The organism is Roseateles sp. (assembly GCF_036486225.1).
Lineage (GTDB): Bacteria > Pseudomonadota > Gammaproteobacteria > Burkholderiales > Burkholderiaceae_C > Roseateles.
In genome coordinates this window covers 1-57671 of sequence record NZ_DASVNZ010000346.1, presented here as the reverse complement: position 1 = coordinate 57671, position 57671 = coordinate 1, and the positions used below count along the sequence as shown (strand labels likewise).

Sequence of the window (57671 nt, the reverse complement as noted above, 5' to 3'; positions counted from 1 at the left end):
AAACACAGACGCCAGAATCAGTACAGCCCGTCTCATTGGTGGAACACATGGATCTGAACGCACTCGCGGACTTCAACCTGGTGGCAACGCATGGCGGTTTCGGTCGGGCCAGCCGTGCAGGCCGGCGGTCGAAGGCGACCCTGTCGCGGCGTGTCGCCGATCTGGAGGAGCAGCTCGGCGTGCGCCTCATCGAGCGCAGCGCCAAGGGACTCGAGTTGACGGAGGCGGGTCAGGCCTTGCTCAGCCGGACGGAAGGTCCGATGAATGAGGTGGCCGACGCCTTCGCGTCCGCGGTCGAGGGCGCCGCTCAGGTGCGCGGGCAACTGCGCGTCGCGGCGCCGCTGCTGTTCTCGCAGTTGGCGATGGGCCGCCTGTGCGCGGAGTTCCGGGCGCTCTACCCCGGTGTGACCATCGAAGTCGTCGGGGAGGACCGGGTCGTGAACCTGGTCGATGAGCGCTTCGACGTCGCGATCCGGCCCAACCCGCGCATGGACTCCACGCTCGTGGGGCGCTGCTTCGCGACGGACCGGCTGGTGGTGGTCGCCGCGCCATCGTTCGCAATGCCGGCCTCGGGCGGAGGCGCTGCCAGGAAAACGGCCTCGGGCAAGGCTTCGGTGAAGCCCGCTGCGGTGGACGTTCCGGCGGTGGTCACGACCACGCGGGAAGGCGATGTCTGGGAACTCGACGGCGGTCTGACACTCGTCCCGCGCCCCGTGTTGCGCCTGTCCTCGATGCTGATGGTGCGGGACGCCACGATCGCCGGCGCCGGGGTCGCGTTACTGCCTCAGTCCATCGTCTGGAGCCAGCTCACGCGCGGCGAACTCGTGCAATGGGGCGCCGTGCCCGGCAAGGAGGTCGATCTGTGGGTCCTGCACACCTCGCGCCGCCTCGCGAGTCCGAAGGTGAAGGCTTTCGTGGATTTCATGTGTGGCAGATATCCGGAGGGGGTGCTGACGCTCGCCGGATGAAGATTCGCCTCGCTCGTTCACGCAAGCGGCAGCAGCGCCTTCGCCGCCTCGATCCTCAACGCCATCGGCACGGTCGCGTCGTTCATCACCTGCAGCAGGAAAGCGCGGGGGTCGCTGAAGCCGGTTGCCGGAGAATAGGTCGCGACGGCCGGCGCGACGTCGGACGACGACGGTGCAGGCGTCGGTGCCAGGTCTTGCACAGCGGGCGGCGCCAGCTGCTCCATCGCCGTTTGCCACGCCTGGGGCGTGATGCTCTTCAAGGACTTGAGCAGGTCGGCTTGGCCCTCCACGCCCGGGGGAATGTCGAGCCAGGTCGCCTCGACGAACACCGGCGCCAGGTCCGGCGCGACGAACGCGGACCATTGGCCTTCCTTGACTTCCGCCGGCACGGCCGGAGCTTCCGTCAGACAGCGGATGCGCGGCGCCGCGACACCGCTCAGATAGCGCAGCTTCAATCCGTCGAAGAACGCCCTCGCCTCGTCCGGCGAGCACCCCTGCTGCAGCGAGAACCACAGCTGATAGCTGTTCTCTCCGGCGATGGCGGTGCCCGGCGCGGGCAGCGACAGATCGAGTTGGACCCCGCGCCAGACAGCACCTAGCAACTCCCAGTCGGAGGGGCGCCCGACGTCCAGCACAAGCGCGCGCAACGATCCTTCAGGACCGGCGTCATAGAGACGTTGGAATTCGGTGGCGAGTCGTGACACGTGTACAAACTGAGCTGAAGGAACCAGCCCCGGACTCTACGTCCTCGCCGGCCTGGCGGCTCAGCCCTGCGCGGGCGCCGTCGTCTGCTCGGCCTGCGCCTTCAGCGAGGCCAGCATGTCATCCGCCATCGCATCCAGGTCGTAGCCCAGCCTCCAACCCCAGTCGCGTTGCGCGACCGAGTCGTCGATGGACTGCGGCCAGCTCGCCGCGATGTTCTGGCGGAAGTCCGGCGCGTAGTCGATCTCGAAGCCGGCGATCCGGCGGCGAATGGACGCGGCGATCTGCTCCGGCGTGAAGCTCACGCCCGCCAGGTTGTAGCTGCCCCACTCGGTGATCTGCTCCGCCGGCGCTTCCATCAGCTCCAGCGTCGCGCGCAGCGCGTCGGGCATGTACATCATCGGCAGCGCCTGGTCCTCCTTCAGGAAGCAGGTGTAGCGGCCGTGCTTGAGCGCCTCGTGGAAGATCTCGACCGCGTAGTCGGTCGTGCCGCCGCCCGGCGGCGTCTTCCAGCTGATCAGGCCGGGGTAGCGCAGGCTGCGCACGTCCACGCCGTGGTTCGCGTGGTACCAGCGGCACCAGCCCTCACCCGCCAGCTTGGAGATGCCGTAGATGGTCGACGGGTCCATCGCCGTCGTCTGCGGCGTGTCGCGCTTGGGCGTCTGCGGACCGAAGGCCGCGATCGAGCTCGGCCAGAACACGCGCTCCAGCTTCACCGTGCGCGCCAGCTCCAGCACGTTGAGCAGGCCCTTCATGTTCAGGTCCCAGGCCCACATCGGATGCTTCTCGCCGGTGGCCGACAGCGCCGCCGCCAGGTGGTAGATCTGCGTGATGCCGTGGCGCTTGACCACCGCCGCCAGCGCGGCCGCGTCGGTCACGTCCAGCATCTCGTGCGTCAGCTGCGGCACGCGGCCTTGCGGCGCCACGTCGCTGGTGATCACGTTGGCGTTGCCGTGGCGCCTGGCGAGTTCCACCGCCAGTTCGGAACCGATCTGGCCGTTCGCGCCGATCAACAGGATCTTCGTCATGGGATCTACTTTTCAGTCTGCTCTTCAGGCGGCTTCTTGCAATGCCGCTTACTTCACCAGGCCCAGCTCGCGGCCCGCCTGCGCGAACGCGGCGACCGCCTTCTCCAGATGCTCGCGCTCATGCACGGCGGAGATCTGCACTCTGACTCTCGCCTGTTCCTTGGGCACCACCGGGTAGAAGAACCCGACCGCGTACACGCCCAGTTCCAGCAGACGCGCGCTCAGTTGCTGCGCCTTGACCGCGTCGAAGAGCATCACCGGCACGATCGGGTGGGTGCCCGGCTTGATCTGGAAACCGGCCTGCTGGATCGCTTCGCGGAAGTAGGTCGTGTTGGTCTCGAGCTTGTCGCGCAGCGCGGTGCTGCCTTCCAGCAGGTCCAGCACGGCGATCGACGCGCCGACGATGCTGGGCGCCACCGTGTTGGAGAACAGGTAGGGACGCGAGCGCTGGCGCAGCAGCTCGATCACTTCCTTGCGGCCGGTCGTGAAGCCGCCCGAGGCGCCGCCCAGCGCCTTGCCCAGCGTGCCGGTGATGATGTCGACCTTGCCGAACACGCCGCGGTGCTCATGCGTGCCGCGGCCGGTCTTGCCCATGAAGCCGCTGGCGTGGCATTCGTCGATCGCGAGCAGCGCGCCGAAACGGTTGGTGATCTCGCGGATCTTGTCGAGCTGCGCGATCGTGCCGTCCATCGAGAACACGCCGTCGGTGAAGACCATGACGTGGCGCGCACCGGCGGCGCGCGCCGCCGTCAACTGCGCTTCCAGGTCGGCCATGTCGTTGTGCTTGTAGCGGAAGCGCTTGGCCTTGCACAGGCGGATGCCGTCGATGATGGAGGCGTGGTTCAGCTCGTCGCTGATGATGGCGTCCTGCTCGCCCAGCAGCGGCTCGAACAGCCCGCCGTTGGCGTCGAAGGCGGCCGCGTACAGGATGGTGTCCTCGGTGCCGAGGAATCGCGCCAGGCGCTGCTCCAGTTCCTTGTGGATGTCCTGCGTGCCGCAGATGAAGCGCACCGACGACAGGCCGTAGCCGTGCGTGCGCAGCGCCTCATGGGCGGCCTCGACGACCTTCGGATGCGAGGACAGGCCCAGGTAGTTGTTGGCGCACAGGTTGAGGACCTCGCGACCGTCGTTCGTCTTCACGATCGCGCCCTGCGGACCCGTGATGATGCGCTCGCCCTTGTAGAGGCCGGCATCGCGGATGCCTTGCAGCTCGTTCTGGAGGTGGCGATAGAAGTCGTCGGTGGACGGGGGAACGATGTTGGTCATGCGGTGCTCCTGCGGCACAATCCGTTAAATCGAACGTGTCCGTTATATCGAACAGCCGTGCAGTATCAAGGAAGCGCCGCAGCCGGTCAAGGTGTCGACGCTCTCCGGAACGCTAACCGAACTCCCGGATTTCTCCGAACTTCTTCCCACTCTTTCGAACACCTGCCGCCGCCGATGTCCGCCACCCCGTCAGAGAAACTTGAACCCCCGCGCGTCGGTGCGACCTTGCAGGCCTTGCGGCAATCGCAGGGCCTGTCGCTGGACGAACTGTCGCGAAGAGCGGGCGTGTCCAAGTCGATGCTGTCCCAGATCGAGCGCAACCAGGCCAATCCCACGGTGGCCGTGGTGTGGCGGCTGGCCAATGCGCTGAGGGTGGAGTTGTCGGAGCTGCTGGGTGGTGAAAGACCCGCCGCCCCGCCGATCGAGATCGTCGCGTCCCACGGCACGCCGGGGCTGTCGAGCCCGGACGGGCTGTGCCGGCTGCGTATCCTCGGCCCCATCGACCTGGCCGGCAATTTCGAGTGGTACGAACTGACCGTGCAGCCGGGCGGCGCGCTGGAGTCGGAGGCCCATGAGCCCGGCTCGCGCGAGCACCTCAGCGTGCTCGGCGGCGAACTCGAAGTGACGGCCGGCGGCAGCCGTCAGATGGTCAAGACCGGCGAGACCGCGCGCTACGCGGTCGACGGCGCGCATGCGATCCGCAACCTGTCGAAGAAGGCGGCCACGGCACTGCTCGTCGTGCTGCACGCCTGAACACGCGCCCCTGCGTGGTCCGGCCCGGCCTGGCCCGCGGCTTTTCTTTCAGGCTTCCACACCTCCTGTTACTTGACCCTCGCGACCTGATGCCGACAATCGGCCGATTCGCGGAGGCGAGGGAGCGTATTGCAGTCAAGGCAGTCCACATGCAGCAACGCTCGTTTTCAGACAAGCACCCCCACATCCCCACCCCGACCCAACCGGCCACGATCGACACCGAAACCCAGGCGAAGCAGCTCCAGTTGCTGGATGGATCCGCGCGTCTGCGCGTGGCCGAGCAGCGGGCGCGCGAGCACCGCTCGAGCCCCCTGATCGACAAGGCCGCGCTGCCGCTCGGCGCGACGCCGAAGTACGGCATGAAACCGACCGGCGCGACAAGACCGAAACCGCCCTACCGGCGCGCGATCTACTCGGTGGTGGCGCTGCTCGCCGTGATCGGCGGCGCGGCCGTCACGTGGCTGCGGTAGCGGACACGCTCGAGGACACGGTGGGCGTCAGGGCCATCGAGGTGTCGGCGAGCGTTTCAGGCGCTGTGCGCCCGATCAGCACGCCGACGGTCGTCTGTTCCCAGCCGGCCTTCTCCCACAGTTCCGCCAGCCCGGGCTGGCGATCCGCCAGCAGCAGGCGGATGAGGGGCTCGGCAACCGTCGAGGACGGCTCGCACAGCAGCACCAGGCGCTGCGCGCCCCCCTCTTCCAGGCGCCCGATCCAGTCCAGCTTCTGCAGGTGCTGGATGACGGGCTCCAGCTGCAGCGGGTCGACCGACATCCGCTGCGACAGCCCGATCATCGACAGCCCCGACTCGCCGCCCAGGCGCGCCGTGTCGAGTTCGCGGATCACGTCCAGCGCCAGCGCCATCTGCATGCCGGGCTTGTTGCCGCGCACGCTGACGCCGCCGGCCAGGGCGGGCGCGTTCGCGGCCAGGATCGCGCCGAGCAGCACGATGGCCCAGCCGACGTAGATCCAGATCAGGAAGATGGGCACCGCCGCGAACGCGCCGTAGAGCGTCGAGTAGGTCGGCACCTGTTTCACGTACCAGGCCAGCGCCAGCTTGGCCAGGTGGAAGGCCACGGCGACGAAGGCCGCGCCGGTCAGCGCGTGGCGCCAGCGCACGTCGGTGTTGGGCACGTAATGGAAGAGCCCCGCGATCGCGGCCCAGAGCACCAGCAGGTCCACGCTGTTGAGCAGCACCACCAGCCCGCGCGGCATGTTGTCGACGAGATCCTTGCCGGCGGAGATCAGCAGGCTGGTGACGGTGAGGCTGCCGCCCAGCAGCAGCGGGCCCAGCGTCAGCGCCGCCCAGTACACGAGCACGCGCTGCGCGATCGGCCGCGGCCGCTGCACGCGCCAGATCTGGTTGAGCGTGCGGTCGATGGTCAGCATCAGCGACAGCGCCGTCACCGCCAGCACGATCAGGCCGACCACGCCGAGCCGGTTGGCCTTGGCCGCGAACTGCGTCAGCGACATCAGCACCGGGCGGGCGATGTTGTCGGGGATCAGCGACTTGAGGAAGTACTTCTCCAGCGCGGACTGGAAGCTGGAGAACATCGGGAACGCGGTGAACAGCGCCAGCGCGACGGTCAGCAGCGGCACCAGCGAGATCAGCGTCGTGAAGGTCAGGCTGCCGGCGGTCAGTCCCAGGCGTTCCTCGCGGAAGCGCTGCACGAACAGGCGCAGCGTGCGCGCATACGGCCACGTCAACAACTCGCGTCCGAGCTCCCGGATTCCCTCGCGCCAGCTCTGCGTCTGCGCCTGAACTTCACTGATCATGCTGGCTATGATGCCAGCCATGTCAAGCCTCGATGCCGCCTCTTCGACGAGGTCCGGACCGCTCCCGTCGACCTCCCCGGCCGCCCCGACCGCCCGTTCGGCGCCCACCGCGCGCGAGCGCGGCAGCCGGCAGCTCGCCTTCTTCGCCACGCTGGCGTTGGCCGTGGTGTGTCTGGCCTGGGAACTCTGGCTGGCGCCGACCGGGCGCGGCACGCTCGCGATCAAGGCGCTGCCGCTGCTGCTGCCGCTGCCCGGCCTGTGGCGCTACCGCATGTACACCTACCGCTGGCTCAGCCTGATGATCTGGCTCTACGTGACCGAGGGGCTGGTGCGCGGCACGTCCGAAGGCGGCCTGGGCATGGTGCTCGCGTGGATCGAAGTGGTGCTGTCGGTGACGATCTTCGTCGCCTGCGCCGCGCAGATCCGTCAGCGTCTGGCCGAGGCGCGGCGGGTCGAGGCGCAGGGGGTCGAGAACGACACGGCGGCGGACTTCTCATCGAAGGACATCCGGTGAGCGCCGCCCTGATCGATGCGCTGCGCGCGGCGCTGGGCGATGCACACGTGCTGCTGCCCGATGCGCACGACCTGTCCGGCTTCGAGCGCGACTGGCGCAAACGCTACGTCGGCCGCGCGCTGGCGGTGGTGCGGCCAGCCGACACCGCGCAGGTGGCGGCGGTCGTGACGCTCGCCCGCGAACACGGCGTGCCGCTGGTGCCGCAAGGCGGCAACACGGGACTGGTGGGAGGCGGCGTTCCGGACGACTCGGGCACGCAACTGCTGCTCAGCCTGCAGCGGCTGAACCGCGTGCGCCAGATCGATCCCTCGAACCTGACGATGACCGTCGAGGCCGGCTGCGTGCTGCAGAGCGTGCAGCAGGCGGCGCGCGAAGCGGGTTGGCTCTTCCCGCTCAGCCTCGCCGCCGAGGGCAGTTGCACCATCGGCGGCAACCTCGCGACGAACGCCGGCGGCACGCAGGTGCTGCGCTACGGCAATGCGCGCGAGTTGTGCCTGGGCCTGGAGGTCGTGACCGCCGACGGCACGGTCTGGGACGGGCTGTCGGGCCTGCGCAAGGACAACACCGGCTACGACCTGCGGGACCTGTTCATCGGTTCCGAAGGCACGCTGGGCGTGATCACCGCGGCGACCCTGAAGCTGCATCCGCTGCCGCGCGCGCGGATGACGGCGCTGGCCGCCTGTGACTCGCTGCGCGACGCGGTGACCTTGCTGGACCTGGCGCGATCGCGCTGCGGCGCGGCGCTGACCGGCTTCGAGGTGATGAACGCGCTGTCGCTGGCGCTGGTCGGCAAGCACTTCCCGCAGTTGACGCAGCCGCTCGGTCCGCGCCCGTGGACGGTGCTGCTGGAGCTGTCGGACAGCGAAGGCGAGGAGCACGCCCGCACGCAGTTCGAAGGGCTGCTGGAGGAAGCGCTCGAGCGCGGCGCGATCGACGACGCGGCGGTGGCGGAGAGCCTGTCGCAGAGTCAGGCGATGTGGCACCTGCGCGAGTCCATCCCGCTGGCGCAGAGCGAGGAAGGCCTGAACATCAAACACGACATCGCGCTGCCGGTGTCGCGCATCCCGGACTTCGTCGAGCGCTGCGACGCGCTGCTGGGGGAGCGTTTCCCGGGCTCGCGACTGGTGGACTTCGGCCATCTCGGCGACGGCAACCTGCACTACAACCTCCAGGCGCCGGAGGGGATCACGCCCGCCGACTTCCTGCGCGAGCACGAGGCCGCGGTCAACGAGATCGTCTACGACCAGGTGACGGCGCATGGCGGCTCCATCTCCGCCGAGCACGGCATCGGGCAGCTCAAGCGCGAGGAACTCGCGCAGCGCAAGAGCCCGGTGGCGATGCAGCTGATGCGGCAGATCAAGCAGGCGCTGGATCCGCGCGGGTTGCTGAATCCGGGACGCGTCGTTTGAAGGCGCGCCCGACGCGCGACATCGGCCGCCCTTGACCGGCGGGCGCCGATCCTGAGGGTCGAGCGGAGGTCAGTGGGCCCCCTTCATCCGCCAGGCCACCATCTCCGCAGCGGCTCTCCACGGCCAGGCCAGTCGGGCCGTGTGGATCGCATCAAAGTTGACAGGCTCCGGCGCGGAAGCAGGAGGCAGGGCCGGCACAACGGTCTGAAGCGGCTTCGATCCGGCATCGGCATCCGCCGTCATGGCCTCGCTCGCCGACGGGACAGAGACGTCGTCGCCCTGGCAGGCCGTGACGCCGAACAACACACAGATCACCACGGCCAGCACACCGACCACCAGGGCCACGTGCGCGGCTTGCTGCGCCTTGCCACGCAGCGAGTCTTCAAAACAAGGACGCATCGCATTGCTTTCGAGATGTCAGAGAGACATCCAGTCGCGATCCGTCTCAGCCGGGTTCACGCAGCGGCATCGAGAAGTGTGAGAACTTCGCCCGCCTGCCTCGCAGGCACAATCCGAGCGCTTCCGCGCCAGCAAGTTCTCGATGCCCCGTCCGCCCTCCTCGCGATCCATCCGTCTTCAGGTTCCAGCCCTGGCGCTCGCCGTGGCGTTCATGGCGCCGCCCGCGCACGCGCAGTCGTCCACGCCCTCCGAGCAGCCGCTCGCGCACCTGCAGCACTCGACCTGGACGCTGAAGGACGGCATGGCGGGCCCGGTGATGGCGATCGCGCAGACCACCGACGGCTACCTGTGGCTGGGCACCGGCGCGGGACTGTTCCGCTTCGACGGCGTCCGCTTCGAGCGCTTCGACACGCTCGCCGGCGAGTCGCTGCCGAGCCGGCAGGTGCCGTCGCTCTTCGCGACGAAGGACAACGCGCTGTGGGTCGGCCTGCTCGACGGCGGCGCGGCGCTGGTGCGCGCAGGGCGCGTCCTCCACGTCGACCCCGCGGGCGGGCTTTTCGCGTATTCGACGAACGGGTTCGCGGCCGAGCGCGACGGCACGCTCTGGACCGCCACCGGCCGGGCGCTGCTGAAACGCCAAGGCGACGCCTGGACCGCCATCGGACCGGAATCCGGCTATGTCGACGGCAGCAGCCGGGCGCCGCCCACGCTCAAGGTCGCCGTCGACGGCGGCGACAACGTCTGGGTCGTCACCGATCGCGCCGTCTTCGTGAGACCGGCGGGCACCGCCCGTTTCAGTGCCGTCGATGTGCCTGCGCTGGGGCAGTCGCAGCTCGTGATCGGCAGCGACGGCCGCGCCTGGACCAACGACATGTCGCCCGCGATGCGCGGGCTCATCCGGCTGCCTCTGCCCGGCGAACGTAGCGACGCCGACATCGCGCCGATTCCAGTTCCGAAGAGCTTCTTCATGCCCGCATTCGACCGCGCGGGTCGGCTCTGGTATGGCGCCAAAGACGGCCTGAACCGCCTCGCCATCGACGGCGCGGCCGCGTCCGCGCCGGCCGCGCATCAGTTCCTGGGCACCGACAAGGGCTTGTCCGGAGAACTCGTGACGCGGGTGTTCCAGGACCGGGACGGCGCAATCTGGGTCGGCACCAACGGCGGGCTGGACCGCTTCCGCGGCGCAGCTGTCGACCGCATCGACCTGCCCAGCCGCAGCGCCAGCATCGCCATGACCAGCGACGCGTCAGGCCGCGTCTGGATCGCTTCCGGGAACGCCATCCAGCGTCTGTCGCCCGGCTCATCGACGCCGGAGACGATCCCCGCCGATCCGCGGATGGAGACCTTCACCGCCGTGTTCGTCGACAGCCGGCAACGGCTCTGGGTCGGCGGTCGCACGGGACTGTGGCGGCAGGAGGGCACGGGCTTCGTCCAGATCCCCACACCCGACGGGCAACCCTGGACCGTCCCCGTCTTCGAGATCACCGAGGATGCGAACGGCGCACTCTGGTTCAACGCGCATCGTTATGGGCTGATGCGCTACGCCGATGGCCAGGTGAAGCGCCTGTCCGGCAGCGAGGGCTTCCCGCACAAGGGCCCCGACGCGATCGGCACGGACGAGCGGGGCCGCGTCTGGATCGGCTACAACGACGGCACCGTGCTGCGCCACGACGCCGGCAAGACGACACCGCTCACCGCCGCCGACGGCTTGAAGGTCGGCGCGATCAAGGTCATCGCGCGTCAGGGATCGCGGCTCTGGATCGGCGGGGAACGCGGCGTGCAGCTCGCGTCCGACGTCGGCATGCCGATGCTGCGCCTGGCGGATCCCGACGCGCTGGATGGCGTCTCCGGCGTCGTCGAGACCCCCGAGGGGGAGCTGTGGCTCAACGGTGCGAACGGGATCACGCGACTCACCGCCGAGGAGGTCCGCCGCGCGCTGGTCGCGCCCGGCCAGGGAGTGGCCCGCCCTTCCGGACGGCGCTTCGATCTGACGGACGGGCTCACCGGACGTGCGGAGCAATCCTGGCCGTTGCGCACGGCCGCGCGCACGCCGGACGGGGTGCTCTGGTTCTCGCTGAGCAATGGCGTGGTGCGCATCGATCCGACGCGGCTGCCCAAGGACGCACCCGCAGCGCCGCCCGTCGACGTCCAAGGTCTCTTCGTGCATGGCGAGCCGGTGCCCAGCGCTGAACCCGACGGCAGCGGCCCGCGACGTCTGACCCCGGGCACGCGCGATCTGGAGATCGCCTACACCGCGATCAGCCTGGCCCAACCCGAGCGCACGCGCTTCCGCTACCAGCTGATCGGACAGGACCGGACCTGGCAGGACGCGGGCACGCGCCGTCGCGCCTTCTACACCAACCTGGGCCCGGGCACTTACGACTTCCGCGTCGAGGCTTCCCAGGACGGCGGTCCGTGGAGCACGACACCGGCCGTGCTGCGCTTCGAGATCGCCCCGACCCTGACGCAGACCGGCTGGTTCCGCGCAGCCGCGGTGCTGGTGGGCTTCGCGACGCTGGGCGCCCTGGCCGCGCTGCGCGCGCGCCAGCGTCGCCTGCATGAGCAGGAGCGCCTCGCCGCGCGTGTGCAGGAGCGCGAACGCATCGCACGCGACCTGCACGACACGCTGCTGCAGGGCGTCTACGGCTTGATCCTGCGCTTCGAGGCCATCGCGCGCCGGCTCCCCGGCACCGAGCGCGCCGCCATGGAGCGCGTGCTGACGGACGCGGATGCGCTGCTCATCGAAGGCCGCGACCGCGTCACGGACCTGCGCCTGCCGCCGCCGGACACCAACCGGCTTGAGCACACGCTGGAAGGACTCGGTCGCGAACTCTCGCATACGCACGGCGCCGCCTTCGCACTGACCGTCGAGGGCACGCCTCGCGCGCTGGCGCCGGTGCTCTCCGCCTCGTTCTGCCTGATCGCGCGCGAGGCGATCTTCAACGCGTTCCAGCATGCGCAGGCCGAGCGCATCGAGGTCACGCTCCGGTACGACGCCGCAAGCTTCATGTTGTTCGTGCGGGACGACGGCGTCGGCGTGCCCGATGAGGTGCAGGACCGCGGCGGCCGTCCGGGCCACTGGGGCCTGTCCGGCATGCGCGAGCGCGCCGAACTCGCGGGCATCACCTATCGCCTCACGTCGCACGCTGGCGTGGGCACGGAGGTCGAGCTGTCCGCACCGGCCGGGCGGGCCTACGAGCCATCCGGCGAAGCTGCGTCAGGCGCGGCCGCCCCGTGGTGGCGCCGGGTGCGGCGAGGCTGATCGAACTGGAAAAAAAGGCGCCTCGATGAGGCGCCTTCTTCATTGTCAGGACGGGTTCGCCGACGGGCGATCCCGGCCCGCGTCAATCGTCGCCCGCGCCATGGGGCGCGACATCCGCCGGACGGCGGTTCTTGCCGCTGACCATGTCCCAACCGCGCATCACCAGACGGAACACGAAGCGGATGAAAGTCAGGAACAGCACGAACTCAACGATGCCCGCGAGCAGCGCGCCGGCCGTGGTCCAGCGCGCCTCGCGTCGATGGAACTTCGCCAGGAAGCTGTCGCGCTTGATCTCGATGCTGTCGTAGAAGCTCGGCACCATCAGCAGCGTCAGGAAGGTCGACGTGATCGTGCCGCCGATGATCGCCACGGCCATCGGACGGTAGAACTCGCCGCCCTCGCCGATGCCCACTGCCACCGGCAGCATGCCGGCGATCAGCGCGAAGGTCGTCATCAGGATCGGGCGGAAGCGCTTGCGGCCCGCGTGCATCAGCGCCTCCTCGCGCGGCACGCCGGCGGCCTCCTCCTGGCGAGCCGCGTCCAGCAGCAGGATGGCGTTCTTCGCCACCAGACCGGCCAGCATGATGATCCCGATGAAGCTCATCAGGTTCAGCGTGCCCTTGGTCAGCAGCAGCGCCACCACCACGCCGATCAGCGACAGCGGCAGGGACAGCATCACGCCCAGCGGCGCGGTGAAGCTGCCGAACTGCATCACCAGGATGAGGTACATCAGGCCGATGCCCGAGGCCAGCGCGATGCCCATCGCGCTGAACACCTCCTGCTGGTCCTTGGCCGCACCCGCCAGTTCGATGCCGTAACCGGGCGGGAAGTTGATCGACTTGGCCAGCTTCAGCGCGTCGCTGGTGACCTCGCCGGGCGAGCGGCCGTGCGCGTTGGCCGACACCGCGATCATCCGTTTGCCGTCCGCGTGCTGGATCTTGGCCGGGCCCTTGCCCATGGTCACCGTGGCGATCTGCTCCAGCGGCACCATCACGCCGGCGCCGGTCACGGCGATCGGCAGACGCTCGATGTTGCTCGCGTCGACGCGGTCTTCCGGCGCCAGCCGCACCGCGACGTCGCGCGTCTCGCTGCTCGGGTCGATCCAGTCGCCGACCTCCACGCCGGCGAAGGCCACGCGCAGGGAATTCGCCGCGTCGCCCACCGAGATCCCCAGCGTGTTGGCCAGGCCCCGGTTGAGCTCGATCTGCAGCTCGTTCTGCGGATCCTGCTCCGACAGGCCCACGTCCACCGCGCCCGGCACGCGGCGCAGCTTCTCCATGTAGTCGGTGGTGATCTCCATCAGCTTGCGCGAGTCCGCGCCGGAGAACCGGATCTGCACCGGCTTCTGCGCGCCGTTGTTCAGGTCGTCGAGCACCACGTACTCGGCGCCCACCAGGCGCGCGACCCGCGTGCGCAGGTCGGCGGCGATCTCCGCCGCGCTGCGCTTGCGCTTGGTGCTCTTGCCCAGGTCGACGTAGACGCGACCGCCGCTGGCGTTGACGCTTTCGTTGGTGGCCACCGTCTCGGGCATCTCGCGCGCCAGCGCGGAGGCCGCGCCCATCTTCAGGCGCGCGTACTCCAGGCTGGACGAGGCCGGCGTGCGGACCTCGATGGCGATGGTGCCGGAGTCGGACGCCGGCAGGAAGCTCGTGCCGCCGAAGGTGGCCTGCAGGAAGATCGCCAGCACGAAGCTCAGGACCGCGAACACGGCCATCCAGGTGCGGTGATGCAGCGCCCAGGCGATCACATGGCCGTAGCCATCGGCCTGGCGGTCGAACCATTCGTTGAAGGCGTGCAGCTTCTTGGACACCCAGTTGGTCTTCGGCGCCTCATGGTGCCCCGGGGGGTCGCCCCAGAACGCCGACAGCATCGGGTCCAGCGTGAACGAGATGAACAGCGACACCAGCACCGAGGCCACCACCGTCAGCCCGAACGGCCGGAACCATTCGCCGGACACGCCCGGCATGAAAGCCACCGGGATGAACACGGCCACGATGGAGAAGGTCGTCGCCGCGACGGCCAGGCCGATCTCGGCCGTGCCCTTGAGCGCCGCGGTGCGCCGGTCGGCGCCGCGTTCCATGTGGCGCACGATGTTCTCGCGCACCACGATCGCATCGTCGATCAGCACCCCGATCGCCAGCGACAGGCCCAGCAGGCTCATGAAGTTCAGCGTGAAGCCGCACAGCCAGACGGCGATGAAGGCCGCGATCACCGAGGTCGGCAGCGACAGCGCCGTGATCATGGTCGAGCGCCACGAGTTCAGGAACACGTAGACGACGAAGATCGTCAGGCCGGCGCCGAACACCAGCGCGTGGATCACGTTGTTCAAGCTGTCCTGCGCGTCCTGTCCGCCGTCCTGCACCACCTCGAGCTTGGTGCCCTTGGGCAGGGTCTTGTCGATCTCCTCGACCAGCTTGCGGACCTCCTTGGCCACGCTCACCGTCGACGCGTCGCGCGAGCGCGTCACCATGATGCCGACGTTCGGATGGCCGTTGCGCACCGACAGGCCGGTCTGCTCCGCGAAGCCGTCCTGCACCGTGGCCACCTGGCCCAGGCGGATCAGCTCGCTGCCCGAGCGCTTGACCACGATCTGGTTGAAGTCGGCCGGCGACTCGATGCGGCCCAGCAGCCGGATGCTCTGGTCCTCCAGCTGCCCGCGCACCTTGCCCACCGGCGCCGTCGTGTTCTGCATGCGCAGCGCGTTCACGACCTCGGTCACCGAGACGTTGAATTCACGCAGCTTCTGCGCGTTCAGCAGCACCGACAGTTCGCGCTTGAGCGAGCCGTTCACCGTCACCGTCGCCGCGCCCGGAATGGCGCGGAAGCGGTCGGCGAACTGGTCTTCCGCCATGCGCGAGATCTCGGCGTGGGACTGGCTGCTGGACGACAGCGCCAGCTGCATGATCGGCTGCGCCGACGGATCGACGCGCTGCAGCACCGGCTCGCGCATCTCGGTGGGCAGCTTGTGGCGGACCGCGGCGATCGCGTTGCGCACCTCGTCCGCCGCCTCGATCATGTTCTTGTCGAAGTTGAAGAACAGCAGCAGCTGTGCCGAGCCTTCGCCCGAGGTCGAGCGCACCTCGTTCACGCCGGAGATGCTCTGCAGCGACTTCTCGATGCGGTTGACGATTTCGCGCTCGGAGGTCTCCGGCGACGCGCCGGGGTAGCTGATGCTGACGACGAGCAGCGGCAGGTCGACGTCGGGCCGCTCGTTGACGCGCAGCTTGGACAGGGCCAGCAGGCCCAGGGCCATCAAGCCGATGATGATCACGATCATCGCGATCGGCTTCTTGACCGAGAAATTGGAAAGGAACATGGTTCAGGCTCCTGTGCGCATCACTGGGCCGACGCGGCCGAAGCCACCGGCAGCACCGGCAGCGGCGCGGCGGTCGAGCCCGACGTCGTCGACCCTGCCGCCGGGGCACCGGTGCCGCTGGTCAGGCCGGTCGTCGGAGAGGTCGTGCCCGCGGCGGAGACCGCGGACTTGCCGAGCTCCACGCGCTGGCCGTCGAGCAGCGTGCTGGTCGGGCTGCGCAGGATGCGATCGCCCTGCTTCACGCCGCTGGTGACCACATACAGGCCCTGGCGGTCATCGCGCGCGCCCAGGTTCACCGGGGTCTTGGCGACCTTGCCGCCGTCCACGCGCCAGACGAAGGACTTGTCGCCCTCCCGCACCAGCGCGCTGTCGGCCACCATCAGCGCCGAGACGCTGTTGGTCTGCACGCGCCCTTCCGCATAGAGCCCGGCCACGCCGGGCTGCTGCGCGCCGGCGAAGTCCACCAGCACCTCGACCTGGCGGGTGTTGGCGTTGGCGGCCTGCGCGATGCGCCGCACCTTGCCCTGGAAGTCCACCTGCGGGTAGCCGTTGACGCGGAAGTAGACCGTCTGCGCGAGCTTGAGCTCGGACATGCGATCGGCGGAAACCAGGCCCTCGAAACGCATCGACGCCGGGTCCATCACCTTGATCAGTTCCTTGCCGATCTGCGCCGAGTCGCCCGGCGACACCTTGCGGTCGCTGACGACGCCGTCGAACGGCGCACGCACCTCGGTGCGCTGCTGCTGCTGGCGCGCCGTGGCCACGCGGGCGCGCGCGGCGACCAGGTCGCTCTGCGCGTTGTTGCGGCGGATCTCGGCGTCTTCCATCGCCTGGATGGAGCTCATGCCCTGCGCCTGCAGCGTCTTCAGGCGCTGATATTGACGCTCGGCCTGCTCGAAGCTCTGCGAGGACGCGCGGGCGGACTCATCGGCGGACTGCACCGAATCGCGAATGGCGGTGTCGTCCAGACGGACCAGCAGGTCGCCGCGCTTCACGCGCTCGCCGTTCTCCTTGTAGACCTGCAGGACGATCGCCTGCAGTTCGGCGCGCAGGTCGGCGCGGCGCTCCGGCTGGATCGAGCCGGTGATGACCGGGCCGCTGGCATAGGCGCTCACGCCCAGGGTCTGGACGTCCTCGGGCGACACCAGCAGGCTGGGCGCGCTGGCCGCTTCGGCCGCGGGCGATGCCTTCTTGTCGGGAGAAGATTTGCCGCAACCGGCAAGCAGGGATGCAACGACAAGGGCAATCAGCGACAGACGCAGCATGAAGCGGGCTCCGGGGGAACGTGGCAGGTGGCGTAAAGATGTGTCCTTCGTGCGAAACCCGCAAAAAGGCGCGCTAGCTTAACTTCAATGACCCTGCATGCAGGTGGTCACGCCCCGCAGTTCATCCCAGGGAAACAGCGCTTCGTCGCGCCGCCGCACGCGATGACGTGGCTGCCGGTTTGGTTACGTGCAGTTTCTTCGACGCCGTAGCCACTACACCCTCCGTCCCCATGACTTCCCGCAGGTGAGCCCGGCAGATTGTTCGGATGCCGTCAACATCGGCCATGGAATTGCGCACACCTTTGCTGTCGATACACCGTACACCCCACGATCTCGGGGGAAATCCCGCTCTATTGCTGAATGTTAAGAAATAGACTCCGGACGTTATTTATCTTTTTTGCCGATTCGACGTCATGCGCGCACTTTCAATCGTCCATGTGGTCTTCTCGTCTCGTATCGCCGGTGGTGAGCACCACTGCGTCGACCTGGCCAACGCCCAGGCGGCGCTGGGCCACACGGTCCACGTGATCGGACCGGCGGGATCGGCGGTCCGGCATGCGCTGGACCAGCGCGTCAGATTCCACGGCCTGCGCCTGCCGGTGCTTCGCGGCGCGCGCGTGCGACGGCTGGCCGCCAAGCTGGGCGCGGACATCGTCCACGGCCACCTCGGCCCCGCCTGCAAGGCGGTGGCGACGGCCCGGCAGAGCGCGCGGGTCGGCACGCTGCATGTGGGGTACAAGACGCATCACCACGCGCGCATGGACGCGCTGGTGTGCGTCAATTCGGCGCAGGTCGGTCACCTGAAGGAATTCGGCGGCATGCATCGCGTCATCTACAACTGGGCCCCGGAACGCAGCGCCGAGTCCTGTGCGGCGAAAGCGCCTTCGGGCTCGCTGCGCATGGAGCTCGGCATCCCGCACGCCGCGCCGGTCATCGGCTGCGTCGGCCGGCTGCACGCGGCCAAGGGCATGCACACGCTGATCCAGGCCTTCCAGCAGCACGCGCCGTCGAATGCCCACCTGGTGCTGATCGGCGAAGGTCCTCAGCGCGCCGAGCTGGAGGCACTGCGCGGCGACGACAAGCGCATCCACCTGCTCGGCTTCCGCTGGAACGTCGACGAGCTGCTCGGCGAGATGGACCTGTACGTCTCCTCGTCGCGCGAGGAGCAGTTCCCGCTGGCGATCCTCGAAGCCATGCGTGCGCGCCTGCCGATCGTGGCGACCGCGACGCTGGGCGCCAATGAGATGCTGGACCCGGCGCAATCGGCCATCGTGCCGATCGACGACGCGCAGTCGATGGGCCGGGCGATCGCGGCCGCGATCGACCAGCGGCAGCGGGACAACCGCCGCCCGGTCGACTACGACATGCGGCGTTACGACCGCTCGTCGGCGGTCCGCGCCACGCTGGCGCTCTATCAGGACGTGCTGACCCGCCAAGGCGCGCAGATGCACGACCTGGCCGGACTGAGCCACGGTTGACCGTCACGGCCGATGTTCATGCCCCCCTGTCATGGTTAAGCGTCCGAAGTCGGACTTCTGGACCGTCGGCGTCGTTCCCGAACGCATCGATCTGCTCAGCCCGGAGCGCCTGCACGAGCTGCGGGACCGCATCGTCTGGATGCCGGAGGCCGGCGACTGGCGCTACTACGCCGATCCCTTCGCCCTGCGCGACGGCGACACGCTGCACGTGTTCGTCGAGAACTTCGACTACCGCACCAAGCGCGCCGACCTGCAGCGCCTCACGCTCGACCTGAGCAACGGCGCGTGGAGCGCGCCCAGGCCGGTGCTGCAGACGCCCTTCCACCTCTCCTATCCCTTCGTCTTCGAGCACGACGGGCAGGTCTGGATGGTCCCCGAGTCCAGCCAGGCCGAGGAAGTCGCGCTCTACCGCGCGGTGGACGGCGCCGAGCGCTGGGAACGCTGGGAGCGGGTCTGCGCGCTGCTACCGGGCGTGCGCGCGGTCGACGCCTCGCTGCTGCGGCACGACGGGATCTGGTGGATGTTCTATGCGGTGATCGGCCCGGACAAGCGCGACCAGCGCGAACTGCACGTCGCCCATGCCGACTCGCTGCAAGGCCCGTGGACGCCGCATCGCGCGAATCCGGTGAGATCCGCGCACGACGGCGCGCGACCAGCCGGCACGCCGTTCGTGGGAGGCGACGGCCTCGTGACGCTGCCGGTCCAGGACAGCCGCAACGGCTACGGCGGCGCGACGCGCTGGCTGCGCTTCACCCGCCTGTCGCCGGAGGCTGTCGAGGTCCAGGCGCTGCCGGCGACCTTCACCGGCGACCTCGCGCACCGCGACTTCGCCAGCGGCCTGCACACGATGTCGGCCTGCGGCGACGTCACGCTGATCGACGTGAAGCGCATCGACCGCTCGCGCCATCGGCAATGGCTGGACTGGAAACGCCGCGTGCGGCGCTGGTTCGGCAAGCGCTGACGCCCGCTCAGCTCGACGGCGCGATGTCCTCCAGCGGCTTGCGCTCCGCGTCGACGCCGAAGCGCAACGCGAGCAGCCCCGCCACGATCACCAGTGCGGCGCCGATACCGTAGCCGATCGCGACATTGCCACGATCCGCGCTCTCGACCAGCCAGCCAAACAACAGCGGTGCGGCGAATCCGCCGGCGCCGGTGCCGACCGCATAGAAGCTCGCGATCGCCATCGCGCGCATCTCGAGCGGAAAGACCTCGCTGACTGTCAGATAGGCGGAACTGGCCGCCGCGGACGCGAAGAAGAACACCGCGGACCAGCACAGCGCCTGCGAGCGCGCGTCGAGGACATCCGCGGCGAAGGCGACACCCGTGGCCGCGAGGCCGACGCCCGCCAGGCTGTAGGTCAGCGCGATCATGCGGCGGCGCCCGACGCGATCGAACAAGGGTCCCAGCAGCAGCGGTCCCAGCACGTTGCCGAGCGCGAACGGGAAGATGTAGAGCGCGACCCGATGGTCGGCGACGCCGTAGAACCGGGTCAGTACCAGCGCATAGCTGAAGAAGATCGCGTTGTAGAAGAAGGCCTGCGCCAGCATCAGCGCCAGGGCCACGCCGCTGCGGACCCGGTAGCGGTGCAGCAGCGCGTGCATCACCTCGCGCATCGAGGGCACGGTGCGGCGATGCGCCGACTGTTCCGCCGGAGCAACCGGGGGCAGCGGACCGTGCTGGGCGGCGACCTCGGCCTCGATGGCGTCGATGATCCGGCCGGCTTCCTCGACACGGCCGTGGCGCAGCAGCCACCGCGGACTCTCCGGCACATGGCGACGCACGAGCACCATGCCGACCGCCAGCAGCGCGCCCATCGCGAAGCCGACGCGCCAGCCCTGCACGGGTCCGAGCACGTCGGGGTCCAGCAACAGCAGGCTGGAGGCGGCGCCCAGCGCGGCGCCGATCCAGAAGCTGCCGTTGATGGCGAGGTTCACGCGACCGCGCACGCGCGCGGGCACGAGTTCGTCGATCGCGGAATTGATCGCGGCGTACTCGCCGCCGATGCCCAGACCGGTGACGAAGCGGCACAACGCAAAGAAGGTGAAGTCGGTGGAAAACGCGGTGGCGAGCGTGGCCACGGCGTAGATCGCGAGCGTCGCGAGGAACAGTCGCTTGCGGCCAAGCCGGTCCGACATGCGGCCGAAGATCAGCGCGCCGACGATCGCGCCCGCGAGGTACAGCGAGCCGGACCAGCCGACCTGGACGGCGCTCAGCCCGAGGGTGTCAGGTCTTTCCAGCACCGCGCCGACGGAGCCGACGAGGGTGACCTCGAGGCCGTCCAGCACCCAGGCCACGCCCAGGGCGAGCACCACGCGCCAGTGCCAGCGCGACCAGGGCAGCCGATCGAGCCGGCGTGCGATATCGAGAGAAGCCGTCATCGACGGCGAAGGCGGCAATCGGCGTTCCGGACCGATCCACCGAACGCACAACGCCCAGCCCCGAAGTCAGCGAGCGCAGGAACGAGGCGAAGTCAGCGACTGCGAGTGGGGCCGGAATGGGGCTTGGGGTCCCTGGAGGGGCGCCCCATGCCCCGTGGAGAGCCCGCGCTCGTCCTCACGCAGTCGTCTTCCAGGCGGCTGCGGCCTCTTCCCACACCTCACGGCTGCGCGTCACCAGCAAGCCCGGCTGCCGATCCCCCGCGCGGTAAGGTGTGCCGTCCAGCCGCGCCGCGAAGCCGCCGGCTTCCTCGATGAAGAGGGTACCGGGCGCATGGTCCCAGGCGAGTTTGCGCCAGTACAGCGTCGCGTCGAACGCGCCTTCGGCGAGCGCGGGGTACTCCGCGCCGGCGCAATTGAGCCCGGGGAGGATCTCGACGCCGGGCCAGCTCGCGACGCGGTCCTGATGTTCCTGCGGCAGGAAGCGCGTCTTGACGACCGCCCGTTTCAGGCCTGGACCGGAGGCGGCTTCCAGGCGCTGCGTCTCGCGCCAGGCGCCTTGTCCTCGCCGGGCGTGATGCAGCACGCCCGAGATCGGGTTGAGCATCCACGCCCCCACCGTCACGCCGTCTTCCAGCAGCGCCACCATCGACGACAGCGGCTCGCGGCCGGAGATGAAGTTGAAGGTACCGTCCAGCGGATCCACCAGCCAGACGGCGCCCTCGTCGAGCTGGTCGAGCAGCTCCGGCGTCTCCGCGCACTGCTCCTCGCCGACGACGCGCGAGCCGGGCACCAGCGCGCGCAGTTCGGGCGTGAGGAAGGCTTCGACGTCGCGATCCACGGTCGTGACCCATTCGCCGGGGGCCTTCTCCATCACCTCCTCGTCCGCCAGATGGCGGAAGCGCGGCGCGATCCAGGTGGAGGCGGCGTGGCGCAGCAGCGCGGCGACGGGGTCAGGCGTTGTGGAGCTCATCCGGGCATGCTACCCGCAGCGCCATGACCCCGACGCGAGCCCCGACGCGAGCCCCGGTGCCGATCCGCCACGCGCCCCTGCCGCGGCCAGGCCCTCAAGACCCGGCCCCGCCGGTCGATATAGGATTCCACCTCTGAAGGGGTTGCACATGGTCACGACGATCAAACGCGAAGAGTTCTGTTTCCTGGTGGTCGACGATTTCTCGACCATGCGCCGCATCATCTCCGGGCTGCTCCGGGAACTCGGCTTCAAGAAGATCCTCGAAGCCGAGGACGGCAAGGCCGCGCTGCGCCAGCTCGAGCTCTCCGCCGAGTCCGGCGAGCCGGTCCACTTCGTCCTCAGCGACGTGAACATGCCGGTGATGAACGGCTTCCAGTTCCTGGAAGCCTTGCGCGCGAAGCCGGAATCCGATCCGCTGCGCAAGGTCCCGGTGCTGCTGGTGACCGCCGAGGGCCGCAAGGAAGACATCATCCGCGCCGCGCAACTCGGCGCCACCGGCTACATCGTCAAGCCGTTCAACAAGGACACGGTCGGCGACAAGATCCACCTGACGCTGAAGAACCGGAACATCCTGGTCGACTGAGCGCCTCCCCGGACGCGCATTTCCCACATTTCCCGGGTAAAGCGCGTAACGCGCGTAACGACTCCCGGGGGGCGCACGACCGAAGCGGCGCGAGACACTCGCGACCCGTTCGCTGCTCCCGACTCCGCTCATGACCGACCGCAGGCAAGTCCTCGCCGCGGCGCTGGGTTCGCTGCTGATGCCGACCGCCCGGTCCATCGCCGCGCCCGCGCTGCCGGAGGCCACCGGGCCTTACGCCCTCCCCGGCACCTTCGTCCATCCGCTGCCCGACCCGGTCACCGGTCGGCGTTATGAGGTCTGGGTCGATCTGCCACCGAACGTGCCACCAAACGCGCCCCCGCAGGCCGGCCCGCGACCGGCTGTGTTCGTCACCGATGCGCCGTATGCATTCCCGCTCGTCCGGGCCCTGCGCAACCGCGTGGGACAGCAGGGCCGCAATCTGGCCGACTTCGTCGTCGTCGGGCTGGCAGGTCCCGCGGACGAGTCCGCCGTCGAGATGCGGTCACGCGACTACACCCCCAGCGATCCCCGGACCCGGCCGGGCCGCCCCGCCGACCGCTTTGGCGCCACCCGCTACGGCGAAGGCGCGACCTACCTCAAGTACCTGGCCGACGTGGCGGTGCCGGCGGTCTCGGCGCGGTATCAGCTCGACCCGGACCGCCGCGTGCTGCTCGGGCATTCGTATGGCGCACTCCTCGCGGCGCAGGTGCTGTTCGCCAAGCCAGCACTGTTCAGTCACTACATCCTCGGCAGCCCGTCGTTCTGGTTCGACCGCCACCTGATGTTCGATCGCGAAGCGGCCTACGCGAAGCAGCACACCGATCTGGCGGCGAGGATCTTCCAGTACGTCGGCGCGTACGAGTCCGTCGCGCCGGGGCCGCGCTTCAACAAGGAGAGCGACCTCGTCGCCGACGCGCGCCGGTTCGAGTCGCTCCTGCGCAAGCGCCGCTACCCGTCGCTGCGCATCGAGAGCCGCGTGCTGGCCGGCGAGGACCACCTCACCGTGGCGCCGGCCGGCGCGACGCTGGGCCTGCTGTGGGCGCTGCCCGGCAAGGGGCCGTACGAGGGTTGACGCGATTACCATCCTCGCCAAAGAACGGAGAGGATGGCGCATGGGGGCCAAGACTTGGATGCTGGTCATCGCGGACGGCGACGCTCGTGCGGCCTTGGAAGCGCAGCCAGCGCTCGACCGGGACGCGTCACGCGCGCTGGCTGAACGGCTCTTTCCAGGAGAAACGCTCGAGCTGATCGGCGAAGGCGACTTGAGCTATACCAATCCGCCCGACCCGTTGATGTTCATCGGCTGTTTCCCGGGCGTTGCCGTCATCGCGGCCAGCGAGTTCGCCGTCGATCACCCGTCCCAACTGCCGGGACGCTTTCTCGACATCGCCGGCAAACGCCGGATCACCTTGCATGCGATGCACAGCGTGGTCGACTGGTTCGCCTTCGCCGTCTGGGAGGACGGCCGGCTCATCCGCTCGCTGAGCCTGTCACCCGACAGCGGCATCCTGGAAGACATCGGCGAGCCGTTGCCCTTTGAGGCGCCCTACTGGGCGGAGCAGCAACGCGTCCCCCCCGACGAGGGCGAGGAGGCCTACCCCCTGCCCTTCCATCCCCTGGAACTGGGCGAGGCGGTCCTGCTCGCGCGGTTTGGTTATCAGCTCGAAGGCGCCGGCGAAGCGCGCGTCGATCCGTTCTCCGTTCCGCTGATGCATTTCCAGCGCTCGGGCACGCGGCGCAAGGCGGCGCCGGAGGACGCTGCGCCGAACGCGCCCTGGTGGAAGTTCTGGTGACGGGGCGCCGCTCAAGCGCCGCGTGAGCCGCGTGAGCCGCGTGAGCCGCGTGAGCCGCCCAACGCATTTACCACCTCCGGCGGCGCCTGCACCAGCTCGATCAGCACGCCCTCCCCGCCGATCGGGAACTCGCCGCTGCTCTTCGGATGGATGAAGCAGATGTCGTGGCCTGCCGCTCCCTTGCGGATACCGCCCGGCGCGAAGCGCACCCCGTTCGCGGTCATCCACTCGACCGCCTTGGACAGATCGTCGACCCACAGCCCGAGGTGATTGAGCGGCGTCACGTGGACCGCCGGCTTCTTCTCCGGATCCAGCGGCTGCATCAGGTCGATCTCGATCCGGTGCGGGCCGTCGCCGATCGCGCAGATGTCCTCGTCGACGTTTTCCGACGCCGACACGAAGTGGCCGACGACCTCCAGCCCCAACACCTCCACCCACAGCCGGCGAAGGGCCGCCTTGTCCGGTCCACCGATCGCGATCTGCTGGACGCCGAGGATCCGAAAGGGCCGGGTTGCGTTCGTCGTCATATTAATTGGCCATCAATAAGTAATGGAGGCAGTCATACCCCTCAAAACTGAGGTCGGCCGAGCTACTGGAAACCCGTGAACTTATCACGCTCGACAGAAACCGCCGCTGTCGAAGCGCCCGGACGGCGCCGAGCTTGCAGGTCTTTGTTCACACGACTTACAACGCGTTTCATTCACTCCGACACAGGACAAGCGCCTGCCGCTCGGGTCCTCGACCTCCGGTCCACCTTCAGGATTGCGCGTAAGTGCCGATCACCATTGAATGTCCGCCGCGTGACAAGCGAACGATCGTTCGATGACACGGCCGGAATCCCTTGCCTTGGCAAGCATCTCCTCCCCCGCGTTCGCGGGCTTTACGCCGCTTCTGTAACCGTGAACTGAGGCCGACTCCAGGCCCTTTTGTTCCGTTCACGTTAAGCGCGCCACCAATAACATTTCCGGGCTAGCTCAAGTTTGTCCATCGGCGTCCGAAAACCGACTGACGGCATCCGGAAGTTCGGGTGCCCGGCAACAACAAGCTGACCCAATCCACCTCGCGCCTATGGGCGCATCCGCCCCCATAGGTTCACGGAGTTCCAAGATGGCATCGCTGATTACCAACCTGACGACCGACCAGATCGCCGCCCTCACGTCGACGACCCTGGCGCGCCTGACCAGCGAAGACTGGGCCGCGTTCACCACCGAGCAGTTCCAGGCGCTGACGACGTCGCAGTTCGCGACGCTCGGCACCAAGGCGGTCTCGCTGTTCACGACGACCAACATCGCCGCCATCGAGTCCGACGACCTGCGCGCACTGTCCACCGCCGCGGTGCAGACCTTCACCAGCGCGCAGCTGAATGCCCTGGGTTCCGACCAGTTCGGCGCGATGACGACCAAGCAGGTCGGCGCGATGACCACCAGCCAGGTCCGCAACCTGGAATCGGACGACCTGAACGCCCTGGCCTCGGACCAGATCCGGGCGCTGAGCACGCAGCAGGTGGCGGCCATCTCCACCAGCCTGATCGGCTCCATGGCCTCGGACGACCTCCAGGCACTGACCACCAACCAGATCAAGTCGCTGAGCTCGCAGCAGGTCCACGCCCTCTCCACCGAGGGCGTCGCCGCGTTGGGCACCAGCCAGGCCGCCGCGCTGAGCAGCACCCAGACCGCCGCCCTGACTTCCGATCAAGCCGCCGCGCTGACCTCGGACGCCGTCCACGCGCTGAGCACCGCCGCCGTCAAGGCGCTGGGCACCGACCAGATCGCGGCCCTGAACTCCGACCAGATCGCCGCGCTGACCACCGCCCAGATCGGCGCGTTGTCCACGCAGCAGATCCGCCAGTTGGCCAGCGATGAGATCGCCGCCCTGGACACCAACCAGATCCGCGCCATCACCACGCAGCAGATCGCCGCGCTGACGACCGACCAGTTGGCCGGCGTCAACAGCACCGATGTGCAGGCGCTGACGACCGCGCAAGTCCGCGCGCTGAGTTCCTCCCAGGTCGGCGCGCTGAGCACCGATTCGATCGAGGCGATGAGCTCCGGCCAGATCGGTGCGTTGAGCTCCACGCAGGTCAAGGGCCTGACGACCGACCAGATGGCGGCCATCAGCTCCGACGACATGAAGGCGCTCTCGACCGCCACCGTCCGCGCCCTGTCGACCGACCAGGTCCAGGCGCTGAATTCGGACCAGGTCTCGGCGCTGACCAGCACCCAGATCGGCGCGCTGACGACCGGCCAGGTCGCCGTGCTGTCCACCGATGAACTGAACGCGCTGAGCAGCGCGCAGATCCGCGCGCTGGGCACCGCCCAGATCGCCGCGCTGTCGACCGACCAGGTCTCCGGCATGGAATCGGCCGACGTCCAGGCCTTCACCACCGGCCAGGTCGCCGCGCTGAGCTCGGCCCAGATCGCCGCGCTGTCCACCGAGGCCATCGTCGCGCTGACCTCCGGCCAGTTCGCCACCCTGACTTCCAAGCAGTTGGCCGGTCTGTCGACCGACCAGGTCGCCGCCATCGAGAGCGCCGACCTGCGCGCGCTGTCCACGGCCGCGATCCGCTCGCTGACGACGGACCAGTTCGACGCGCTGAATTCCGACCAGGTCGCCGCGCTGACGACCCAGCAGGTCGCCGCCCTGACGACCGGTCAGGTCCAGGCGATGTCCAGTGACGACCTGAACGCGCTGGGCTCGGCCCAGATCCGCGCCCTGGGCACCGCCCAGGTCGCCGCGCTGTCGACCGCCCAGGTGTCCGCGATGGAAAGCGCCGACGTGCAGGCGCTGAGCACGCAACAGGTCCAGGCGCTGAGCTCGGGCCAGGTGGGCGCGCTGTCCACCGAGAACATCGCCGCGCTGAGCTCGCAGCAGGTCGCCGCGTTGTCGACCAAGCAGATCGCCGGCCTGACGACCGACCAGGTCGCCGCCATCGAGACGGCCGACCTGCGCGCCATGTCCACGACCGCGATCCGGTCGCTGACGACGGACCAGTTCGACGCGCTGAACTCCGACCAGGTCGCCGCCCTGTCGACCGGCCAGGTGGCCGCGCTGACCACCGGCCAGGTCCAGGCGATGTCCAGCGATGACCTGAACGCACTGGGCTCGGCCCAGATCCGCGCCCTGGGCACCGCCCAGGTCGCCGCGCTGTCGACCGCCCAGGTCTCCACGATGGAGAGCGCCGACGTGCAGGCGCTGAGCACGGCGCAGGTCGCCGCGCTGAGCTCCACCCAGATCGGCGCGCTGTCGACCGACAACGTCGCCGCGCTGACCTCCTCGCAGGTCGCCGCGCTGTCGACCAAGCAGATCGCCGGTCTGACCACCGACCAGATGGCCGCGATGGAAACGCAGGATCTGCGCGCGCTGTCCACGGCCGCGATCCGTTCGTTGACCACCGACCAGTTCGACGCCTTGGGCTCCGCCCAGGTCGGCGCGCTGACGACGCAGCAGGTCGCCGCCATGACGACCGGCCAGGTCCAGGGTCTGACCAGCGATGACCTGAACGCGCTGGGCTCGGCCCAGATCCGCGCGCTCGGCACCGCCCAGGTCGCCGCCCTGTCGACCGCCCAGGTCTCGACGATGGAAAGCGCCGACGTCCAGGCGCTGACCTCCGGCCAGGTCCAGGCACTGAGCTCCGACCAGGTCGGCGCCCTGTCGACCGAGAACATCGTCGCGCTGACCTCTTCTCAGGTCGCCGCGCTGTCGACCAAGCAGGTCGCCGGCCTGACGACCGACCAGATGGCCGCCCTCGAAACGGGCGACCTGAAGGCGCTGGGCACCGCGGCCATCCGCGCGCTGACCACCGACCAGATCGCCGCCCTGGGCTCCGACCAGATCGCCGCGCTGACGACCGCCCAGGTCGCCGCGCTGACGACCGGCCAGATCGCCAACCTCACGTCCGACGACCTGAACGCGCTGACGAGCGGCCAGATCAAGGCGCTGTCGACCCAGCAGGTCGCGGCCCTGACGACCGCCCAGATCTCCACGATGGAGAGCAACGACGTCCAGGCGCTGTCCACGCAGCAGATCGTCGCGCTGAATTCCGACCAGGTCGGCGCGCTCTCGACCGAGAACATCGCCGCGCTGAGCTCGCAGCAGGTCGCCCCGCTGTCGACGAAGCAGGTCGGGGGCCTGACCACCGACCAGGTCGGCGCCATCGAGACGGTGGACGTCCGCGCGCTGTCGACCAACGCCCTGCGCGCCCTGACGACCGCCCAGATCGACGCCCTGAACTCCGACCAGATCGCCGCGCTGACGACCGCCCAGGTCGCCGCGCTGACGACGGCACAGGTCCAGGCCTTGGCCACGGACGACCTGAACGCGCTGGGCTCGGCCCAGATCCGCGCCCTGTCGACCGCCCAGGTCGCCGCGCTGACGACCGGCCAGGTCAACGGCATGGAATCGGCCGACGTGCAGGCGCTGACGACCCAGCAGGTCGCCGCGCTGGGTTCGGCCCAGATCGGCGCGCTGTCGACGGAAAACGTCGCCGCCCTGACCTCCGCGCAAGTGGGCGCGCTGACGACCAAGCAGGTCGCCGGCCTGACCACCGACCAGATGGCCGCCCTGGAAACGGGTGACGTGAAGGCGCTGTCCACCGCCGCGCTGCGCGCGCTGGGCACCGACCAGATCGAAGCCCTGGGGTCCGACCAGATCGCCGCGCTGACGACTGTCCAGGTCGCGTCGCTGACGACCGGCCAGATCAGCAATCTGACTTCCGACGACCTGAACGCGCTCACGAGCGGCCAGATCAAGGCGCTGTCGACCGCGCAGGTCGCCTCGCTGACGACCGGCCAGATCGCGACCATGACCAGCGAGGACGTCGCCGCGCTGACGACCGCGCAGTTGCAGTCGCTGGGCTCGGCCCAGATCGGCGCGCTGAGCACCGACGCGATCGTCGCCCTGAGCTCCGTGCAGGTGGGCGCGCTGACGACCAAGCAGGTCGCCGGCCTGACCACCGACCAGATGGCCGCCATCGAGACTGGTGACCTGCGTGCGCTGAGCACCACCGCGCTGCGCGCCCTGACCACCGACCAGCTGAACGCGCTGGGTTCCGACCAGGTCGCCGCGCTGAACACCGTGCAAGTGGCCGCACTGACGACCGCCCAGGTCGCCGGCCTGGCCAGCGATGACCTGAACGCGCTGAACAGCGCGCAGATCAAGGCCCTGGGCACCGCCCAGGTCGCCGCGCTGACCACCGCGCAGGTCAACACGATGGAATCCGCCGACGTCCAGGCGCTGACGACCCAGCAGGTCGCCGCCCTCGGCTCGGCCCAGCTCGGCGCGCTGAGCACCGACTCCGTCGTCGCCCTGACCTCGCAGCAGGTCGCCGCGCTGAACAGCAAGCAGGTCGCCGGCCTGACCACCGACCAGATGGCCGCCCTCGAATCGGGCGACCTGAAGGCGATGGCCACCAACGCGCTGCAGTCGCTGACTTCCGCCCAGCTGGAAGCGCTGGACAGCAACCAGATCGCCGCGCTGACGACCCAGCAGGTCGCCGCGCTGACGACCGGCCAGGTGAACAACCTGACCTCGGACGACCTGAACGCGCTGACCAGCGGCCAGATCAAGGCCCTGTCGACGCAGCAGATCGCCGCGCTGTCGACCGCCCAGGTCTCCACGATGGAATCGGCCGACGTGCAGGCGCTGAACACCAACCAGGTGGCCGCGCTGAGCTCGGCCCAGGTCGGCGCGCTGAGCACCGACTCGATCGTCGCCCTGACCTCGGGCCAGGTCGCCGCCCTGACGAGCAAGCAGGTCGCCGGCTTGACGACCGACCAGATGGCCGCGATCGAGACGGCTGATCTGCGCTCGCTGTCCTCCACCGCCCTGCGCGCGCTGACCAGCGACCAGCTGCAGGCCCTGTCGACCGACCAGGTCCAGGCGCTGACGACCGGCCAGGTCGCCGCGCTGACGACCGGCCAGGTCAGCCAGCTCGCGACGGACGACTTCGGCGCCTTCACCTCCGGCCAGCTGCGCGCCCTGGGCACCGCCCAGATCGCCGCGCTCGGCACCGCCCAGTTGGACGCGCTCGGCAGCGACCAGGTCGCCGCGCTGACGACCCAGCAGGTCGCCGCCCTGACGACCGGCCAGGTCAGCAACCTGTCCTCGGACGACCTGAACGCCCTGACCAGCGGCCAGATCAAGGCCCTGACGACCCAGCAGGTCGCCGCGCTGACGACCGGCCAGATCAACACGATGGAGTCCGCGGACGTCGCCGCCCTGGCGACCAACCAGATCGCCGCGCTGAGCTCGTCGCAAGTCGGCGCGCTGAGCACGGAAGCCATCGTCGCGCTGACCTCCTCGCAGGTCGCCGCGCTGACGACCAAGCAGGTCGCCGGCCTGACCACCGACCAGATCGCCGCGATCGAGACGGGCGACCTGAAGTCGCTGTCCACCGTCGCGCTGCGCGCCCTGGGCACCGACCAGCTCGACGCGCTGGGTTCCGACCAGATCGCCGCGCTGACGACCGTGCAGGTCGCCGCACTGACGACCGGTCAGGTCAGCAACCTGTCCTCGGACGACCTGAACGCCCTCACGAGCGGCCAGATCAAGGCGCTGACGACCCAGCAGGTCGCCGCGCTGTCGACCGGCCAGGTCTCGACGATGACCAGCGATGACGTCGCCGCGCTGACCACCGCCCAGGTGCAGGCGCTGGGCTCGGCCCAGGTCGGCGCCCTGAGCACCGAGGCGATCGTCGCCCTGGGCTCGGCGCAGGTCGCCGCGCTGACCAGCAAGCAGGTCGCCGGTCTGACGACCGACCAGATGGCCGCCATCGAGACGGGCGACCTGAAGGCGCTGTCCACGGTCGCGCTGCGCGCCCTCGGCACCGATCAGCTCGACGCACTGGGCTCCGACCAGATCGCCGCGCTGACGACCGCCCAGGTCGCTTCGCTGTCGACCCTGCAGGTCAGCAGCCTCTCCAGCGACGACCTGAACGCCCTCACCAGCGGCCAGATCAAGGCGCTCTCGACCCAGCAGGTCGCCTCGCTGACGACCGCGCAGGTCTCCGCGATGGAAAGCGCCGATGTCGCCGCGCTGAACTCGCAGCAGGTCGCCGCGCTGAGCTCGGCCCAGGTCGGCGCACTGAGCACGGAGGCAGTGGTCGCCCTGAGCTCGGCGCAGGTCGCCGCGCTGAACAGCAAGCAGGTCGCCGGTCTGACGACGGACCAGATGGCCGCCATCGAAACGGGTGACCTGAAGGCCCTGTCGACCAACGCCCTGCAGGCGCTGACCTCGGCCCAGCTGGAAGCGCTGGGCTCGGATCAGGTCGCCGCGCTGACGACCCAGCAGGTCGCCGCGCTGACGACCGGCCAGGTCAGCAACCTGACCTCCGACGACCTGAACGCCCTGACCAGCGGCCAGATCAAGGCCCTGACGACGCAGCAGGTCGCCGCGCTGACGACCGCCCAGGTCGCCGCGATGGAGTCCGCCGACGTGCAGGCGCTCGCCACCAACCAGGTCGCCGCGCTGAGCTCGGCCCAGGTCGGCGCGCTGAGCACCGACTCGATCGTCGCCCTGACCTCGGCGCAGGTCGCCGCGCTGACCAGCAAGCAGGTCGCCGGCCTGACGACCGACCAGATGGCCGCCATCGAAAGCGGTGATCTGAAGTCGCTGTCGACGGTCGCCCTGCGCGCCCTGACCAGCGACCAGCTGCAGGCGCTGAGCTCCGACCAGGTCGAAGCGCTCACCACCGCCCAGGTGGCGTCGCTCACGACCGGTCAGATCAGCCAGTTCGCCACCGACGACTTCGCCGCCCTGACGACCGGCCAGCTGCGCGCCCTGACCACGGGTCAGGTGGCGTCGCTGACCTCTGCCGAACTCGAAGCGCTCGACAGCAACCAGATCGCCGCGCTGACGACCCAGCAGGTCGCCGCGTTGACGACCGGCCAGGTCAGCAACCTGAGCTCCGACGACCTGAACGCGCTGACCAGCGCGCAGATCAAGGCGCTGAGCACCGCCCAGGTGGCCGCGCTGACGACCGCGCAGGTGTCGACGATGGAGACTGCGGACGTGGCCGCGCTGGCGACCAACCAGGTGGCCGCGCTGAGCTCCGACCAGGTCGGCGCCCTGACGACCGACGCGGTCGTGGCGCTGAGCTCGGTGCAGGTCGCCGCGCTGACCAGCAAGCAGGTCGCCGGTCTGACGACGGATCAGATGGGCGCCATCGAAACGGGTGACCTGAAGGCCCTGTCGACGGTGGCCCTGCGCGCCCTGACCAGCGATCAGCTGGCGGCCCTCGGCTCCGACCAGGTCGCCGCGCTGACGACGCAGCAAGTCGCCGCGCTGACGACGGCCCAGGTGAGCAACCTGACCTCGGACGATCTGAACGCCCTGACGAGCGGCCAGATCAAGGCGCTGACGACCCAGCAGGTCGCCGCGCTGACCACGGCGCAGGTCTCCACGATGGAGAGCAACGACGTGGCCGCGCTGTCCTCGCAGCAGGTCCAGGCGTTCAGCTCGGCCCAGATCGGCGCGCTGAGCACCGACTCGGTCGTCGCCCTGACCTCGGGCCAGGTGGCCGCGCTGTCCTCGGCCCAGGTCAAGGGTCTGACGACGGACCAGATGGCCGCGATGGAAACCGCCGACCTGCGCGCGCTGTCGACGGTCGCCCTGCGCGCCCTGGGCACCGATCAGATCGAAGCGCTCGACAGCAACCAGATCGCCGCGCTGACGACGCTGCAGGTCGCCTCGCTGACGACCAGCCAGATCGCCAACCTGACCAGCGACGACCTGAACGCGCTGACCAGCGGCCAGATCCGCTCGCTGAGCAACACGCAGCTGCAGGCCCTGACGACCGCGCAGATCTCGACGATGACGACCGACGACGTCGCCGCGTTGACCTCCACGCAGCTGCAGGCCTTCGGTTCGGCCCAGATCGGCGCCCTGAGCACCGACGCGATCGTGGCGCTGAGCTCGTCGCAGGCGGCGGCGCTGACTTCGGCGCAGGTCGACGGGCTGACGACCGACCAGATGGCGGCCTTCGAGACGGGTGATCTGCGCAGCCTGAGCACGCTGGCGATCCGCTCGCTGGACAGCGCGCAACTGGAAGCCCTGGACAGCAACCAGATCGCCGCGCTGACGACGCAGCAGATCGGCGCCCTGAGCACGCTGCAGGTGAGCCAGATGGCCACCGACGACGTGCAGGCGCTGACCTCGCAGCAGATCGTGTCGATGAGCTCGGCCCAGTTGCACGCCTTCACCACCGACCAGGTGCAGGCGATCGACTCGGGCGACCTCGCGGCGATCAGCAGCACGAACATGGTGGCCTTCGGCTCGGCCGACTTCGAAGCCTTCACCTCGGATCAGATCCACGCGCTGACCTCGCAGCAGTGGAGCGCGGTGGGCGCATCGCAGGTGGCCGGCATCGAGACCGCCGACATCGCGTCGATCACCACCGACGGCATCCATGCGTTGAGCACGACCGCCCTGCACGCGTTCAACACCGACCAGATCGCGGCGCTGACCAGCGACCAGGTCCATGAATTCAGCACGGCGCAACTGCGCTCGCTGGGCACGGACCAGATCGCGGCCCTGTCGACCGAGGACATCGCCTCGATGACCAGCACGCACTTCGCGACGCTGACCTCGACGCAGATGCACGCCTTCACGACGGAACAGATCCTGGCGCTGGACTCCAGCGACATCCATGCGCTGACCTCGATCCAGGTGCAGGGGCTGTCGACGGACCAGATCGTGGCGATGACGTCCGACCAGTTCATCGGCTGGGACACGCAGGACCTGGCCAGCATGAACATGCAGCAGGTGCTGGCGATGACGTCCGATCAGACGGCCGGCTTCACCGGTGAGCAGACCAACGCGCTGTTCCTGGCCTCGCCGATCGTGCTGGACCTGGACGGCAACGGCATCCAGACGGTGTCCGCGGCGCACGGCGTGAACTTCGACCTGAACGCCACCGGTCACAACGACAAGTGGGGCTGGGTCGGCGGCAACGACGGCCTGCTGGTGATGGATCGCAACGGCAACGGCACGATCGACAGCGGTGCGGAGCTCTTCGGCGCCGGCACCACGGTCAACGGGCGCAAGGGTCTGGACGGCTTCGCCGCCCTGGCCTCGCTGGACACGAACCATGACGGCCACATCAACGCCAAGGACGTGGACTTCAGCAAGCTGCAGGTCTGGGTCGACGCCAACCACGACGGCAAGACCGACGCAGGCGAGCTCAAGACGCTGGCCGACCTGGGCATCACCGACCTGAACCTCGGTGCGACCAAGGGCACGGACGTCGACAACGGCAACGTGCTGGGCCTGGTGTCGAGCTTCACCAAGTCGGACGGCACCTCGCACGAGATGACGGACGTGTGGTTCGCCAAGGACGGCTCGCAGCACACCGCCACCAGCGCGACGGCAGCGACCCCGCACCTGGGCGACCTGCTGGCCCAGCCGGAGGCCAACCTGCTCGGCGGCGCCACGGCGTCCACCGCGACGGCGGTCACGGCGGCGACCACCGCCGCGGCCACCGACACGGTGAACCACGACGTCATGAGCGCGGCCTACAAGAAGCTGCATGACGACGACCAGAACGGCGCTGTTCCGCTGATCTAAGCGGCAGTCCGGAACCGGGGGCCTCGCGCCCCCGGTTTGCCGTTTGCGGCTTCCGCCTCCCGCCCACTCGACGCGGTTCGGGGGGCCGCAAACGACAGACCGCCACGGTTTCAGAAGTACTCTCCTTTCCCGCATGGCCACCTTCGACGTCGGTTCGCTCACTCCCGAGGAGATCGCAGCGCTCACCACCACGCAGCTCGCGACGCTGACGGGGTCGGAGTGGGCCTTGCTGACCGCCGAGCAGGTGGTGGCGCTGACGACCGTCCAGGTGTCGGCGCTCTCGGCCCGCCAGCTCAACTACCTGGCGTCGGGACAGCTGTCGGCGATGGAGCTGCAGGATGTCCAGGCGATCAACACGGCGGCGATCCGCACGCTGACGACGTCCTCGCTGGCCGCGCTGACCACCGACCAGATCCATGCGCTGACGACGACGCAGATCCCGGCGCTGACCGTGGACCGGTTGCGCCGCATGGACAGCGACCAGTTCACCGCGCTGGACAGCGCGCAGATCGCGGCGCTGTCGTCGGTGCAGGTGCGCGGCCTCGGCAGCCAGCAGATCGGGATGCTGGCCACCGACGAGGTGGCGGTCTTCAGCACCGCCTCGATGCAGGTGCTGAACACGGTGCAGATCGGCGCCCTCAGCGTCGACCAGCTCAATGCCTTCAGCACCGCCCAGATCGGCGCGCTGCGCGGCAACCAGACCAAGGGCCTGAGCGGCGACCAGCTCAGTGCGCTCACAACCGACGCGCTGCAGGCGTTGTCCACGGGCGCGGTCCGCGGCCTGAGCACGAGCGCGGTGTCGCACCTCTCATCCGACGCGGTGCAGTCGCTGGACAGCAAGCAGATCGCCGCGCTGACCAGCCAGCAGTTCCGCACGCTGAGCACCGATTCGCTGGTCGCGTTGACGACGGAACAGGCCGGCGCACTCAACACGCTGCAGATCAAGTCGTTGAGCACCGCGCAGATCGCGGCGCTCGAAGGTGAGGATCTGGCCGCGATCGGCACCAAGGGCCTGCGCGCGCTGAACTCGCAGCAGCTGGGCGCGCTGTCCTCGGACCAGGTCGACGCGCTGAGCTCGCGCCAGGTGCAGAGCCTGACTTCGACCCAGTTGATCGGACTTACCAGCGACCAGTTGCCGGCCTTCAGCACCGACGAATTGCGGCTGATGAGCAGCAGCGCGCTGGTGGGGCTGAAGCCCGAGGTGCTGGCGGCCATGAGCGCCGAACAGCTCGGCGCGCTCAAGACGGTGCAGATCGCGATGCTGACGACGCGCCAGCTGGCCGCCTTCGACACCGACGACCTGGCCGCGCTGTCGACCTCGCAGATCGCGGCCTTCAGCTCCAAGCAGCTGCAGTCGCTGACGCCGGAGCAGTTCCATTCGCTGACGACGGAAGACCTCGCCGCGCTCAGCAGCGCGACGCTGCGCGGCCTGACGCCGGCGCAACTGGCCTCGCTGAGCTCCGAGCAGTTGGCGGCGATCAGCGGCTCGCAAGCCGGCTCGCTGTCGACGACGCAACTGCGCGACCTCAGCGATGAACAGCTGTCCGCGCTGGGCACCGGCGCGATCCAGGCGCTGTCGACGCGCGTGATCGCGACGCTGTCCGACCACCAGCTCGACGTGCTGAACTCGGATCAGTTGCAGGCGCTGACCACCAACCAGATCCGCTCGCTCACCACGGCGCAGTTGGCGGCGCTGTCGGCCGAGGACCTGAACACGCTGACGACGGGGCAGTTCGCCGCCTTCACGTCGGCGCAGTTCCGCGGCCTGACGACCGATCAGGTCTCGCAGCTCGAACCCGAGGACTTCGGCGCGCTGAACGCCACGGTGATCCGCTCGCTGAGCAGCGCGCAGGTGCAGGCGCTGGACATCAACCTGGTGGCCGCCTTCAGCACCTCGCAGTCGGGGGCGCTCAACGCCGCGCAGATCGGTGCGCTGACCGCGGACCAGTTGGTGGCGCTGTCGTCGCAGGCGCTGCAGGCGATCTCGACGCTGGCGATCCGGGGATTGAGCGCCGCCCAGCTGGACGCGCTGGGCCCGCTCGGCGTGGCCACGCTGCGCGACGGCCAGCTCGCCGCGCTGAGCACGGCGCAGGTGCGCAGCCTCGACCATGACAGCTTCAACGCGCTGGGATCGGTCCATTTCGCGGCCCTCACCTCCTTCCAGCTGGCCGCGATCTCCACGGACGAGATCGGCGCGCTGGCGCCTGAACTGCTCGCCGGCGTCAAGCCGACGTACCTGACGGCGCTGACGACCGAGCAGATTCACGTGCTCAGCCGCGAGCAGGTCGGTGCCTTCGGCAGCGCCCAGACGGCGCTGCTGAGCACCGGCCAGGTCGCCGCGCTGGCGCCCTCGCAGATCGATGCGCTGTCCACCGACGGCGTGCGCGGTTTCACCGTGCAGGCGCTGCAAAGCTTCACCACCGACCAGCTCAACGCCCTCGTGCCCGAGCAGTTCGCGGCGTTGCGCACCAACCAGATCGCGTCGCTGACGACCGTCCAGTTGTCGTCGATGGAACAGGCCGACCTGAACGCACTGGACTCGGCGCAGTTCGCGGTCTTCTCGTCGAAGCAGCTGGCGGCATTCACGACTGATCAGATCAGTCAACTGGAGTTCCAGGACGTCATCGGTCTGAACACGCGCGCGCTGCTGGGCCTGACCTCCGCCCAGCTCGGCGCGATGAACGTCGACAGCATCGCCTCGCTGAGCAGCGCGCAACTCGCGGTGCTGAGCTCGAAGCAACTGCTCGGGCTGACCGCGGACCAGATCGACCACCTGAGCACGGCGCAGCTCGCGAGCCTGGGCTCGCAGGCCCTGCTCGGGCTGAGCAGCGACCAGTTCGGTTCGCTGGACCTGGACCAGATCGCCGCGCTGTCGGCCAAACAGATCGCGGCGCTGACCTCCTTGCAGATCGCGGCGATGGACCCCACGGCGCTGGCCGCGCTGACGACGCTGCAGTTCGCGGCCTTGCGTTCGTCCCAGCTCGCGGCACTGAGCGGCACGCAGATCGCCGCGCTGGAGACGCAGGACCTCTCCGCCCTGCACACCACCGCCTTGAAGGCGATGGGCTCGGACCAGATCGCCCTGTTCAGCACCGACCAGATCGCGGCCCTGCGGCCGGACCAGGTCGGCTCGCTGACCTTCCAGCAGGCGGCGGCGATGCACACGGACCAGATCCAGGCGCTGGGCACGGCGCAGGTCCTGGGGCTGACGAATGTCCAGGTGCTGGCCTGGACCAGCGACCAGATCGCCTCGCTCGACGCGCAGGACGTGGCGCTGCTGCCCGGCCGGGCCATCCGCGTGATGGACGCCGGCGACTTCGCGGCGCTGTCCACCGACCAGGTCCATGCCATGACCAGCACCCAGCTGGTCGAGATGACGAATACGCAATTGAGCGGCTTCGGCACCGAGGACTACGCGGCGCTGACCTCGGGCGCCTTCCGCGTGCTGGGCACCGCGACGCTGAACGCGCTGTCGACGGACGTCTTCGCCGCGCTCGGCTCGGACCAGATCCACGGGCTGACCACCCAGACGCTGCGCGCGCTGCACACCGAGGCGATCGCGGCGATGAACTCCGAGGCGATCGAGGCGCTGGACAGCCGGCAGGTCGCGTCGCTGACGACGCAGCAGCTCGCGGCGATCACGTCCGAGGCCTTCGGCACGATGTCCAGCGACGACCTGACGGCGCTCAGCCGCGACCAGGCCAAGGCGCTGACGGTGGACCAGATCCACGCGATCGGCAGCGACGCGATCGTCGGCTTCGAGACCCGGGACCTGGCCGCGCTCAGCATGGACCAGGTGCTGGCGTTCAGCACCGAGACCATCCATGCGATGTCCGGCGCGCAGCTGGACGCGCTGTTCCTGGCCACGCCGATCATGCTGAACCTGGACGGCCACGGCCTCGGGACGGTGTCCGCGGCGCAGGGCGTCAGCTTCGACATGAACAACACTGGCCATGCCCAGCAATGGGGATGGATGGCGCAGGGCAACGGCCTGCTGGCGCGCGACCTCAACGGCAACGGGCAGATCGACTCGGGCGCGGAGCTCTTCGGCACCGGCACCTTGCTGGCCAACGGCAAGCATGCCGCCAACGGCTACGAGGCGATGCAGGCCCTGGACGCCAACGGCGACCATGCGCTGAATGCGCTCGATGCCGGTTTCAATCAGCTGCGCATCTGGGCCGACGCCAATGGCAACGGCAAGACCGACGCCGGCGAGCTCAAGTCGTTGGCGGAGCTGGGCATCGTCGAGCTGGACCTGAACGCGCAGTCGAGCTCGACCGTCGATCATGGCAACGTCATCGGATTGATCTCCGGCTACAAGACCGCGGACGGCGTGACGCACCAGATGGGCGATATCTGGTTCGCCAAGGCAGCGGACACGGGCGCGCCCACGCCCACGCCCACGCCAGTGCCGGCGGCGTCGGAACTGCTCGCGTCGCCCAGGGCGCCGGAGACCGCGCTGCTGTCCGAGGGCACGTCGACGTCGACACCCACCGCCGTCGCCTCGGATCCGGACACCCACGCCCACGTGGCCATGGCGCATGCGACGCTTGCCGCGCTGAAACGCCAGGACGACGAGAGCAACGCCAGCGCGCCCCTTCTCTGAACGCGTTCGTGTGGGCACCGGAGGGCGTTCTCTTTCCGGATGGTTTCGTCGTTGACGAACGAACCGCGAACGACAACCTCGGCACTGTCCCAGTCATCTGGCCGCCACGCGTCGAGGTAGGGCGGTCCGACAGTGGTTCGGGACGTTCGGCGCGTCGTCCCGCCACGGAGCACGACGATGCCGTTCAGTCTCTTTGGATGGCGCCCCCGCGGCGCGATGCCCGCCGACACCGACGTGACGGTGACCACCTCCGGGACCGCCGAATCCCCACCGTCCGGAGCCGACGAGCGATCGGCCCCGAGTGTCATGGACCGGCTGCGCCGTCCGCTCGACGCGCTGCGGCTGCGCGCGGCGGTGCCGCGCGTCGAGGTCGTCATCGGGCCGCTCAACCTGTCCGGCAGCAACTCGGCGCCTGAAATCTCGCTGAAAGAACGCCCGCTGGTCTTCCGCGCGACAACGGCGGCCAGCGAGCGCGGCCTGAAGTCGGTCGATCGCGACGTCCGCGCCGCAGGAGTCAAGGCGGGAGCGGGGCTGATGACGGGGCCATGGCTGGCGGACGGCCCCGGCGGCACGGTGAACGGTCGCGCCGTTGCGCAAGATCCGGCCGCCTTCAATGCCGAGATCCTGCGCATGTTCCCTGCGGACTCGCGATCGACCCGGCTCGCCACCACCCGGCTCGCGACCACGCTGCTCGACCATCCGAACCCGGACCCGATCCGGCGCCCGGACGGACACCGGCTTCGCCACGAGCAATCCTTGCTGATCGCCACCGTGCTCCGCGCCGTCACCGCGGACCCGGTGCAGGCCTGGCAGGTCTACCAGCGCCTGCGCCTGGAGACGCCGCCGGCGCTGGACGACCTGTCCCTGCGCGGTGCCGAAGCCCCTTCGCCGGCTCCAGCTGAACTGGGCGCTGGTTCTACCGCCGTTGCGCAAGCGACGCACGCGGCACGCCGCGCGCTGGCCGCGACGGCCGGCGGTTTCCAGGCCTTGCTGGATCTGCAGGGCATCGCCTTGCCGCGGACCGGCGATCCGCGCCGCGGCCGTGCCGAGGAGACGCTCGAGCTCTACAAGCTTGGACTCCATGCCGAGGAAGCCTTGCTCAACGCCGGTCTGGAGGTGGGGGGCACCCAGTCGATGGCCGACATCCGCGCCGCCCTCGACGCCCATCCGCAGCGGCGCGAGCTGCTCGACGCGGGTCGTCTCGGCACCGGCAACGCGCGCCGTAGCGCCCGGGGACCCCACGAACCGGAACATCCCGCGACCTTGCCCGCCCAAGCCTTCCTGTACGCCACGGACAACCTGCGGCGCGGCGCCGGCCAGCCCGAGAAGCATCGCGACTTCAAGCCCGCCTACGTCGCCTTGCGCAACGGCTTCACTGAAAGCGGCCAGGGATCGGACTTCCATCTGATGGCCAAGCGCCTGCGCAAGTTCGTCACCTATGTCGACCTCGCCTGCAAGACACCCGACGGCGTCCTGCCGACGACGATGCACAAGGCCCGCCTGCCGGTGCGCATGCTGCGACGGCTCGCGGGCAAGGACAAGTCGCCGCTGGAGACCCTGCTGAAGGCGGGCCCCATCGAGTCGGCCACGACCATCAAGACCCCGCAGGGCGAAATGAACACGCGTCTGGATGCCAAGCGCCTCCAGCAGATCTTCAATGCCGCCTCGCCGGCCGAGCGTCGCGACATGCTGCGCCAGGTGATGAACGCGGTCACCGCCGGCCGCCTGGGCACCTACAGCGATGGCCGCCGGCATGGCCTCGGCGTGACGGCCGGTTATGGCCTCGCGAGCGTGGCCGGCGTGGGCGGTCTGAGCACCGGCATCACGCCGGTCGTGGAGCTCAGCGCCGAGCGCTCCCGCACCGCGGTGTTCAGGGCCGGCGTCGCCGAGACGGGCACGCTCTACCTGGGGAGCGAACGCAAGTTCAGCGGCTCCGTCGGCGCGGGCGTGCGGGTCGGCGCAGAAGTCGGCCCGCTCGTGAACGTGTCCGCCCAGGCCATGGCCCGGATCGGCGGGTCGCACCTGGTGTCGCGGGGTCTGATGATCCGCACCCGCAAGGAGGGCCGGGACCACGAGACCCTGCCGGCCGACCAGGCCGCCCGCCTCCAGTCCACCGACTGGCAGCGGATGAACGAACTGGTGGTCAATTCGATCTTCCAGATCGCCGATCAGGGCAAGGCCGACCGCCCCGCCCATGGCGGCGCCATGTGGGCGCAGATGGTGGCCAGGCTGGGCGACTTCCGCGACATCTCGTTCGGCTGGAACGAAGGCAAGGCCGTCGCGGCGGACGTGTCCGTGACCCTCGATGCGACGGCCTCCGCGACGCTGGCGCCGGGCGTCAGCGCCTCGGCCTCGGCAGGCCTCGGCCTGAAGCGCACCCTGTTCGACCGCAAGCAGACGCGGGATGGCGCCGGCACGGCCCGCAGCGTCCAGGCCGAGCAAGGCTCACGCACCGCCCTGCGCGCCGGTGCCAGCCTGGGGATCGGCCATCCCGCGCTGAGCACGCCGTCGGGCCGGAGCATCGCCCTGTTTGGACGGCATCGGGTCGGCGTGGAGACGGAGCTGGTGATCCATGCGCAGAACGGTGTCGTCCGCCTGGTCACCGACGAGGGTCGCGTCCGGCCGGAGCTGTCGATCCGCAGCCGGGAGTTCGGCGTCCGGGACGATTTCATCCGGGCGATGAATGCGCAGCGCGAGCGATGGGTCGCGGCCTTGGGAGACCGTGGGCCGCCAGGGGGGGCCGGCGGCGGAGACCGGCACTACGACGACTTCATGCGCCAGCTGGTCAACCTGCACCCTGGCAGCTCGCGCGTGTACCAGGAACGTCAGGCACTGACGCCCGAAGCGGCCGAGGCGATCAACGCCAGCATGGACCGCCTCGCCGTGCTGCAACGCCCCCTGCCGCCGGGAACGCCGCGGGATCCGGGCGCCCTCGAGCAGGTGGCAGGACTCCAGCGCGAGATCGCCGCGCTGGTGGCCGAACCCGCCCATTGGCAACCGGCCGGTCTGGCGGTGATTCAGCCCCTGCAGGCCGCGACCGCCTGGTCGGGCGGCGTGGACGCCGGCGTCACCATGCAGCCTGGCGGCGGCGCCGGCGCGGACCGGCTGCTCGGCGGCGGTCGCCTGGCCCTGGCCGGCGGGATCCAGACGGCCGTCGGCGGGAAAGTCCTGCTCGCGCTGGACATCGTCGCCGCTCCCGGCGCAACGCCCGACACCTCGCAGGCCTCGCGGCCGGACGACGCCCGGCTGTCCGCGATTCCGGCCTTCTCCGCCTCCGCCGCGCACGACGCGCTCACCCTGGCGTACTGAGGCAGGGCAGCGCCGGCGACGTCGCCGCGAGGAGTTGACCGCTCCTCGTCCCCTTTATCCCTGCATGGCCTCGCTCGCGCCGCGACACAATGCCGCCAAGATCGATGGGAAGGACGGCGCCCGCGCGGGCGCACGACCTGAGCGTCCAAAGGGGATTCCGCGTTGAAAACACTGTGCATCGAAGGCTGGCGGGGGGTGAACCACTCCATCGCGATGGTCAACCAGAACCAGATCCTGGAGATGGTGAAGGACCCGCGGTTCGAGCTGTTCCACAAGGACGCGCCCTTCTTCATGCCGCACTGGGACAAGAGCAAGCTGGATTCCGGCTTCGCGCCCGAGGAGCGCGCCCTCATCGACGGCCTGCCCGATCCGGGCGACCGCGTGATGGACGTGCGCCTGCGGATCGCGTCGCCGGTGCGGCTGGGCGATCCGGCGGCCGCGCGTCGCAACGCCACCTTCGTGGTCACTGAATTCGGCCTCTCCGGCAAGAGCTTCGATCCGCCCGAGATGGCGCCGTCCGCGCTGACGCAGGGCGACGACATCGTCGTGACGCCGACCCGCTGGTCCAAGGCGCGGCTGGTCGACTACGGCTTCGACGTGGACAAGGTCCTGGTGGTCCCGCACGGCTACAAGACCGACACCTTCTTCCCGATGACGCCCGAGCAGCGCCAGACCGCGCGCGCGGCGCTGGGCATGGCGCCGCACGAGACCGTCTTCACCAACGTCGGCGTCGCGACCTGGAACAAGGGCATCGACCTGCTGCTGCTGGCCTTCGCCGAGCTGCGGCTGCAGGGCCTGCCGGTGCGACTCATCCTCAAGGACCACCAGGGCCTGTACGGCATCGGCGTCGAACGCGTCTTCGCCGAACTCGCGGCGCGCGCGCCGCAGCTGAACTCGCCGCAGGTGCGGGACGGCATCGCCATCCTGTCGACCAGCCTCAACCTGCCGCAGCTGCGCTCGCTGTACGCGCTGTCCGACGCCTACGTCTCGCCGTACCGCGCCGAGGGTTTCAACCTGCCGGTGCTGGAGGCGATGGGCTGCGGCACGCATGTGATCGTCAGCGGCGGCGGCGCCACCGACGACTTCACCCCGCCCGAGCTCTGCCACCGCCTGCACAGCCGTCCCGGCACCGACGCCGATGCGCCGCAACCGGTCGGCGCCTTCGTCGTGCCGGACCTGGAAGACCTGCGCGAAGCGATGCTGCAGGTCGTCGAGCAACGCCTGACCCCGGCCCCGCGCCGGGAGGCGGCACGCCTGCGGCTGGAGAAGCGTTTCTCCTGGGCCACGGTGACGAAGCAGCTGCTGGACCTGCTGTGACATGAGCGCCCCGTCCGCCAAGGTCTCCGCCAGGCCGAGCATCGCCGTCGCCATCGTCGACACCGACCTGCACGTGCTCGCGCGGCAGGCGCTGCTGCACAGCATGCGGGCGATGGAGCAGCAGGGGCTGCCCTTCAGCCAGGTGCTGATCTATTCGGACAAGCCCGAGCTCTGGCCCGGCCTGCCGGTGATCCCGGTGCCGACGCTGCGCTCGATCACCGAGTACAACCTGCTGATCACCCGCGAACTGGCCAGGCACCTCAGCGCCGACCATGTGCTGGTGATCCAGTACGACGGCTTCGTGCTCAACGCCGACCAGTTCTCGCCGCACTTCCTGCACTACGACTACATCGGCGCGCCCTGGCCCAACTACGAGGTCAACGAGGTCGGCAACGGCGGTTTCTCGTGGCGCTCCAAACGGCTGGTCCATGCGGTCGCCCAGCTCGACTATCCCGATCCGACCGAGGCCGAAGACCTCTTCATCTGCCGCACGATGCGCGAGACGCTGGAACGCGCCGGCTGCCGCTTCGCGCCGAAGGCGATCGCCTCGCACTTCTCGGTCGAGTTCCCGGCGGTGCCCTACCCGACCTTCGGCTTCCACGGCATCTTCCATCTGCCGAGCGTCTACCGCGAGATGCCCGATTTCCTGCTGGACCACCTCTCCGACCGCATCGTCAAGACCCGCAGCGGCTTCCTGCTACCCGGCTTGCAGGCGGTTTCCCCCGAGGCGGCGCAGAAGCTGCAGGCCCGGCTGGACCATCTCTCGAAAGCCTCCCCATGAACGCGAAGAAACAGATCGTCATCCTGATCCCCCACGGCGTGCAGACCGGCGGTCCGGAAGCGCTGCACCAGCTGTCGGACTCGCTGATCCGCCAGGGGCACGACGCGCGCGTCTGGTACGTGCTGCCGACCGACCTGCCGGCGATCGACGACCTGTTCCGGCGCAACGGCCTGACCGCCGGCACGGCGCTGAAGCTGCAGCCGCGGCCCAACACCGTGGCCGACTACCAGAAGTACCAGGTGCGGCTGGCCGAGGAGATCGCGATGACGCCGGACACCTGCGTCGTCCTGGCCGAGACCTATGTGCACTGGCTGCGCTACTTCCAGCCCTGCACGCCCATGGTCTGGTGGCTGAGCATCGACAACGCCTTCGAGTACCTGTCGGTCAACAAGATCAACCTCAACCTGCTGCGCAGCGAGCGCGTGCTGCACACCTACCAGTCCGGCTACGCGCACGACGTGATCCGCGCGCTGGGTTGCCTGCGCACGCTGCCGCTGTCGGACTACACGCCGCCCAAGCCGGCGCCGGCCGAGGGCGAGCCGATCTTCGCGGCCGCGGACAAGACCGACATCGCGCTGAACGCCAACCACAAGGTCGTCTACGACGTCGGCGGGATCGCCGCGCGGCTGGAGGCCGAGAACGGCTGCAAGGTCCACCTGATCCGCGGTCTGACGCGCGCGCAGGTCTACGAGGCGCTGGGGCGCAGCAAGCTCTTCATCGACCTGGGCACCTTCCCCGGCAAGGACCGGCTGGCGCGCGAGGCGCTGATGCGCGACTGCTGCGTCTTCGCGCTGGACGTCGGCGCCGCCCGCGACTACGCGCTGCCCGACGAGTGCTACTTCAAGCCGGACCAGGTCGACCAGGTCTTCGCCGGCGCGCACGAGCTGATGCGCCACTTCCCGCTCTACCTGGATCTGTCGCGCCCCGCCCAGCAGGCGGTGCAGCGTGAGCGGATGATCTTCGAGCGCGAGGTCGCCGGGCTGGCGCACGCCTTCGGCGCCTGAACCCGGCTGAGCCCGGCTGAGCCCGGATGAACCGGCGGGATCGGGGTTTCCACCGATCTCCGCCGGCCCCCCTCCCCGGATGTAGGTGATCGCAGCACACGGGATTCGGCGCGCTTCCAATTGAGAAACGTGCGAATAGCGCCGAAGATCACATTGGAACCGCAACCACGGGTTCCGGCATCCATCAGGGGGATAACAAATGAACTTCTCAGGCCTCAAGGTCAAGACCAAGCTGTGGGCTGGTTTCGGTGTGATGGCGGTGATCGTCGCCGCCGTCTCCGGCGCGGCGCTGCATTGGCTGAACCAATCGAGCTCGCGCGTCGAGAACTACCTGAGCGGCGTCGCCGCCCGGGAACGCATGGTGATCGCGGTGCAGTCCGCGGCGAAGTCGCGTGCCATCGCGGCCCGCAATCTGGTGCTGGTCACGACGCCGGAGGACCGGACAAAGGAACTTGCCGCCGTCACCCAGTCGCATGAAGAGGTGGGCCGGTCGCTCGCGACCTTGAAGTCGCACCTGGCCGCCGCCAAGGATGCGACCGCGCAGGACCGGACCCTCTTCGACAAGGTCGCCGGGATCGAGGAGCAGTACGGCAAGGTCGCGCTGGCGATCGTCGGCCTGGCCAACGACGGCAAGCGCGAGGACGCGGTCGCCAAGATGAACGCGGAATGCCGCCCGCTGCTGGCGGCGCTGCTGACCGCCACCGGCGATTTCATCCGCTACGAGGATGAGCGCTCCGCGGCGGAGACCAAGGAAGCGACCGAGCTGTTCGCCCAGGACCGGATGCTGCTGATCACGACGGCGATCCTCTCGGCCGCGGTGGCCGGCCTGCTGGGCTGGCTGATCAGCCGCGCGGTGACGGCGCCGCTGAATCGCGCGATCAAGGTCGCGCAATCGGTGGCCGACGGCGACCTGCGCGACGAGATCCACGTCGACGGCCGCGATGAATTGAGCCAGCTGCTGACGGCGCTGAAGGCCATGAGCGGCAATCTGTCGACGATGGTCACCCATGTGCGCCAGGCCGCGGACGGCATCGCCACGGCGTCCACGCAGATCGCCAGCGGCAACCAGGACCTGTCCAGCCGCACCGAGACCCAGGCCAGCGCGCTGCAGGAGACCGCGTCGTCGATGGCGCAGATGACCGAGACGGTGCAGGTCAACGCCGAGTCCTCGCGCAAGGCGACGGGTCTGGCGGGCGCCGCGGCGCAGGTCGCGGGCCAGGGCGGCGAGGTGGTGCACCGCGTCATGACCACGATGGAGGCCATCACCGGCTCCAGCAAGCGGATCGGCGACATCACCAGCGTGATCGACGGCATCGCGTTCCAGACCAACATCCTCGCGCTGAACGCGGCCGTCGAGGCGGCGCGCGCCGGCGAACAGGGCCGCGGCTTCGCGGTCGTGGCCAGCGAGGTGCGCGCCCTGGCGCAGCGCAGCGCGCAGGCGGCCAAGGAGATCAAGACGCTGATCTCGGACTCGGTCCAGAAGGTCGATGCCGGCGCGGTGCAGGTGCAGGAAGCGGGCCGCACGATGGACGAGGTGCTGACGCAGGTCCGCAAGGTCACCGACCTGATGGGCGAGATCAGCGCCTCCACCGACCAGCAGACGCACGGCATCGTGCAGGTCAACGAGGCGGTGGCGGCGATCGACCGCGGCACGCAGCAGAACGCGGCGCTGGTCGAACAGAGCGCCGCCGCGGCGGAGAGCCTGCGCCAGCAGGCGATGGCCCTGACCGAGGCGATTTCGCGGTTCAAGGTCCGGGGCATGGCCACCGCCTGATGACTTGATCCTCGGTCACCGAGAAACAGATACGGGAGCCACTCAGGCTCCCGTTTTTTATTCATGCGGCGGCATCCATCTGGTGCGCCGGGGTCCTGCGTGCGATCGCCGGACTTCAGCGCGGAAACTTGCTGCAACCGACATTGAACCTGCTGCGATGCAGCATAGAGTCAGCGGGTGTTCTGCCAGCGCATGAGGTCCAGCATGAGTTCAATCGCCATGACAATGTTCCTCGACTCCTCGCCCGGGGAGCTTGTCGACCTGCCGCACGCCGGCTCCGGCCTGGAGCATCCGCTCGTGTTCGACAGCGCGGCGCGCGAGATCCAGCGCCTCGCGGCCGACGGTCGGGCCGAGGTCGTCCAGCAGCGGGTGAGCACCGTGGGCGACGAGTCACTCATCGAGGAACTGCGCTTCCGGCGCATCGCCTGACCCGCCCGCGCGGGTTACTCCGGCCGCCCGTCAGGGGGCCGCGGCGCTCGCCGCGAGCTCGGCCTGCATGCGTGCGCGCATCTCCGCGATGCGGCGCCGCTTCTCCTCGCCCTTGGCGAGTTGCTCCGGCGGCAGGCCCATCGCGCGGCCCTGCTCGATCTGCTGGTCGAGCCGCGGCAGTTCGCGGTTGGCCGCATCGACGAAGGCGCGTTGCACTGCCTGATGCCGATCCAGCTCGCGTCGCGCGTAGGCCTGATGGTTGTCGAGCTGCCAGGCCGGCGTGGCGGCCTCTTCGTCGGACCGCTGGATCGGCGGCGCGCGATCGTCGCCGACCACGCGCGAGTCCGCGAGGCTCCATGCCGCCGGAAGCTCGGTGCCTGCCGACGACGCGGGTACCGGGGCCCGTGCGGCCGTCGCCGCATCGTTCAGCGTCGGGTTCGAAGACGGGATGCTGGCATCTCGCACCGGCATCCCGTCCTCGCCCGTCGGGCTCGCCGCCGAAGCTGCGACAGCGTGCGCCGCGATCGGCGTGATGGGTTCGGCGCCGCTGGCGTCCGACGAGACGCTGAAGGCGACCCAGACGACTGCGACGCCCGCCAGCGCGACGGCCGCTCCAACCTCAATGCGCATGTCCGTGCTCCCCGCCCGCAGGCGTCGGTCGTTGCGGCTCGAACGGCGACGGCGGCGGCGCAATGCCGGGCGCCCAGCGCAGGCCTGCAGACGCGAGCAGCTCGACTTGCCGTTGCTGCCAGCGCGCCTCCAGCTTCTCCAGGGCGACCGCCTGCCGGGCCTCATGGCGGACCGTCTCGCTGTCTGCCGGATGATGCCCGCGCTTGATCGACAGCGCCTGCACCCGCTCCCAACCATTGCCGTCCGGATGCCGGATCGGCGGCGAGGCCTGACCCGCGGGCCAGGCCTGCAACAGATCGAGCACCCAGGCGTCGACCTCGGCCGCGGGTCTGGCGTCCCCAAGGCGCCACGCGACCGGCCTCACGCCCGTCTGCCCCCGCAGGTCCAGGCCTGGCGCCGCGTCGGCGCAGCCGGCACGATCGCAGCGCAAGCTCAGGCCCTCCACGGACTCCAGACGTTCGAAGCGGTCCAGGTGGGCGCGGTAGTACGCATCGATCTCGTCCGCGGTCACCGACGCCGCCAACGCGTCCCGAGGGGGCGCATCCCCATGCGGATCGCCCGTCAGACCCGACCAGCGCTGCCACGCCATCTTGCGCTGCCGGGCCTCGACGATCCGGCGGACGAAGTCGAGTTCACCCTCGCTCCAGCCGCTGCTGCGATGCAGCCATTGCTCGACGAAGCGTTCCCGCAACAGCTGCCGCGCCTGGGCCTGCGCGAACGCAAGATCGCCGCCGCGCAGGAGTCGACGGCCCTGCACGTTCTGCAGCGGCCAGACATCGCCCAGGGCAATCGCGCCGGCCGGCACGTCGCCGTAGCCGCGATGCCGCAGCAGCACGAGCCGCGCCGCGGCGGCGCGCTGCGCCTCGTCGAGGTCCTCGTTCATGCGCAGGCCTTCGCCCTGCCCGACCGACCACAGCGCCTGCCACGCGCGCGCGTCGACCGACGACGGCAGCTCCGCTTTCGCCGCTCGCCAGTCGCGCTCGATCCGCTCGGGCCAGACCTGCTGCAAGGTCGCGAGCCATTGGCGCCGTACGTCGACCTCCGGCGCGAAGGCCACCCGGCGACTCTCGAACAAGGTCGCGTCGCCGACCTCGCGCGCCGCCGCGTCGCCCATCAGCAGATCGATCGCCAGAAGCCGCGTCAGTTCAGTCAGCGAGAGGTCCGGCTGCTCGCGCCGGGCCAGCATCAGCAGCGCTTCGACCGGACGACGGGGAATCGTGTCGCCACCGACGCGGGCGATCCACGTCGAAGCGGCCTGCGCATCGACCGTGGACGCCGCCGCGCCGGAGCGCGCCGGCACCAATGCCGCAACGATGGCCAACGCCAGCGCGGCCACGGCCCCAGCCGCGGCGCGCAAGCCTCGTGCCCTCACAGCCGCTCAGCCGCGCGATTCAGAAGATGCACGACCATCGCAATGGCATGCGGCACGACGACGCGCCCCACGTCGCGGCGGACCGCATGATCGGTCGTCGACAGCACCTGCCCGCCACGGCTGTACGAGATCTGCCCACCCTGGCGCAGCAGCGGTCGGATGTCGGTGGCGGTCGCGGCCAGCGGCGCATAGCTGCCCAGCGCCGTGGTGACGAGCGCATCGGCGTTCAGCGTTTCGCTGTCGTAGTAGTCCTTGACCCAGGTCTCCCAGCCGGAGTGGTTCAGCGCGGACGTCGTCCAGGTGTGATGCGGCTGCAGCAGGTCGGTCGTGTGCATCACGAAACCCAGGCTCTGCACCGTGGGCCGGGCCAGGAACTGCGACCACCAGTACTGGCCGAGGTTGTCGATCGGCTGGAACGGCGCCTTCTCGAAGTCCGCATACATCGACGCGCTCGACGAACCGCCCTGGCGGTAGTTGGCTTCCGTCAGCCCGTACGAGTTGTACTTGCTGCCGTCGCTGAACCAGCCCTTCATGCCGCCCTTGCCGTCGTCCAGGTGGTCGCCGACCAGCCAGGCGGCGGCCAGGTCGTCGATGTCGCCCTTCACCGTGAGCTTGGCGTAGTTGTAGCCGCCGAAAGGATTACCGTGAACATCCGGCCCCTGCGTGCGGTTCTGGAAGTGCCAGTACGAGGTGTAGTTGACGATGCCCGAGCCCAGCCCCCAGACCGGCGCGAGCACGCAGTCGCCGGTCACGGCGCCGCAGAGGTAGGTGTCGGCGAAATCGTCGACGTCGTAGGCGCCCTGGCCCAGCTGCTCGGCGAACTGGTCGATCGTGTAGCCCGCGCGGGTCACGCCGGCCAGCAGCTTGGCGTAGTTGGTGGTGTCCGCATGCCGCTGCATGTAGCGGACCGCATCGATGGCGATGCGCTTGTGGGTTTCCTGGGCGAAGGCGTTGGCCTCGGTCTGATGGACGAGGCCGGCCGCCGCGGCGGCCAGAAGCAGAATGGATCGCATCGAAGTCTTCCCTGATGGTCCCGAAAACCGCGTGCTTTCCGCACGTCGACATATGGGGACCGATGTTCGGGGAAACGCATGACGATCCGGTGAAGAAATCGTGCGACGCCGGGGTTCTCCCTGTCCCCCGGCGCCGGGACGTCGACCGGCGTGCGGTCGCGGGTCAGATCGTCATGGGGTCAGGCCTTGCCCTTGGCGTGCGCGCCCGTTCTCGCCGCCTCGAAGCGGCGCGCGATCTCGTCCCAGTTCACCACGTTGTAGAACGCCGCGATGTAGTCCGGCCGACGGTTCTGGTACTGCAGGTAGTAGGCGTGTTCCCACACGTCCAGGCCGAGGATCGGCGTGCCGCCTGACCCGATGCCGGTCATCAGCGGACTGTCCTGGTTGGCGCTGCTCTCGACGACCAGCCGGCCGTCCGCATCCACGGCCAGCCACGCCCAGCCGCTTCCGAAGCGCGTCAGCGCGGCCTTGGTGAACCTGTCCTTGAACGCGTCGAAACCGCCCAGGTCCGCCTTGATCGCCTTGGCCAAATCGGCCGTCGGCGCGCCGCCGCCGCCCTGGCCCGCCGGCGCCATCACGGTCCAGAACAGGCTGTGGTTGGCGTGTCCGCCGCCGTTGTTGCGCACCACGCCGCGGATGTTGTCAGGCAGGGCATCGAGCTGCGCGATCAGGGTCTCGACCGGCGTGTCGACGAAGGCGGTGCCTTCCAGCGCCGCGTTCAGATTGTTGATGTAGGTCTGGTGGTGCCGGGTGTGATGGATCTCCATCGTGCGCGCGTCGAGGTGGGGTTCGAGCGCGTCGACGGCGTACGGCAGCGGCGGCAGGGCATGAGACATCGTGAGACTCCGGAAGGAGCCCGTCGCGTCGTGCTGCCGGGTGGGTCGCTGGTGCGGGGCGGTTGAAGGATGGCAGGTCCATTCTTGTCGCTCCGCGCGTGGTGCTCAAGTCGCGGGACCAGAAGACCCGGCACCGGCGGGGTCATGCCGTCGTGTCAGGTCTTGCCCGCCTTGCCCGCCTTGCCCGGTTTGCCCATGAGCTTGCCGACCGCCTTGTCAACGGCCTTGTCCACGGTCTGGTCGACAGCCTGCTTCGGCGGCTTGATCGCCGGCCTCGCGTTGCGCACGCGGTTGGCCAGGAACACCTCGCCGATGTCCAGCGTGCTCTCGTGGCCGACGTGCTGGGCGCACGTGGTCAGCCAACCCTCTGCGGCCGCGCGACCGAGCCCGAACAGCGTCGTCAACAGGCGCGGATCGGTGTTGAGCTTGCTGGAGGCGCCGAACTGCGCCAAGCCGCCCTCGTCGGCCACGCGGTGCAGGCGCATCTGCTTGTAGCGCGTGGGATCGATGCGCTGGTCGCGCAGCAGCCGCTGCACGAAATGGATGGCCCGCAGCTCGGCCACCAGGCTGGCGTTGAAGGTGATCTCGTTGATCCGATCGTCGATCTCGGTGGACGTGCGCGGAATGCCGTCATGCTGGCGCGGGTTGATCTGGATCAGCAGGACGTCGTCCGACTCGGTGCCGTAGACCAGCGGCCACAGCGCCGGGTTGCCCGAGAAGCCGCCATCCCAGAAGGGTTCGCCGTCGATGACGACCGTCTGCGCGCTGTGCGGCAGGCAGGCCGAGGCCATCAAGGCCTCGATGCTCAGGTCGTCGCCGTTGAACACGCGCGGCTGACCGGTGCGCACCGAGGTCGCGGTGACGAAGACCTTGATCGGCCCGGCGTGCAGCGCCTCGACATCGACATGCCGACGCACGATGTCCCGCAGCGGGTCGAGGTTGAACGGATTGAGCTGATACGGGCTCCACAGCCGCAGCCAGGCGTCCCAGGCGGCCATCCCCGGCCAGGCGCTGCGGTTGAAGACCCAGGCGGGCGTCTCGAGCCCCGCGGCGCCAGCCGGCCCCTTCGCTTCGCCGACGACGCCGAAACACGCCGGCACGCCGGAGACCTCCTGCCAGAAGCGCGACAGCGCCTGCCGCGCGCCCAGCGCCCCGCCCTGCGCGAAACCGGTCGCCATCACGGCGGCGTTCATCGCGCCGGCGCTGGTGCCCGACACGCCGTCGATGCGCAGCGAGCCGTCCTCGAGCAGCCGGTCCAGCACGCCCCAGGTGAAGGCGCCATGGGAGCCGCCGCCCTGCAGGGCGAGGTCGATCGAGCGGGGCGATGTCGGCATGGCGTGAAGGCGCGAGGGAGGAAGCTCGCGATGCTGCGGTGGAACCCGCAGCCTACCTTGGCGGCGCGTCGTTCGGCAGCCAGCGCTTGTGGATCGCCTGGAACGTGCCGTCGCGCTTCATCTCGTTGAGCTGCGACTGCCAGGCGTGGAGGGTCCCCATCGGCGTACTGCGCGAGAACGCGATGTAGCCGTCGCTCGCGGCGAAGCTGAAGACCTCTTCCAGCGCGTCCTTCGCGACGCCGGCCTGCACCAGCGTCTGCGGCATCGACAGCTTCTCCGCCGCGAACAGCGGCGCCCGGCCGGCGGCCAGCATGCGCACGCCCTGGATGGGATCGCTGATCTGCTGCAGGTTGTGGAAGCCGGCCGACTGGAGCTGCGTCAGCGTGTACCAGTCCCGCACGACCAGCACCTTGGCGGCGCGCTTCGCCTCGGCCAGCGAGCGCAGCCGGATGCCGCTGCCCGCCTTCGCATAGAAGGTGCTCTGGAAGGTGACGATCGGACCGACCCACTGGAACAGCTTCTCACGCTCGGGAATGCGGGCCATCGAGAACAGCGCCGCCGGCGGCCCGTCCTGCGCTTCGCGGAACGCGCGCGCCCAGGGCATGAACTCGATCGGCAGCGACTGGCCGAGCCGCTTCTGGATCGCCTGCACGATGTCGACCGAGAGCCCGCGCGGCTGGCCGGCCTCGGTGAAGTTGATCGGCGGGAACTCCTCGCTGAGAAGGCGCAGCGATACGGCCGGCGCACCGCCGGACGAGGCGGTGGCGGGGAACGCCGAGAGCGGCGTGGGCGGTGTGGTCGATGCCGAAGCCGACCCCGGCACTAAGGCCGGAGGCGGCAACGTGGCGCGGCCGGCGGCGTGTGCGCCGCTGAGCCAGGCCAGACCCGCCAGGGTCAGGTGTCGTCGATGCATCCGCGTATCAGGTAAGGCTGTCGAACCATGATAGGCGGCGGTAACGAAACGTCTCCTTCGCGTCGGGGAGAAAGCGACACGCGCGGTGCGCATTCGTGCGCAGACGCGGAAGGGGAAAACACCGAGCCGCGCTGTCGCACTCGCGTCATGCGTTCACCTCACGCGCGCGCCTCAGCCGCACACCTCAGCCGCACACCTCAGGCGCTCACTTGCCGCCGCGCAGCTGGGTCAGTTGGGCCTGCGTTTCGTTCCACAGGTCCATCCCCACCTGCGTCGCCACGCCCGCATTCACGCGCGTCAGCTTGTCGCGCATGCGCGCGGTCTCGGCGGGGCTCAGCTCGTTGACGGCCATGCCCTTGGTCTTGAGCTCGGCCAGCGCCTTGGCCGCCTCGTCGCGCGTGTCCTTGCGCTCGAAGTCGCGGCTCTTGACCGCTGCCTGCTGCAGCACCGCCTGCTCGTCCTTGGACAGGCCGTCCCAGAACTTCTTCGACACCGTGACGATCCACGGGCTGTACACGTGGTTGGTCACCGTCAGGTACTTCTGCACCTCGTAGAACTTGGCCGACAGGATGGTGTTGTACGGATTCTCCTGGCCGTCGACCGCGTTGGTCTCCAGCGCGGTGAACAGCTCCGAGTACGGCAGCGGCACGGCGTTGGCGCCCAGCTGCTTGAAGCTGTCGAGGAAGACGTTGTTCTGCATCACGCGCAGCTTGATGCCGTTGAGGTCCTCGAGCTTGTTGACCGCGTGCTTGCTGTTGGTCAGGTTGCGGAAGCCGTTCTCCCAGTAGACGAGGCCGACCAGACCCTTGTCCGTCAGCTTGGCCTTGACCTTGTCGCCGACCGGTCCGTCCAGCAGCGCATCGGCCTCGCGCACGTTGTTGACCAGGAAAGGCGTGTCCCACAGCGCCATCTCCTTGGCGATGCCGACCAGCGTCGCGGTGGAGCCCACCATCATCTCCTGCGCGCCGCCGATCAGCGCCTGCTGCATCTGGTTGTCGGGGCCGAGCGCCGCGCCGCCGATGGCGCGCACCTTCATCTTGCCGCCGGAGAGCTTGTTCACTTCGTCGGCGAAGACCTTCACCGCGCGGCCCTGGTTGCTGTTCTCGGCCAGGCCGTAGCCGAAGCGGATCAGTCGCGGCTTGATGTCGGCGGCCTGCGCGGGCAGCGCGGCGGTCAGCATCACGGCGCCCAGTGCCGACGCGGCGGCCAGGATCTTGCGGCGGGTGTTCAGGCTCTTCAGGCTCATGCTTGTCTCCTTGGGGAATCGGACTCGACGGGATTCTTGACGAGGCGCCCGGCGCGGCTCAGCGCATCCATTTGATGGGCGCGGTGACCAGCTCGGGGAACGCGGTGAATGCCACCAGGATGATGGTGTACGTGATGAGGAAGGGGTTCACGCCCTTGATGACCTGGTGCATGGACAGCCGGCCGACGCCGGCGACGACATTGAGCACCGTGCCCACCGGCGGCGTGATCAGCCCGATGGCGCCGTTGAGCACGAACATCAGGCCGAAGTAGACCGGATCGATGCCGGCCTTGACGGCGATGGGCAGCATCACCGGGGCGAAGATCAGGATGGTGGGCGTCAGGTCCAGCGCGGTGCCGATGACCACGAGGATCAGCATCATCAGCGCCATCAGCAGGCGGGGCGAATCGATCAGCCCGCCCAGCCAGCCGGTCAGCACGCCCGGCAGGTCGGCCAGCGTGATCATGTAGCTGGCGACCTGGGCGCCGGCGCACAGGAACATCACGATCGCCGTCGTCTTCGCGGCGCGGACCAGCACGCCGTACAGGTCGCGCAGGCTCATCTCGCGGTGCACGACGAAGCTGATGACCAGCGCGTAGAACGCGGCCACGACGGCGGCCTCGGTGGGCGTGAAGACGCCGGTCTTCATGCCGCCGATGATGATCAGCGGCATCAGCAGCGCGAAGAACGCCTTCACGGTGGCCTTGAGCCGGTCGAGCATCGGCAGCGGCGTGCCCGGCGGCAGGTCGATCTTGCGCAGCTGCAGCTTCCACGCGATCAGCAGGCCCACGCCCATGAACAGGCCGGGCACGATGCCGGAGATGAACAGCGCGGAGATCGAGGTGTTGGTCGTCACGCCGTAGATCACGAAGGGCATGGACGGCGGGATGATGGGCGCGATGATGCCGCCGGAGGCGATCAGGCCGGCGGAGGTCGCCATCGGATAGCCGTGGCGCTGCATCATCGGCAGCAGGATGGTGGCGAGCGCGGCGGTGTCGGCCAGCGCCGAGCCGCTCATGCTGGCCATCAGCACGGCCGCGCCGATGGCGACGAAGCCGAGCCCGCCGCGGATGTGACCGACCCAGGCCTGGGCCATCTCGATGATGCGCCGGCTGATGCCGCCGGCGTTCATCAGCTCGCCAGCGAGGATGAAGAACGGGACGGCCAGCAGCGGGAAGCTGTCGATGCCGGCGACCAGGTTCTGGGCCAGCAGTTGCGTGTCCCAGAAGTCCAGCGCCCAGGCCATGCCGGCGCCGGTCAGCACCAGCGCGAAGGCCATCGGGATGCCCAGGCCCATCAGCAGCAGCATGCCGCCGGAGAAGACGATGAAGGCGAGTGCTTCGTTGCTCATGATCGTTGCGCCCTGCCCTTACTCGATGTCCGACTCGTGCTCGAGGTCGATCGGCTTGTTCCGGATCAACTCCCACACGGCCATCAGCGCGATCGCGCCGCAGGACAGCAGCGCCGGCAACGGCAGCAGCGCGTTGGAGTAACCGAGCACCACCGACTGGCTGTCCATGCCGACGACGACCTGCTGCCACGCGCCCCAGCCCACCAGGGCGGCTGCAACGATGACGGCGATGCGGATCAGCACGGTGATGACGCGCAACGCGACGGGCTTTTTGCGCAGCGGCAGCAGCAGGCTGGTGAAGGCCATGTGCTCCCCGAGCGGATAGGCGGCGGTCGCGCCGATGAAGACCATCCAGACGAACAGCAGCCGCGACAGCTCTTCGCTCGCATTGATGCCGCTGCCGAAGCCGTAGCGCAGCACGACGTTGACGAACACGGCCAGCGCCATCACGCCCAGGCACAGCGCCATGGCCGCCTCGCTGAGGGTCTGCAGGCGGGAGCGGCGCGCGGCAGCCGCCGGTGCCGACGAAGCGGCGGGAGCGTCCGAGGCGGGGGGCGTCATGATCCGGTCTCCTGGTTGTTCCTGGGGGTGAGCAGCGCCAGCGCGAGATCGACCTGCTCCACCAGCGTCATCGCCGCGGGCACGGTGACGACGCCCGGCTCACCGATGGGCGATTCCAGCGTGGCGAACTGGCTGTCGACCAACGTCGCCGAGAAGAAGTGGCGGTCGGCGCGATCGGCGACGCGCTGCAGTGCGAGCGCCCGATCGATGTCGATGAACACGAATCGCAGCGCCGGGCACGCGCGGCGCAGGCGGTCGCGATACGCGCGCTTGAGCGCGGAACAGCTGAGGACGACCGGCGACTGCTCGGTGAGCATCTGCCCGAGCCGTTCCAGCCAGCCCCAGCGGTCCTCATCGGTGAGCGGTTGACCGGCTTGCATCTTGGCGATCGACGCCGGTGCGTGGTGCGCGTCGCCTTCGATGAAGGGCCAGTCGAGCGATTGAGCGAGCGCCTGTCCGACGCTGGTCTTGCCGCAACCGGCGACACCCATCACGACGATGGCGCGCGCGGAGATCGAGGCGGCGGTGACGGTCGACGAAGTCATTGGATAGCGCTATCCCGAAATCTGAAAAGAGACGGCGATCGGAAGAACCGGGGTCGCCGTCGAGTCCTCGTCGCACAGGAAAGCGGACGGGATAGCGCTATCTTAGGTGGTGCACGGAGGCACCAAATCAGGGATTACGCGGGGTTTCGGGTGGTGCGACCGCACGATCCTGGGGTCGTTCCGGGCTGCCCGCCCAGGAGGACAGCGCTATCCTCCAGGCCATGAACGCGCCC

39 protein-coding genes are annotated in these 57671 nt (G+C 69.2%); 19 read left to right on the top strand and 20 right to left on the bottom strand.

What is annotated here, in order from left to right; genetic code table 11:
* Window positions 1-47: 47 nt before the first annotated feature.
* Window positions 48-968: a LysR family transcriptional regulator gene (locus tag VF536_RS22610; protein WP_331617155.1), complete on the top strand. Its 921-nt coding sequence runs from the start codon at window positions 48-50 to the stop codon at window positions 966-968.
* Window positions 969-985: 17 nt separating this feature from the next.
* Here the strand turns inward: VF536_RS22610 and VF536_RS22605 are convergent, their stop codons facing one another.
* The 3 genes from VF536_RS22605 to kbl are packed head-to-tail and all read right to left on the bottom strand — an operon-like array spanning window position 986 to window position 3964.
* Window positions 986-1672 (bottom strand): hypothetical protein, encoded by a 687-nt coding sequence (locus VF536_RS22605; RefSeq protein ID WP_331617154.1) that lies wholly within the window; start codon window positions 1670-1672, stop codon window positions 986-988.
* 60 nt (window positions 1673-1732) lie between these two features.
* Window positions 1733-2698, bottom strand: coding sequence for an NAD-dependent epimerase/dehydratase family protein (locus tag VF536_RS22600; RefSeq protein ID WP_331617153.1), 966 nt, complete (start codon window positions 2696-2698; stop codon window positions 1733-1735).
* Between the two features lie 48 nt (window positions 2699-2746).
* Window positions 2747-3964, bottom strand: a complete 1218-nt coding sequence (gene kbl, locus VF536_RS22595; RefSeq protein WP_331617152.1) for a glycine C-acetyltransferase — start codon at window positions 3962-3964, stop codon at window positions 2747-2749.
* Between the two features lie 174 nt (window positions 3965-4138).
* Between kbl and VF536_RS22590 the strand changes: the two genes are divergently transcribed.
* Window positions 4139-4717 carry an XRE family transcriptional regulator gene (locus tag VF536_RS22590; protein ID WP_331617151.1) on the top strand — a complete coding sequence of 193 codons (579 nt, stop codon included), beginning with the start codon at window positions 4139-4141 and terminating at the stop codon, window positions 4715-4717.
* Between the two features lie 149 nt (window positions 4718-4866).
* Window positions 4867-5187: a hypothetical protein gene (locus VF536_RS22585; protein WP_331617150.1), complete on the top strand. Its 321-nt coding sequence runs from the start codon at window positions 4867-4869 to the stop codon at window positions 5185-5187.
* On the opposite strand, the gene VF536_RS22580 is transcribed toward VF536_RS22585, so the two are convergent.
* Entirely contained in the window at window positions 5171-6490 is a 1320-nt protein-coding gene (locus VF536_RS22580; protein WP_331617149.1) for a YihY family inner membrane protein, read from the bottom strand. The two genes, VF536_RS22585 and VF536_RS22580, sit on opposite strands and share 17 nt — an antisense overlap.
* Window positions 6491-6509: 19 nt before the next feature.
* Here VF536_RS22580 and VF536_RS22575 point away from each other — a divergent pair, with 19 nt between their 5' ends.
* On the top strand, window positions 6510-7004 hold the full coding sequence (locus tag VF536_RS22575) for a DUF2069 domain-containing protein (RefSeq protein WP_331617148.1): 495 nt from the start codon (window positions 6510-6512) through the stop codon (window positions 7002-7004).
* The gene (locus VF536_RS22570) at window positions 7001-8413 is read left to right on the top strand and encodes an FAD-binding oxidoreductase (RefSeq protein ID WP_331617147.1); all 1413 of its coding nucleotides are present in this window, start codon (window positions 7001-7003) and stop codon (window positions 8411-8413) included. The genes VF536_RS22575 and VF536_RS22570 overlap by 4 nt, the downstream gene beginning before the upstream one ends.
* Window positions 8414-8482: 69 nt before the next feature.
* Here VF536_RS22570 and VF536_RS22565 read toward each other — a convergent pair whose 3' ends face one another.
* The gene (locus VF536_RS22565) at window positions 8483-8758 is read right to left on the bottom strand and encodes a hypothetical protein (protein WP_331617146.1); all 276 of its coding nucleotides are present in this window, start codon (window positions 8756-8758) and stop codon (window positions 8483-8485) included.
* A gap of 196 nt (window positions 8759-8954) precedes the next feature.
* Between VF536_RS22565 and VF536_RS22560 the strand changes: the two genes are divergently transcribed.
* Window positions 8955-12074: a sensor histidine kinase gene (locus VF536_RS22560; RefSeq protein ID WP_331617145.1), complete on the top strand. Its 3120-nt coding sequence runs from the start codon at window positions 8955-8957 to the stop codon at window positions 12072-12074.
* An 82-nt stretch (window positions 12075-12156) separates the two neighbouring features.
* Here the strand turns inward: VF536_RS22560 and VF536_RS22555 are convergent, their stop codons facing one another.
* A complete protein-coding gene (locus VF536_RS22555) occupies window positions 12157-15390 on the bottom strand; it encodes an efflux RND transporter permease subunit (RefSeq protein WP_331617144.1) in 3234 nt (1077 codons plus the stop codon).
* A 20-nt stretch (window positions 15391-15410) separates the two neighbouring features.
* Complete coding sequence (locus VF536_RS22550) at window positions 15411-16655, bottom strand: efflux RND transporter periplasmic adaptor subunit (RefSeq protein ID WP_331617143.1); 1245 nt, start codon at window positions 16653-16655, stop codon at window positions 15411-15413.
* Window positions 16656-17068: 413 nt separating this feature from the next.
* Here VF536_RS22550 and VF536_RS22545 point away from each other — a divergent pair, with 413 nt between their 5' ends.
* Window positions 17069-18133, top strand: a complete 1065-nt coding sequence (locus VF536_RS22545; protein WP_331617142.1) for a glycosyltransferase — start codon at window positions 17069-17071, stop codon at window positions 18131-18133.
* Between the two features lie 31 nt (window positions 18134-18164).
* A complete protein-coding gene (locus tag VF536_RS22540) occupies window positions 18165-19094 on the top strand; it encodes a glucosamine inositolphosphorylceramide transferase family protein (RefSeq protein ID WP_331617141.1) in 930 nt (309 codons plus the stop codon).
* A 7-nt stretch (window positions 19095-19101) separates the two neighbouring features.
* Here the strand turns inward: VF536_RS22540 and VF536_RS22535 are convergent, their stop codons facing one another.
* Window positions 19102-20511 carry an MFS transporter gene (locus tag VF536_RS22535; RefSeq protein ID WP_331617139.1) on the bottom strand — a complete coding sequence of 470 codons (1410 nt, stop codon included), beginning with the start codon at window positions 20509-20511 and terminating at the stop codon, window positions 19102-19104.
* Between the two features lie 175 nt (window positions 20512-20686).
* Complete coding sequence (locus VF536_RS22530; RefSeq protein WP_331617138.1) at window positions 20687-21481, bottom strand: inositol monophosphatase; 795 nt, start codon at window positions 21479-21481, stop codon at window positions 20687-20689.
* 148 nt (window positions 21482-21629) lie between these two features.
* On the opposite strand from VF536_RS22530, the gene VF536_RS22525 reads away from it, so the two are divergent.
* The 3 genes from VF536_RS22525 to VF536_RS22515 all read left to right on the top strand — a co-directional run bounded on the left by VF536_RS22525 (window position 21630) and on the right by VF536_RS22515 (window position 23857).
* Window positions 21630-22064 (top strand): response regulator, encoded by a 435-nt coding sequence (locus VF536_RS22525; protein ID WP_297526669.1) that lies wholly within the window; start codon window positions 21630-21632, stop codon window positions 22062-22064.
* Between the two features lie 130 nt (window positions 22065-22194).
* Entirely contained in the window at window positions 22195-23136 is a 942-nt protein-coding gene (locus VF536_RS22520) for an alpha/beta hydrolase (RefSeq protein WP_331617137.1), read from the top strand.
* A gap of 58 nt (window positions 23137-23194) precedes the next feature.
* The gene (locus tag VF536_RS22515) at window positions 23195-23857 is read left to right on the top strand and encodes a DUF6928 family protein (RefSeq protein WP_331617136.1); all 663 of its coding nucleotides are present in this window, start codon (window positions 23195-23197) and stop codon (window positions 23855-23857) included.
* An 11-nt stretch (window positions 23858-23868) separates the two neighbouring features.
* Here VF536_RS22515 and VF536_RS22510 read toward each other — a convergent pair whose 3' ends face one another.
* On the bottom strand, window positions 23869-24384 hold the full coding sequence (locus VF536_RS22510) for a VOC family protein (RefSeq protein WP_331617135.1): 516 nt from the start codon (window positions 24382-24384) through the stop codon (window positions 23869-23871).
* A gap of 580 nt (window positions 24385-24964) precedes the next feature.
* Here VF536_RS22510 and VF536_RS22505 point away from each other — a divergent pair.
* From VF536_RS22505 to VF536_RS22470, 8 genes are all read left to right on the top strand, one after another.
* The gene (locus VF536_RS22505; protein WP_331617133.1) at window positions 24965-34417 is read left to right on the top strand and encodes a hypothetical protein; all 9453 of its coding nucleotides are present in this window, start codon (window positions 24965-24967) and stop codon (window positions 34415-34417) included.
* Between the two features lie 133 nt (window positions 34418-34550).
* Window positions 34551-39023, top strand: coding sequence for a hypothetical protein (locus VF536_RS22500; RefSeq protein ID WP_331617132.1), 4473 nt, complete (start codon window positions 34551-34553; stop codon window positions 39021-39023).
* Window positions 39024-39200: 177 nt separating this feature from the next.
* Window positions 39201-42332, top strand: a complete 3132-nt coding sequence (locus VF536_RS22495) for a hypothetical protein (protein ID WP_331617130.1) — start codon at window positions 39201-39203, stop codon at window positions 42330-42332.
* A gap of 195 nt (window positions 42333-42527) precedes the next feature.
* Window positions 42528-43649: a glycosyltransferase gene (locus VF536_RS22490; protein ID WP_331617129.1), complete on the top strand. Its 1122-nt coding sequence runs from the start codon at window positions 42528-42530 to the stop codon at window positions 43647-43649.
* Between the two features lies 1 nt (window position 43650).
* Window positions 43651-44430: a DUF5672 family protein gene (locus VF536_RS22485; protein ID WP_331617128.1), complete on the top strand. Its 780-nt coding sequence runs from the start codon at window positions 43651-43653 to the stop codon at window positions 44428-44430.
* A complete protein-coding gene (locus VF536_RS22480; RefSeq protein WP_331617127.1) occupies window positions 44427-45434 on the top strand; it encodes a hypothetical protein in 1008 nt (335 codons plus the stop codon). Before VF536_RS22485 ends, VF536_RS22480 begins: the two co-directional genes overlap by 4 nt.
* 199 nt (window positions 45435-45633) lie before the next feature.
* Entirely contained in the window at window positions 45634-47208 is a 1575-nt protein-coding gene (locus VF536_RS22475) for a methyl-accepting chemotaxis protein (RefSeq protein ID WP_331617126.1), read from the top strand.
* Between the two features lie 204 nt (window positions 47209-47412).
* Window positions 47413-47637, top strand: a complete 225-nt coding sequence (locus VF536_RS22470; RefSeq protein ID WP_331617125.1) for a hypothetical protein — start codon at window positions 47413-47415, stop codon at window positions 47635-47637.
* A 30-nt stretch (window positions 47638-47667) separates the two neighbouring features.
* Here the strand turns inward: VF536_RS22470 and VF536_RS22465 are convergent, their stop codons facing one another.
* From VF536_RS22465 to VF536_RS22420, 10 genes are all read right to left on the bottom strand, one after another.
* Window positions 47668-48267, bottom strand: a complete 600-nt coding sequence (locus VF536_RS22465) for a hypothetical protein (RefSeq protein WP_331617124.1) — start codon at window positions 48265-48267, stop codon at window positions 47668-47670.
* On the bottom strand, window positions 48257-49624 hold the full coding sequence (locus tag VF536_RS22460) for a hypothetical protein (protein WP_331617123.1): 1368 nt from the start codon (window positions 49622-49624) through the stop codon (window positions 48257-48259). Before VF536_RS22460 ends, VF536_RS22465 begins: the two co-directional genes overlap by 11 nt.
* 11 nt (window positions 49625-49635) lie before the next feature.
* Window positions 49636-50652, bottom strand: coding sequence for a phospholipase (locus VF536_RS22455; protein ID WP_331617122.1), 1017 nt, complete (start codon window positions 50650-50652; stop codon window positions 49636-49638).
* 179 nt (window positions 50653-50831) lie between these two features.
* Window positions 50832-51488, bottom strand: a complete 657-nt coding sequence (locus VF536_RS22450; RefSeq protein WP_331617121.1) for a superoxide dismutase — start codon at window positions 51486-51488, stop codon at window positions 50832-50834.
* A 155-nt stretch (window positions 51489-51643) separates the two neighbouring features.
* A complete protein-coding gene (locus tag VF536_RS22445) occupies window positions 51644-52822 on the bottom strand; it encodes a patatin-like phospholipase family protein (RefSeq protein WP_331617120.1) in 1179 nt (392 codons plus the stop codon).
* A gap of 52 nt (window positions 52823-52874) precedes the next feature.
* Window positions 52875-53735: a substrate-binding periplasmic protein gene (locus VF536_RS22440; protein ID WP_331617119.1), complete on the bottom strand. Its 861-nt coding sequence runs from the start codon at window positions 53733-53735 to the stop codon at window positions 52875-52877.
* A 205-nt stretch (window positions 53736-53940) separates the two neighbouring features.
* On the bottom strand, window positions 53941-54981 hold the full coding sequence (locus VF536_RS22435; protein ID WP_331617118.1) for a TRAP transporter substrate-binding protein: 1041 nt from the start codon (window positions 54979-54981) through the stop codon (window positions 53941-53943).
* A 58-nt stretch (window positions 54982-55039) separates the two neighbouring features.
* Window positions 55040-56332: a TRAP transporter large permease subunit gene (locus VF536_RS22430; protein WP_331617117.1), complete on the bottom strand. Its 1293-nt coding sequence runs from the start codon at window positions 56330-56332 to the stop codon at window positions 55040-55042.
* Between the two features lie 18 nt (window positions 56333-56350).
* Window positions 56351-56893, bottom strand: a complete 543-nt coding sequence (locus tag VF536_RS22425; protein WP_414710433.1) for a TRAP transporter small permease — start codon at window positions 56891-56893, stop codon at window positions 56351-56353.
* Window positions 56890-57438: a gluconokinase gene (locus VF536_RS22420; protein WP_331617115.1), complete on the bottom strand. Its 549-nt coding sequence runs from the start codon at window positions 57436-57438 to the stop codon at window positions 56890-56892. The genes VF536_RS22425 and VF536_RS22420 overlap by 4 nt, the downstream gene beginning before the upstream one ends.
* Window positions 57439-57671: the final 233 nt, after the last annotated feature.

What these genes read in the sequence shown, in the direction of transcription:
- VF536_RS22455 (WP_331617122.1), bottom strand. Translation starts at nt 50,652, where the DNA reads ATGCGATCCATTCTGCTTCTGGCCGCCGCGGCGGCCGGCCTCGTCCAT.
- VF536_RS22485 (WP_331617128.1), top strand. Translation starts at nt 43,651, where the DNA reads ATGAGCGCCCCGTCCGCCAAGGTCTCCGCCAGGCCGAGCATCGCCGTC.
- VF536_RS22590 (WP_331617151.1), top strand. Translation starts at nt 4,139, where the DNA reads ATGTCCGCCACCCCGTCAGAGAAACTTGAACCCCCGCGCGTCGGTGCG.
- VF536_RS22545 (WP_331617142.1), top strand. Translation starts at nt 17,069, where the DNA reads ATGCGCGCACTTTCAATCGTCCATGTGGTCTTCTCGTCTCGTATCGCC.
- VF536_RS22585 (WP_331617150.1), top strand. Translation starts at nt 4,867, where the DNA reads ATGCAGCAACGCTCGTTTTCAGACAAGCACCCCCACATCCCCACCCCG.
- VF536_RS22530 (WP_331617138.1), bottom strand. Translation starts at nt 21,481, where the DNA reads ATGAGCTCCACAACGCCTGACCCCGTCGCCGCGCTGCTGCGCCACGCC.
- VF536_RS22420 (WP_331617115.1), bottom strand. Translation starts at nt 57,438, where the DNA reads ATGACTTCGTCGACCGTCACCGCCGCCTCGATCTCCGCGCGCGCCATC.
- VF536_RS22470 (WP_331617125.1), top strand. Translation starts at nt 47,413, where the DNA reads ATGAGTTCAATCGCCATGACAATGTTCCTCGACTCCTCGCCCGGGGAG.
- VF536_RS22600 (WP_331617153.1), bottom strand. Translation starts at nt 2,698, where the DNA reads ATGACGAAGATCCTGTTGATCGGCGCGAACGGCCAGATCGGTTCCGAA.
- VF536_RS22580 (WP_331617149.1), bottom strand. Translation starts at nt 6,490, where the DNA reads ATGATCAGTGAAGTTCAGGCGCAGACGCAGAGCTGGCGCGAGGGAATC.
- VF536_RS22535 (WP_331617139.1), bottom strand. Translation starts at nt 20,511, where the DNA reads ATGACGGCTTCTCTCGATATCGCACGCCGGCTCGATCGGCTGCCCTGG.
- VF536_RS22540 (WP_331617141.1), top strand. Translation starts at nt 18,165, where the DNA reads ATGGTTAAGCGTCCGAAGTCGGACTTCTGGACCGTCGGCGTCGTTCCC.
- VF536_RS22510 (WP_331617135.1), bottom strand. Translation starts at nt 24,384, where the DNA reads ATGACGACGAACGCAACCCGGCCCTTTCGGATCCTCGGCGTCCAGCAG.
- VF536_RS22475 (WP_331617126.1), top strand. Translation starts at nt 45,634, where the DNA reads ATGAACTTCTCAGGCCTCAAGGTCAAGACCAAGCTGTGGGCTGGTTTC.
- VF536_RS22560 (WP_331617145.1), top strand. Translation starts at nt 8,955, where the DNA reads ATGCCCCGTCCGCCCTCCTCGCGATCCATCCGTCTTCAGGTTCCAGCC.
- VF536_RS22440 (WP_331617119.1), bottom strand. Translation starts at nt 53,735, where the DNA reads ATGCATCGACGACACCTGACCCTGGCGGGTCTGGCCTGGCTCAGCGGC.
- VF536_RS22445 (WP_331617120.1), bottom strand. Translation starts at nt 52,822, where the DNA reads ATGCCGACATCGCCCCGCTCGATCGACCTCGCCCTGCAGGGCGGCGGC.
- VF536_RS22450 (WP_331617121.1), bottom strand. Translation starts at nt 51,488, where the DNA reads ATGTCTCATGCCCTGCCGCCGCTGCCGTACGCCGTCGACGCGCTCGAA.
- VF536_RS22555 (WP_331617144.1), bottom strand. Translation starts at nt 15,390, where the DNA reads ATGTTCCTTTCCAATTTCTCGGTCAAGAAGCCGATCGCGATGATCGTG.
- VF536_RS22525 (WP_297526669.1), top strand. Translation starts at nt 21,630, where the DNA reads ATGGTCACGACGATCAAACGCGAAGAGTTCTGTTTCCTGGTGGTCGAC.
- VF536_RS22435 (WP_331617118.1), bottom strand. Translation starts at nt 54,981, where the DNA reads ATGAGCCTGAAGAGCCTGAACACCCGCCGCAAGATCCTGGCCGCCGCG.
- VF536_RS22500 (WP_331617132.1), top strand. Translation starts at nt 34,551, where the DNA reads ATGGCCACCTTCGACGTCGGTTCGCTCACTCCCGAGGAGATCGCAGCG.
- VF536_RS22430 (WP_331617117.1), bottom strand. Translation starts at nt 56,332, where the DNA reads ATGAGCAACGAAGCACTCGCCTTCATCGTCTTCTCCGGCGGCATGCTG.
- VF536_RS22480 (WP_331617127.1), top strand. Translation starts at nt 44,427, where the DNA reads ATGAACGCGAAGAAACAGATCGTCATCCTGATCCCCCACGGCGTGCAG.
- VF536_RS22550 (WP_331617143.1), bottom strand. Translation starts at nt 16,655, where the DNA reads ATGCTGCGTCTGTCGCTGATTGCCCTTGTCGTTGCATCCCTGCTTGCC.
- VF536_RS22520 (WP_331617137.1), top strand. Translation starts at nt 22,195, where the DNA reads ATGACCGACCGCAGGCAAGTCCTCGCCGCGGCGCTGGGTTCGCTGCTG.
- VF536_RS22495 (WP_331617130.1), top strand. Translation starts at nt 39,201, where the DNA reads ATGCCGTTCAGTCTCTTTGGATGGCGCCCCCGCGGCGCGATGCCCGCC.
- VF536_RS22425 (WP_414710433.1), bottom strand. Translation starts at nt 56,893, where the DNA reads ATGACGCCCCCCGCCTCGGACGCTCCCGCCGCTTCGTCGGCACCGGCG.
- VF536_RS22610 (WP_331617155.1), top strand. Translation starts at nt 48, where the DNA reads ATGGATCTGAACGCACTCGCGGACTTCAACCTGGTGGCAACGCATGGC.
- VF536_RS22465 (WP_331617124.1), bottom strand. Translation starts at nt 48,267, where the DNA reads ATGCGCATTGAGGTTGGAGCGGCCGTCGCGCTGGCGGGCGTCGCAGTC.
- VF536_RS22515 (WP_331617136.1), top strand. Translation starts at nt 23,195, where the DNA reads ATGCTGGTCATCGCGGACGGCGACGCTCGTGCGGCCTTGGAAGCGCAG.
- kbl (WP_331617152.1), bottom strand. Translation starts at nt 3,964, where the DNA reads ATGACCAACATCGTTCCCCCGTCCACCGACGACTTCTATCGCCACCTC.
- VF536_RS22505 (WP_331617133.1), top strand. Translation starts at nt 24,965, where the DNA reads ATGGCATCGCTGATTACCAACCTGACGACCGACCAGATCGCCGCCCTC.
- VF536_RS22575 (WP_331617148.1), top strand. Translation starts at nt 6,510, where the DNA reads ATGTCAAGCCTCGATGCCGCCTCTTCGACGAGGTCCGGACCGCTCCCG.